This window comes from Pseudolysinimonas sp., from assembly GCF_039912695.1.
Classification (GTDB): domain Bacteria; phylum Actinomycetota; class Actinomycetes; order Actinomycetales; family Microbacteriaceae; genus Pseudolysinimonas_A.
Genome location: NZ_JBDSPJ010000013.1, coordinates 1 through 55,019 on the forward strand (window position 1 = coordinate 1; position 55,019 = coordinate 55,019).

Below are 55,019 nucleotides of genomic sequence, written 5' to 3' on the forward strand. Positions count from 1 at the left end.
TACTAAAAGAGGTTTACAACCCGAAGGCCTTCGTCCCTCACGCGGCGTTGCTGCATCAGGCTTTCGCCCATTGTGCAATATTCCCCACTGCTGCCTCCCGTAGGAGTCTGGGCCGTGTCTCAGTCCCAGTGTGGCCGGTCACCCTCTCAGGCCGGCTACCCGTCGTAGGCTTGGTGGGCCATTACCTCACCAACTACCTGATAGGCCGCGAGTCCATCCCAGACCGAAGTTCTTTCCAGCTCCTAGCCATGCGGCTGAAGCTCGTATCCGGTATTAGACGTCGTTTCCAACGCTTATCCCAGAGTCTGGGGCAGGTTACTCACGTGTTACTCACCCGTTCGCCACTGATCCAGAGGAGCAAGCTCCTCCTTCACCGTTCGACTTGCATGTGTTAAGCACGCCGCCAGCGTTCATCCTGAGCCAGGATCAAACTCTCCGTAAGGTTTGGTAGCACGAGACCCGAAGGCCTCGGCAAACCGGTGCGCACTCTCGCCGGAATAGGTGAGAGATGCGCGAGTTGATCTGACTAAAGGATTGTCTACTGACAATCCGTCAATCCAAAGGAATCTCGTGACTGTCTCGATCAGATCGAGTCAGCCACAGAGGTATTTGGCATTTGACATAGTGCACGCTGTTGAGTTCTCAAGGATCGGGCGCGCCAGAAGCCAACATTTTCAGGTTGGGATTCAGGGCAACTGCTCTAACCTACCAGCGCGAGCAGACGTGTCAAGCGACACGCTGAACCGATGAAGATTCGGGCCGGCTGGACTCCCCACTCTAGCTCTCCGCGCCGCACCTGTCAGCTAGAATATCTAGCCCAGCACGAATCGTGGAGATCCTTCGAGGGGAGGTGTCCCCGCTTGAGGTCTGGCTGCTCTGCTGCGTGGCTCACACGATGTGTGGCTCGCTGCGGCTTCCAGCACCTTTGGGGTGACGAGGGTCAAACATACGTTGGCATCTCGTGAACGCCAAATCCGGCCCCGATCCCGGGCGTGTCGCGCCCCAGCGGCGCTCGGCACCGCCCGCGAATGGGGTCAGGGTGTAACGCAGTAGTCCTGGTACCAGGCAGGGATCCCGGTCGCAGAGACCGCTGATCTGATGACGGCCTGGTTGCCGGCAATGTCGATCGTGCGAGCCGTTGTCACCGAGTCGATGATCTGCTGACCCTTGCTTGCGACCAGGGTGAGGTCGTCGGCGAGCGCCGGGGGCGACGTGCTGGCCAGGGCCGTCCACCGCGTCGTCCAGGTCGTCATGTCATCCAGTGATTGCTGGATGGTCTTGCCCGGCGACGGCCAGCCCAGGAGCGGCTCCTGCACCATCGAGGGGTCGGCCACAGCGGCTGCGCAGAAATCTGCGCTCGCAGCGCTGAGCCGTGCGTGTTCGAGTGCGGCAGCCTGGAGGTTCCACACCACGTATCCCAGAACCCCGACGACGAGTGTCGAGATCACCCCGAGAACGAGCGACGCACGAACGAGGCCGATCACCCAGCCGCGGCGGCGCGCACTTTTGACAGCCGAAACGATCGCGACGATGAGGCCGATCGGCCCGGTCAGGATCGCGACAGCCACCCCGACCTTCTCAATCGTGGTGGACTGACCCAGGTCTTCCGGGGTCTCGATGGCGGCTGACGAACTCGGAAGTAGCGGCCCGGCCAGAGGCTGGTAGACCGCTGGTGTTGGGGGAATTTCGGCCCGCACCGGCTCTGCCCCGGACGACGACGACGTGGAGGCCGGCGGTTCGTACCCCTGCGCCGCGGGCACCGAGTAGGACCTCGCGTCGAACGCGGGTGCGTCGACAGCGGGCGCGGCATAGCTGGGGGCGTCGAAGGTCGGCGCGTTGAGGGGTGGCGGCTGGTACGCGGGCGGATCGAACGACGGCGGTGGATAGGACGACGTTGGATAAGACGACGTTGGATAAGACGACGTTGGATAGGACGGAGCCGACGCAGCGGGCGGATACTCCGACTGCGCCGGACTCGGCGCGTCGTAGGAAGACACCGGGGGTGCGGTGAATGGCGGCGCCGTGAGCGGCGGTTCCGTGAGCGGCGGTTCGGTGAGCGGCGGCGCTGTGAACTGGGGCGCCGTGAACTGCGGAGTAGCCGCGGGGGCTAGAGACGGCGCCGCGAACTGTGAATATGGGGGATCTGCTGGCGGTGGCGTGTACGCGGTCGTTGGATCGAGACCCGGATACCGCGGCGGCTGATACGCGGGCGGTTCGGCCGCGGGGCTCTCCGTGGGGTACTGCGCAGTGGGCGGGTAGCCCACGGGCTGAGGGGTCGCGTTCGGGTTCGGGTTCGGGTACTGCACGGGATCGAACGTCGGCGGCGTGTAGGGGGGCAGCGCGGTCGGCTGCGGCGCGACCGGCGGTTGGGACGCTTGCTGACCGAAGGTGGGGGCCGGGACGCCGTAACCGCCTCCCGCGGGCGCGCCCGGCGCAAACGGTGGCGGCGTCACCTGCGCAGCGGGCGCAAGTCCCGGGTAGGAGGGTTGCGCTCCCGGCGTCGCGACGGGTTGCGCTCCCGGCGGCGCGACGGGTTGCGCGGCTGGCGGCGCGACGGGTTCGCTCGCTGGGGGCACGTCAGCATCCGGCCTTGGCGCCCTCTGCGGGGTGACTCCCCCGAACAGTGCTGCCAGGCCGTCGTCGCCATCATCGTTACTCGAACTCACATCGCCCTCCTCCGCGAGCCTAGGCGAGAGTCGCATCGCTCGTGTTACGCGAGCCGGGGCAAATCCCGAGAATCCGTTGCCTAGCCGGCGATGATTCCGGCGAGAGTCTTCTTGCCTCGTCGCAACACGGCCATTCCGCCCGTGAGATACGTGCCGTCGAGGGTCGCCGCGGCATCCTCGACTCGGGTGTTGTTCAGGTAGACCCCGCCCTGCTCGATCGCCCGCCGTGACTCGCTCAGGCTCGTGGTGAGGCCAGCATCCACGAGCAGCTGCGCGACCGTCGCCCCGGATGCGGCGGTTGCCTGGGGAAGCTCGGCGATCGCGGAACGCAGGGTCGCCTCATCGAGTCCGGCCAGATTGCCATTGCCGAACAGTGCTTCGGCGGCCGCGAAAGCAGCGTCCGTGGCCTCGACGCCGTGCACGAGAGCAGTGACGTCGTGGGCGAGCATCCGCTGCGCTTCGCGTTTGAACGGCTCGGTCGCGACGGCCTGCTCGAGGCGTTCGATCTCGGCTCGCGGGAGAAAGGTGAACACCTTGAGCCGCGCGATGACGTCGGCATCGTCGGTGTTGAGCCAGAACTGGCTAAACGCGTAGGGGCTGGTGAGGTCGGCATCCAGCCACACCGCGTTCCCTTCGCTCTTGCCGAACTTGCGACCGTCGGAGTTGGCAATCAGCGGGGTTCCGATCGCCCCGACGCTCGCGCCGTCGGCCTTGTGCACGAGGTCGACGCCGCTGGTGATGTTGCCCCACTGATCGCTGCCGCCGGTCTGCAGGACGCACCCGTATTCACGGTGCAGGTGCAGGTAGTCCATGCCCTGCAGGATCTGGTAGCTGAACTCGGTGTAGGAGATTCCCTCGTCGGAGTTGAGGCGGGAGGCGACGATCTCTTTCTTGATCATCGTGCCGACCCGGAAGTACTTGCCGATATCGCGCAGGAAGTCGATCGTCGACATCGGGGCGGTCCAGTCGAGGTTGTTGACCATTCGGGCGGCGTTCACGCCGTCGAAGGAGAGGAAGCGCTCAACTTGGGCGCGGAGCATCGCGACCCATGCAGCGACCTGCTCTTTGGTGTTGAGGGTGCGCTCGGTGGTCGACTTGGGGTCGCCGATGAGACCGGTCGAACCACCGACCAGTCCGAGCGGACGGTGGCCGGCGAGCTGGATGCGGCGCATCGTGAGCAGTTGCACCAGATTTCCGAGGTGCAGACTTGCGGCCGTCGGATCGAAGCCGCAGTAGTAGACGATGGGCGGACCACCGAGGATTTTCTTCAGCTCCCCCTCGTCGGTCGACACCTGCACGAGCCCGCGCCACACCAGTTCGTCCCACACGTCGGCGAATGTCGGATCGTTACTCTGGGCGGCGAGACCGCTCTCGACGGAATTGGCGGGTTGCGGCACCGGGCAAGATTACCGCCCCACGTCGCGCAGCCTTGTTTCTCTACAATCAAGTTCTTATCCTTGATCTGGTCGAGTCAAGGTTATACCCTTGATATATGTTCGTCATCACCTCCGACCAAGTCGATAGCCAGCACCACTCCGACCGCGTCGACAACGCCATCCGTCAGATTGAGGATGGATTCGGGCCCGCACTCGTCGGTCGACCTGAGCGCACCGCTGGCGACGAGTTTCAGGTCGCAACCCGCGCGGGTGACGCCGCACTCGAAATCGCGTTGCTTCTGGTGCGTGCCGGTGACTGGAGCGTCGGCATGGGCATCGGTGGGGTGCGGCATCCGCTCGGCGCGAGCGTGCGGGCGATGACCGGAACCGCGTTCGTGAACGCTCGGGATGCCGTGACGGCAGCAAAGAAGCGTCCGGCACGGTTTGCCCTCGTTGCCGATCGCGGGCTTCACGCGGCGCAGGCGCTCGACCCGCTCATCCGGCTCCTTCTCGCCGTGCGCGATCGTCGCACCGCGGAAGGCTGGGAATTGTTCGATCTCACCGAAGCCGAACAGGGACTCACCCAGTCCCAGATCGCGAAACGGCTCGGGATCAGCCCGCAGGCGGCGAGTCAGCGCGCGCTCATCGCGGGGGTCAAACTCGATCGCGAGGCGCGCGAGGCTCTCTCTGACGCCCTCCGTACCGAGGGTGAGAGGATCGAGGCATGATCCAGTTCTTCGGCAGCTTCGCCTGGACCATCGCTCTCGTCGTCGTGCTCGGAGCGGTGGCGTTGACGATCCTCTCCATCCGACTCAAGCAGCCGCTTCTCGCGCTCGTTGGCCTCCTTCCGGTCGTGCTCGGAATCGTCGCGGTCGCCGTCGGTATCCGTCCCGCCGAGCCGCCTGTCATGCCTGCACTCGTCGCTCTCTCGTTCGCGGCGCTCGCGATCATCGGCGGCAATCCGATCACCGTGTGGGTACTGAGCCTGGCCACCACGTCGAATTCACTCGGGGCCGATCACGGCGGCATCCTGGTGCCCGACACCACGTCGGTCGGCGCCAAGAGCACCACTAAGACCAAAGAGGTGCTGCGCGGCGGCACCTGGATCGGCTACCTCGAACGTCTCGCCGTCGTCGGAGCGATCGCTGTCGGGCACTTCGAGATCATCGCCGCAGTCATCGCGATCAAGGGACTCGGCCGCTTCTCAGAACTCGATACCCCTGAAACCCGCGAGCGGTTCATCATCGGCACCCTCACCAGCATGATCTGGGCTGGGTTGTGCGGTGCGCTGATCCTCTTCTAGGAGATTCGCTTCTTCGGAACGCTCTTCTTATACGGCGACACCGTCGGGTCGCCGGGGATCCAGAACCGCCACGGGAATGCATCCGATCCCCCGTCGCCTGAAACGCCGGTCCGCGGGCCGGTGTCGAAAACTGCAGCGGGATGCTGGGGCAGGTCAAGTCGGAACTCCCCGCCGAGCGCCACGCCATCATCCCCGAGGGTGATCCCGAGTGCGACGCAGAGGCGGGCCGGACCGCGGGCAAGGTCGGCATCCATTTTCGAGGTCACGCGACGCGACCGGGCGACGTCAAGTCCGGTGACCACCTCGCCAGCGCGCACCAGCACAGCCGTCGCCTCACCTGTTGCACCGCAGACGATATTGGCGCATACGTGCATCCCGTAGGTGAAGTACACGTAGAGGTGCCCGGCGGGTCCGTACATCACGGCCGTGCGCTTCGTCGGGCCTCGGAACGCGTGCGAACCGGGGTCGAGTTCACCGAGGTACGCCTCGACCTCGGTGAGACGCACGGAGACTCCGCGACCGTGCAGCACGGCGCCCAGGAGGAGCGGCGCGACCTCGGTCGAGGGCCGCGTCAGGATGTTAAGAAGAGCCTGATGCTCTCGAGAGTTCAGCGACCCGACCCGTAGCCGAAGACGACCACCGCGATGACGACGGCCGCCACGATCACGACGGCGATGCCGATGATGAGCGGCAACTGCCACGGACGCTTGCCCTCCGACCACGTCTGCCGTTCCTGACGGGCTTCGCGGGCGACCGTACGGCGGTCCTGGAAGTTGCTCTTGCCGGAGAGGCTCATGACATTCCTTAGGGTTTCGGGGTCAGGCTACGGACCGCCGCGGTGAGGGCGGCGAGTTGTTCGGCGACGCGGGCCGGCGCCGTACCGCCAACGCCGGAGCGCGAGGCGATGGATCCGGTCACGGTGAGTACAGACCGCACGTCGGGCGTCAGCCGTGCGTCGATCGCGGCGTAGTCGGCATCCGACGGCTGGTCGAGATCGAGATCCCGTTCTTCGCAGAACCGGACTAGCGCACCGGCGATCTCGTGCGCTTCGCGAAACGGCACCCCCTGGCGTACCAGGTGATCGGCGACGTCGGTCGCGAGCGAGAAGCCCTGCGGCGCGAGCTCCGCCATCCGGTCGGTGTCGAAGGTGAGGGTCTCGACCATGCCGGCAAAGGCCGGCAGCACGAGTTCGAGGGTCGCGACGGAGTCGAAGGCGGGTTCCTTGTCTTCCTGCAGATCTCGGTTATACGCGAGCGGCAGGCCCTTCAGGGTTGTCAGCAGACCGGTGAGGTTGCCGACCAACCGACCGGCCTTGCCGCGCGCCAGTTCGGCGATGTCGGGGTTCTTCTTCTGCGGCATGATGCTCGAACCCGTCGAGTACGCGTCGTCGAGGCGAGCGAACCCGAACTCGCGGGTCGTCCAGAGGATGACATCCTCGGCGAAGCGCGACAGGTCGATGCCGATCTGGGCGGCGATGTACGCGAACTCGGCCACGACATCCCGAGCACTCGTCGCATCGATCGAGTTGAGCAGCGGATCACCGAGGCCCAATTCGCGAGCGACGATCTCGGGATGAAGCCCGAGTGAGCCTCCCGCGAGAGCGCCAGCCCCGTAGGGCGACGGCAAGGCCCGAACCCGCCAATCGCGGAGCCGCTCGAGGTCGCGCACGAGCGGCCAGGCGTGGGCGAGGAGGTGGTGGGCGAGAAGGATCGGCTGAGCGTGCTGAAGATGAGTGCGGCCCGGCATGACGGCATCAGGATGCGCCGACGCTTGACCGGCGATCGCGTCGATGAGCCTCACGATATGACGGTGGATGGCGCTCGCGTGATCCAACAGATACATCCGGATGAGCGTGGCGATTTGGTCGTTGCGGCTTCGGCCAGCGCGCAGCTTGCCTCCGAGCTCGGGGCCGGTGATCTCGACGAGTGCGGCCTCCAGTGCGCCGTGAACGTCTTCATCATCGGGGCCCGCAACCAGCTCACCGCTCGACACCCGCCGCGCGAGCTCGGTGAGCGCGACGAGCATCGCCTCCTGTTCGTCGGCCGTGAGATGTCCCGCCGCGCCGAGCGCGATCGCGTGGGCCTGCGAGCCGCGGATGTCATAGGGCGCGAGCACCCAGTCGAAATGCGTCGATCTGCTCAGGGCGGCGAGTTCGGGGGCGGGTCCGCCCTCGAATCGCGCACCCCAGAGCTTGGCCATCAGTTCTGCAGGTCCCGCCGCGCGGAAATCTTCGACGGCAGGGACCAGATCTCGATGAACCCCTTCGCCAGGGACTGGTCGAAGGTGTCGCCGGTGTCGTAGGTCGCGAGCGAGAAGTCGTAGAGCGACTCGTCGCTGCGGCGACCGGTCGCCACCGCGCGGCCGCCCTGCAGTGACATCCGGATCTCGCCCGAAACGTGCTTCTGGGTGTCGTCGATGAAGGTGTCGAGGTTGCGCTTCAGCCCCGAGAACCAGAGGCCGTCGTAGACCAGTTCTGCCCAGTCGACCTCGACCTTGCGCTTGTAGCGCCCGACCGCGCGTTCGAGGGTGAGATTTTCGAGCTCTTCGTGGGCGGCGATGAGGGCGACGGCGCCGGGCGCCTCGTACACCTCGCGACTCTTGATGCCGATCAAACGGTCTTCGACCATGTCGATTCGGCCGATGCCGTGCTGGCCCGCGATCCGGTTCATCTGCTCGACGGCCTGCAGCGGGGTAACCGCGACTCCGTCGATCGCTGTCGGGATGCCGTGCGTGAACGTGATGGTCACCTCGTCGGCCGGGCCATCGGTCGCGGGGTCCTGGGTGTACTCGTACAGGTCCTCGATCGGTGCGTTCCACGGGTCCTCGAGGAAGCCGGTCTCGACCGCGCGTCCCCAGACGTTCTTGTCGATCGAGTAAGGATTCTTCTTAGACTGCAGAATCGGCAGGTTGTGCTCTTCGGCATACGCGATCGCCTTGTCGCGAGTCAGCGCGAGGTCCCGGATAGGGGCAATGCTCGTCAGTTCGGGGGCGAGAGCCGCGACGGCGGCTTCGAACCGCACCTGGTCGTTGCCCTTGCCCGTGCAGCCGTGCGCGACCGAGTCGGCACCGAGCTCCTTCGCGACCCGCGCGAGGTGTTTGGCGATGACCGGGCGACTGAGGGCCGAGACCAGTGGGTAACGCTTCTGGTACATCGCGTTCGCCTTGAGCGCGGGCATCAGGAAGTCGTTCGCGAACTCATCCTTCGCGTCGACGACAATCGCTTCAACAGCTCCGCAGTCGAGCGCACGTTGACGGATGTCATCCATGTTCTCGCCGCCCTGGCCGACGTCGACGGCGAGAGCCACGACCTCCTTGCCGGTCGCATCCTGAAGCCAGCCGATGCCGACCGAAGTGTCGAGGCCGCCTGAGTAGGCGAGGACGACGCGTTGTGCCATGGGGATATCTCTCCTGTTGGTTCCGTTGTTTAGCTTAGGGATGGGTAGGGTGAGTGCATGTCCGAGCCGACCTCAACACCCGACCCGACCCCGGCGGTTCCGCCCGCCCCGTCCTTCACCTATGGCACCCCGGAACCTGCGGCTCCGGTAGCGCCACCACTTCCGACCTACGGCGAACAGGTGCCCGGATACGCGGCTGCCGGTGTCGCGCCGGTGTACGGCGCGATGCCCGTCGTTAAGACGCGTCGCACCTGGGACCTCGTCCTGACGATCATCCTTCTCGTTGTCGGCCTCTTCGGAATGCTGCTGGGCGTCTTCTACGGGTGGATCTTCCTCCACCCGGACTTGCTGGTGCAGACCCTGCAGCGGCAGGGCTACAACATCGGCAGCGCCGACACGAGCAGCGCCGGCGTGGCGCTGATTCTGTCGCACGTCGTGTTGTACCTGATCGCGGCGGGCGTGGGAATCTTCCTGATCATTCGTAAGACGCTCGCGTTCTGGGTGCCCCTGGCAATCGGCGTGATCGCGGCGATCGTGTTCTGGGGAATTGTCCTCACGACGATCGTCAACCTGCCTGGCTTCAGCACGATCGGCCGCTAAAGGGCTCGCGCTCGCCCGTGGCGTCATCCGACGCTCCGGGCGAGCAGCCAGGTTAACAGCGCCTTTTGGGCATGCAGACGGTTCTCGGCCTCATCCCAGATCACGCTCTGCGGTCCGTCGATGACGTCGGCCGCAACCTCGTAGCCGCGGTCTGCAGGCAGGCAGTGCAAGAAGATCGCATCGGGCTTCGCGAGCGCCATGAGCTCCGTGGTGACCTGGTAGGCGCCGAAGGTGGCGACGCGATGCGCCTTCTCGTCTTCCTTGCCCATCGACACCCAGGTGTCGGTAACCACGACATCCGCTCCCGCGACAGCCTCGTTCGGGTCGGTGAAGATCGTGACCGAACCGCCGGTCTGGGCGGCGATCCGATCGGCGTCGGCCACCACAGCATCCACGGGTGAGAACTCCGCCGGCGCAGCGACGCGCACGTGGATGCCGGCGGTCGCGCAGGCCAGCAGGTAGCTGTGCGACATGTTGCTGGCACCATCGCCGAGGAACGTCAGCGTGAGACCCGCAAGCGCGCCCTTGTGCTCCCGGATGGTGAGTAGGTCGGCGAGCAACTGGCAGGGGTGGAAGTCGTCGGAGAGGGCGTTCACGACCGGCACTGTCGTTCCGGCAGCCATTTGCTCGAGTCCCGACTGGGCGTAGGTGCGCCAGACGATCGCCGCGACCTGACGCTCCAGCACCCGCGCCGTGTCTTCGGGGCTCTCTTTGCCCCCGAGTTGGCTGTTCGCCGTCGAAATGATGAGCGGGCTGCCGCCGAGGTCGGCGATCCCGACCGCGAACGACACCCGCGTGCGGGTCGACGACTTGTCGAAGATCACCGCAACGGTCTGCGGCCCAGCGAGCGGCGTGCGAGCCCAGCGGTCGGCCTTGATCTCTTCGGCCAGGTCGAGCACCTCGGCCTGTTCGGCTGGGCTCAGGTCGTCGTCGCGGAGGAAGTGCCGGGTCATCTGGTGGGTCCTTCGGTTGCGGCTGGAACCGTTGCGGTCAGGGCTTGGGAAAAGAGACTGAGGAAACGGTCGACGTGCGCCGTGTCGATCGTGAGCGGAGGGGCGAGACGGATGCGGTCCTCCGCGGCGGCGTTGATGATGAGTCCCAGCTCGAGGGCACGGGTCGCTACGGCGCCGGCCCAGGGACCGGCGAGGCCGATTCCGACGAGGAGTCCGCGGCCGGAGACATCCGTGACGGCGGGGTTCGCAAGGGCGAGGACGCCGCCGCGGATGAGCTCGCCCATCGCTCGCGCGTTTCCAACGAGTCCGGTGCGCTCGATCTCGCCGAGCACCGCGTTGGAAGTCGCCGTCGCGAGCGGATTGCCGCCGAACGTCGTGCCGTGGTCACCCGGTTTCAGGAGGTCACCCGCAGCACCGAACGCGACGAGGGCGCCGATCGGGAACCCTCCGCCGATTCCCTTCGCGAGAGCAACCAGATCCGGAACGATCCCGTCATGCTGGAACGCGAACCAGTCGCCCGTGCGCCCCGCACCGGTCTGGATCTCGTCGAGAATCAGCAGTGCACCGTGCCGGGTCGTCAGTTCGCGGGCCGCGCGTAGGTAGCCGTCGGGGAGGTCGAGCACGCCCGCCTCGCCCTTGATGGGCTCGAGCACGAGCGCTGCCACGTCGTCGTCCATCGCGGCCTCGAGAGCCTCGACGGTGGTCGGCAGAAACTCCGGCCCCGGCAGCAGCGGCTCGAAGGGTTCGCGGTAGGCGGCTTTGCCCGTGATCGCCAGTGCACCGGTGCTCCGCCCGTGGAAGGACTTCTCGAGAGCGAGGATGCGCGGCCGACCGGTGCGTCTTGCGACCTTAATCGCGGCCTCGATCGCCTCGGTTCCCGAATTGCAGAAGAAGACCCTGTCGCCGCCGGTCAGCCGCTTCAGTCGTTCGGCGAGTTCGAGCTGCGGCTGCGACGCGAAGTAGTTCGACACGTGGGCGATCGTCGACGCCTGCCGGGTGACGGCCTCAACGAAGACCGGATGCGCATGGCCGAGAGAGTTGACCGCGATGCCGGCCAGGAAGTCGAGGTACTCGACACCGTCGGCATCCCACACCCGTGCGCCCTCGCCGCGCACCAGCACCTTCAACGGCGTCGGCGCATACGAGAACATCGCGTCCCGGAACCGTGCCGTGTCCTCGATCGACGTCATGCGACGACCTCCGTTCCGATACCGGCATCCGTAAAGATCTCGAGCAGGATCGAGTGCGGGCGGCGCCCGTCGATGATCGCGGCCTTGGGGACTCCCCCGGCGACGGCGTCGAGGCACGCGGTCATCTTCGGGATCATCCCGCTCTCCAGCTTCGGCAGCAGGGCAGTCAGCTCAGGGACCGAGATGTTCGACACGAGCGATTCGCGATCGGGCCAGTCGGAATAGAGTCCAGCGACGTCGGTGAGGATGACCAACTTCTCCGCGCCGAGCGCGACAGCGAGTGCAGCGGCAGCAGCGTCGGCGTTCACGTTCAGCGATTGGCCCGGCACGTCGAGGTCAGGAGCGATCGACGAGACGACCGGGATGCGACCCGCGTCGAGCGCAGCCAGAACGACCGCGGGATCGACCTCCACGACGTCGCCGACCAGACCGATATCGATCGCTTCGCCGTCGACCACGACCCCGCGCTTGCGCCCGCCGAACAGGCCGGCATCTTCACCTGAGATCGCCGTCCCGAGCGGACCGTGCTCGTTGATCATCGCGACGAGATCCCGACTCACCTGACCGGTCAGCACCGTCCGCACGACCTCCATCGTCTGCGCGGTCGTGACCCGGTAGCCGCCGCGAAACTCGCTCGGAATGCCGAGTCTCTCGAGTTCCGCAGTGATCTGCGGACCCCCACCGTGCACGACAACCGGACGAATGCCGACGTACCGCAGGTAGACCATGTCGGCCGCGAACGCGCGCTGCAGCTCGGGGCTGACCATCGCGTTGCCCCCGAACTTGACGACGATCGTCTTGCCCGAGAAGCGCTTCAGCCAACCGAGCGATTCGATCAGGGTTGCGGCTTTAACCGCCGCCCCGGTGGCCCGTTCATCGGCATCCAAGCTCTGTTCATTGACGCTCTGTTCATTGACGCTCTGGTCATCGGCGGAGGCGGTCATGAGGCGTACGCCGAGTTCTCGTGCACGTAGTCGTGGGTGAGGTCGTTGGTGCGGATCGTCGCCGACGCTTGACCGTTCTTCAGGTCGATCACCAGAGACATCGCTCGAGGGCTGAGGTCAACGTCGTCGCGCGGCCGGTCGGGAGCGCCGTTCGAGCAGACCCGCACGCCGTTCATCGTCACATCGACCAGATACGGGTCGAAGTCAGCAGCCGTCGTTCCGATTGCCGCGAGCACCCGGCCCCAGTTGGGATCGTTGCCGAAGACCGCAGCTTTGAACAGGTTGTTGCGCGCAACCGAACGGCCGACCTCGACCGCGTCGTCTTCGGTTGCAGCGTTGATCACGTCGATCGTGATGTCGTGGCTGGCGCCCTCGGCATCCTGCTGCAAAAGCGTCGCGAGGTCGCTGCAGAGGTCGGTGAGCGCCTGCTGGAAAGCGGCATGATCGGGAACGACGCCGGATGCCCCGCTCGCCATCAGTGTCACCTGGTCGTTGGTCGACATGCAGCCGTCACTGTCGAGCCTGTCGAAACTGACGCGCGTGGCAACCCGCAGCGTCCGGTCGAGATCTGCGGACTCGAGCACGGCATCGGTGGTCAGCACGACGAGCATCGTCGCGAGACCCGGCGCGAGCATCCCGGCGCCCTTCGCCATGCCGCCGATGCTCCAGCCGTCGCCGACCCGGGTGGCGGTCTTCGCGTGAGTGTCGGTGGTAATGATCGCGTTCGCGGCATCCATCCCGCCGTCGGCGCTGAGTGCCGCCACCGCAGCCGTCACCCCGGCAGCCAGTTTCGCGCGGTCGAGTTGTTCGCCGATCAGCCCGGTCGAGCAGACCAGCACGTCGCCAGCGCTCACGGCCAGGGCGGTTGCCACGGCTTCGGCGGTGAGGTGCGTGGTTTGGAAGCCTTCCGCCCCGGTGAAGCAGTTCGCTCCCCCGGAGTTCAGCACAATCGCCGAGACGGTGCCGTCGAGGATGACCTGCTTCGACCAGATGATCGGATTCGCCTGCGCCCGGTTGCTCGTGAACACGACGGCGGCGTTCTGCAGCGGTCCACGGTTGACCACGAGGGCGAGGTCGGGGTTTCCCGAAGTCTTCAGCCCGGCCCGCACTCCAGCGGCCTCGAAGCCGGCGGCATGAGTGATGCCTGTGCCAACCGAAGTGCTCATGGCGCGACTCCATTCAGGGGCAGACCGAGCGTTTCGGGCAGGCCGAGCGCGAGGTTGGCGGATTGGATCGCGGCGCCCGCGGTGCCCTTCACCAGATTGTCGATCGCGCTCACCACGACGACGCGACCCGCCCGCTCGTCGACCGCGAGGCCGATCAACGCGGTGTTGGCGCCCGTCGTGTCGCCGGAACGCGGGAAGGTGCCCGACGGCAGCAGGCGTACGAAAGGCTCGTCGGCGTAGGCGGTCTGCCAGGCCGCGCGCACGTCCGCAGGGCTGCCGATCAGTTTCGCCGTCGACGTGGCCAGGATGCCGCGAGACATGGGGACCAACACCGGCGTGAACGACAGGGTCACCCCTTCGCCTCCCGCGGCTGCCAGGTTCTGCACGATCTCGGGGTTGTGTCGATGAACGCCGCCCACCTGGTACGCGTTTGCCGAACCCATGATCGAACTCGCCAGCAGGTCGGGGCGCAGGCTCTTACCCGCGCCGCTGGTGCCCACTGCCAGGACGGCCACGAGATCATCGGGTGCGATGACACCGGCGGCGATTCCCGGCGCGAGAGCAAGAGTGATCGCGGTCACGTTGCAGCCGGGTACCGCGATGCGGGTCGCACCGACGAGGTTGTCGCGCTGCCGCCCGCCGCCCGCGAGCAACAACTCGGGAAGACCGTAGGTCCACGCACCGTGGTAGTCGCCGCCGTAGAACGCCGCCCAGTCCGCCGGGTCGGTGAGGCGGTGATCGGCGCCGCAGTCGATGACGAGCACGTCATCCGGCAGCTCTGCGGTAATCGCGCCGGACGCTCCGTGCGGGAGTGCCAGGAAGACGATGTCGGCACCCGACAGCACCGACGCGGTGGTCTCTTGCAGCACGAGGTGATGAAGCGACGCGAGATGCGGGTGCACGGCGGCGAGCGGTTGACCGGCGTTGGAGTTCGCGGTGACGGTCGTGATTTCGAATTCGGGGTGCTGGCTGAGCAGCCTCAGCAGCTCGCCCCCCGCATAGCCGCTCGCGCCAGCAACGGCGACGGATAGGGACATGGATGCGCTCTCAAGTGTTCGACGGGACGTGGGGTCTATCACGGCGACGTCGCGCGAACGGAGGGCTCAGCGGTGCGACGTCGCCTAGAGTCGGCGCGCGCGGCGGAGCGAACGGAGCACGAGGCCCCGGAAGTCGTTCCGCATCAGATCCACGCTCAGACCCTACTCCCCTGTGATCCGGGAGGGCGAATCTGGCATCCCGCAGGACTAATCTGGAACCCTGAATGCGGGCTCGTGACGGGCCCCGAAGAGAAGAAGGAAACCATGGCTGATCTCAGCTCACTGCTCGACCAGATCCCGATCGACGACATCGCGAAGCAGCTCAACATCGACCCAGGCGTTGCCGAAGCCGCCGTTCAGCAAATCGTCCCCGGTCTCGTGGCCGGCCTCCACGCCAACGCCATGGACCCCAAGGGCGCCGCGTCGCTGACCAAGGCCGTTTCGCACGACCGCGGCCCGGTGCTGAAAGCCGTCAAGGACATTGACACCGCAGAGGGCGCCAAGATCGTCAAGAACGTCTACGGCGACAAGTCCGACCAGGTCGCGACCAAGCTCGCTGCCAGCGCCACGAAGGCGTCCAGCGCGGGCGATGTCACCGGCGACATCATCAAGAAGATCCTGCCGATCGTCGCACCGATCGTGCTCGCCTGGCTCGCGAGCCAGTTCCTCGGCAAGAAGGACACCGGCTCGTCCTCCGCGAAGGACACCTCCTCGTCGGCGGGTGGCATTGGCGACCTGCTCGGAAGTCTCCTCGGCGGATCGTCAGGCGGCTCGTCGTCGTCGGGCGGCGGCACCGGCGACCTGATCGGCAGCATCCTCGGCGGTCTGCTCGGCGGCGGTAAGAAGTAACGCACCCATCTCAACGACGAAGCGCCCCGGATCAGTCCGGGGCGCTTCGTCGTTCATGGGACGACTTTTATTCGCGCAGGGTCGCGCCGAACCGGAATGCTGCAACGGCGACTCCGGCAAGTTTCGCCTCGGTCGCCTCGGCAGCGGTGAGCGTGCGGTCGAGGGCGCGAAAGCGCAACGCGAACGTCAGCGACTTTGACCCCTCGGCGATTCCGGTTCCCCGGTAGTCGTCGACGAGCCGAGCGTTTTCGAGCAGGTCTCCTGCCCCCTCGACGATCGCGGCGTGCAGGTCAGCAACCGCAACGTCGGCCGGGACGACGAGTGAAACATCCTGCGTCGCGGCGGGCAACGTGCCGATCGGACGCGCGGCGATCTCGGTTGCCCCCAGCGCGAGCAGGGCGTCGAGGTCGAGTTCGGCGACGGTGACGACGGCGGGCAGGTCGAGGTCGCGCGCGACCGAGGGCAGCAGCTCGCCGGCGACGCCGACGACGATGTCGCCAACCCGAAGTTGCGCCGTGCGACCCGGATGCAGCGCCGGGTGCGATCCGGTCGTCGGCCGAATATCGGCGGCCAGGGAAAGCCCGATCAGCCCGACGGCGTCGAGGGCGTCCGCGAGTCCCGACGCAACGGCGGCAGAACCGGGCTGCTTGAGCACGACATCGCCCAGCAGCAGCACCGCAACGCGCGAAGGCTGCGGCGGCAAGGTGTCTGTGAGCGGCGCGAGCTGGTCGGGCGCGAGTGTCACTCCCCCCGGCGGAAGGTCGGACGTGCCGTAGGCGACACCGGAATCCGGACGAAACACGGTTCCGAGTTCGAAGATGCTGAGGTCGGTGAGACCACGCGACAGGTTGCGACGCGCTGTGTCGAGCAACCCGGGGATGAGCGAGCGTCGCAGCAGGGGGGCTTGCGGATCGAGGGCGTTGGCCAGTTCGATCGCGGCGGCGCCGGGTTCGAAACGCTCGACTGTTGCCGCACTCTGGAAGGGGTAGGCAAGTACCTCAGTGAAACCACCGGCGGCGAGGGCGTTCGACAGCCGGCGACGGGCGACCTGCTCCCGTGTCCAGCCGCGGCCGGGTGGTGCGGTTGGAAGCAGGGCCGGGATGCGGTCATACCCGGTGATGCGGGCGACTTCCTCAACCAGGCTCGGCGCGTCGATCAGGTCGGGACGCCAGGCGGGTGGGGTCACCATCCAGGCGTCGGCACCCGTCGACACCGTGCAGCCGACCAGTTCGAGCGAGGAACGAACCTCGTCGTCGGTGTACTCCACGCCGATGATCGACGCGGCGGCAGACGGAGTGAAGGCGATGGATGCTGGCGCGCCGTCATACGGCAACACGACCCCGAGCGGGTCGATCGTGCCGCCGGCGAGTTCGACCAGCAGGTCGGCGACCCGCTGTGCCGCGATCGGGCCGAGCGTCGGGTCGACCCCCCGCTCGAACCGCTTGGATGCCTCGCTCCACAGTCTGTGCCGACGAGCGGTGCGAGCGACGGTCACGGGGTCGAAGTGCGCCGCCTCGATCAGGATGTCGGTGGTCGCATCCGTCACCTCGGTGGCGAGCCCGCCCATCACCGCCGCGAGCCCTACGGGTCCGGAGTCATCGGTGATCAGCAGGTCTTCGGGGTCGAGTGTGCGGGTTTGACCGTCGAGGGTCTCGATGGTCTCCCCAGCTTTCGCCCGGCGCACCAGGATGCCGCCCGACAGTGTGCCGAGGTCGTACGTGTGGGTGGGTTGCCCGAGTTCGAGCATCACGTAGTTGCTGATGTCGACCGGCAGGGAAATCGAGCGGATGCCGGCCAGCTTGAGCCGAGCGACCATTCGCGACGGGGTGGGTCGAGTCGAATCGACCCCGCGCACCACTCGGGCCGCGAAGGCGTCGCAGCCGACTCTGCCGCGAATCGGTGCGCCGTCGTGCACCTTGACCGAGTACCCCGACGCGTCGCCAACCGTGACGCCGAGGGCCGGGTCGCGGAAGGTCGCACCCGTTGAGTGCGAGTACTCCCGCGCGACACCGCGGATCGAGAGGGCGTAGCCGCGGTCGGGCGTGACGTTGATTTCGACGGCGGCGTCATCCAGACCGAGCAGCGCGATCGCATCCGTGCCGACCTGCGGGTCGAGCCCGAGGCTGGCCAGGCGGAGAATTCCGTCGTGCTCGTCGCCCAGGCCGAGTTCGCGCACCGAGGCGATCATCCCGTCCGAAACGTGTCCATAGGTCGTGCGCGCCGCAATCGGGAACGGACCGGGCAATACGGCACCGGGCAACGAGACGACGACCTTGTCGCCGACAGAGAAGTTGTGGGCGCCGCAGACGATTCCGCGCGGCTCGGGCTCACCAACATCCACCTGGCACCAGTTGATGGTCTTGCCGTTGCTCTGTGGCTCGGGGGTGAACTCGAGAATTTGGCCGACGACGACGGGACCGGTCACACCGAAGCCGTGGGTGTCTTCCTCTTCGAAGCCAACCTTCACCAGGGCGGCGTGGAGGTGCTCGAGACTTACGCTGTCAGGCAGATCGACCCACTCGCCCAACCATGAAATCGGAACGCGCACGGCTAGACCACCATCCCGAACTGCTGGGAGAAGCGCACGTCACCCTCGACCATGTCGCGCATGTCGTTCATGTCGTTGCGGAACTGCAGGGTGCGCTCGATCCCCATCCCGAACGCGAAGCCCTGATACACCTCGGGGTCGACTCCCGCGCTACGCAACACGTTCGGGTTGACCATTCCGCAGCCGCCCCACTCAACCCACCGCGCGCCGCCCTTGGCGTTGGGCTGCCAGACATCCATCTCGGCGCTCGGCTCGGTGAACGGAAAGTAATTCGGGCGTAGGCGGATCTGCGCACCCTCACCGAACATCGCGCGCGCGAGGTGCTCGAGGGTGCCGCGAAGGTGCGCCATCGTCAGACCCTTGTCGATCGCGATGCCCTCGATCTGGTGGAAGACCGGCGTGTGCGTGGCATCCAGTTCGTCTTTGCGAAACACCTTGCCGGGCGCGACGACGTAGAGCGGCAGCGGCCGTTCAAGCAGCGAGCGAATCTGCACGTTCGAGGTTTGGCTGCGCAACACGAGATACCTGTCGGCCGGTTCGACGTAGAAGGTGTCTTGTTCGCCGCGCGCCGGGTGGTCGGGATCGATGTTGAGAGCGTCGAAGTTGAACCAGGCGTGCTCGAGTTCGGGCCCTTCCGCGACCTCCCAGCCCATCCCGACGAAGACGTCGCCCATCTGCTCCATCAACAGCGAGAGTGGATGGCGGGCACCCCGTCGCCGGCGCGAGGGCACGGCGGTCACGTCAATGGCCTCGGCCGCGAGCTTCGCGTGCTCCTCCGCGGCCAGGATGCTCTCTTCGGCGGTAGCAAGAGCCGCAGTGACCGCGGCACGGGCTTCGCCGACCAATTTTCCGGCCGCAGCCTTCTGGTCGGCGGGCACCTCACGCATCGACGCGCTGAACTGCGAGAGCGGGCTCCCGTCAGCGGTGTGAGCCGAGCGGGCCGCCTTGAGCGAGATCGAATCCTGGGCCTGCGAGATCGCACTCAGGGCAGCGGCGACGGCCTCAGCGACAGCCTTCGGAGTGATCTCGGACACGAGTATCGAGCCTACTGTTCTGCGGGTTGGGGGCTGCGCGTTCAGCTGCGCTGCGCAAACGCGCTCTCGTAGAGACACACGGATGCCGCCGTCGCCAGATTCATCGACTCGGCATGGCCGTAGATGGGCACCCGCACCACCCGATCGGCAAGTCGCAGTTGCTCATCCGGCAGTCCATGCGCCTCGTTGCCGAACACCCAGGCCGTGGGCGCCGCCAGGATGTCGCGGACCTTCGGCAGATCCGCACCCTTCACGTCGGCCGCAAGCACCTGCATCCCGATCCCCCGCACTGCCGCGAGCGCGTCGTCGAGGGTCACGTTCTGCGCGACCGGCAGATGGAAGATCGAACCCGTCGTCGAGCGCACGACCTTGGGGTTGTAGGCATCCACACTGTTGCCGGTGAAGATCACCGCGTCGGCGCCCGCAGAATCGGCCGCGCGGATGATGGTGCCGGCGTTGCCGGGATCCCGCACCTCTTCGAGAATCGCCACCAACTTCGGGGATCCGGCCATCAACTCGGCCAGAGACGACGGGAAGCGACGGCAGGTCGCGAGTACCCCCTGCGGGGTCACGGTGTCGGCCATCGTCTCGAGCACAGAGTCAGAGACTCGCTCAACGTCGATCCCGGCTTCGGTCGCGGCCTGCACCAATGCCGTATGGCGGTCAGCGGCCTGCCGAGTCATAAAGAGGTCGACCAGCAATTCGCGATGGAAAGTGAGGGCTTCCTCGACGGCCTGAGGTCCCTCAACCAGGAAGAGCCCAGTCTCGTCGCGCGCCTGCCGTTTGGCGAGCTTCGCAACAGCGCGAACCCGCGGCGAGCGCGGATTGTCGATCATGTCATGAGGGTATCGAGGCGGGATGAACGGAGCATGAATGCCCCGCCGTCGCCCCCTCGTATCTCAGGGCTATTTGCCCGAAATGGGGCCGTCCCGTTGCCGGGAGGCCCCATTTTTGGGCAAATAGCCGAAGGACTACGCGGCGGGCTGAGCCTTGGCGTTAACGTCTTCGGGAAGCGCCGCCTTGGCGACGGCGACGAGACCCGCGAATGCGGTGGGCTCGTTGACGGCCAGCTCGGCGAGGATGCGACGGTCGACCTCGACACCAGCAAGGCCGAGGCCCTGGATGAGGCGGTTGTAGGTCAGACCGTTCGCGCGGGCAGCCGCGTTGATGCGCTGAATCCAGAGGCGACGGAACTCGCCCTTCTTCGCGCGACGGTCACGATAGGCGTAGACGAGGGAGTGGGTGACCTGCTCCTTCGCCTTGCGGTACAACCGCGAGCGCTGGCCGCGGTAGCCCTCGGCGCGCTCGAGGATAGTGCGGCGCTTCTTGGCGGCGTTAACCGCTCTCTTGACACGTGCCATTTTTCTAAATCCTTCTCAAGGCTCTGTGGTCTAAGACTTTGTGGTCTGAACTCGGGCTTACTTGCCGCTCTTGCCGAGCAGACGCTTGATGATCTTCGCCTGCGTGTTCGGGAGTTCGACATCGCCGTTCAGGCGACGCGTTACGCGCGAAGGCTTCACCTCGAGGTGGTGGCGCATGCCCGCACCCTGCTTCAAGACCTTGCCGGTACCGGTGACCTTGAAGCGCTTCTTCGCACCGGAGTGCGACTTCATCTTGGGCATTACTGCTCCTCTTTCTGAGTGACTTCTTTCGGGGCGGCTGCCTTCGGGGCGGCGGCCTTCGGGGCGGTCGTGCTCGGTTCGGCGCTGGTCCGAACTCTGCTTTCCGCCTTCTTGGCTTGTGCTTCGGCCTTCGCATCGACCTTGCTCTTCAGCGGGCCGATCACCATGACCATGTTGCGACCGTCGATTGTCGGGGTGGACTCGACGGCGCCAAATTCTGCGACATCCTCTGCGAAACGCTGCAGGAGGCGAACCCCCTGCTCCGGGCGGGACTGCTCACGCCCGCGGAACAGGATCATCGCTTTGACCTTGTCTCCGGACTGGAGGAATCCCTCGGCGCGCTTGCGCTTGGTTTCGTAGTCGTGTTTGTCGATCTTGAGGCGGAATCGAACCTCCTTGAGGATCGTGTTCGCCTGGTTGCGCCGAGCTTCCTTGAGTTTCTGGGCCTGCTCGTACTTGAACTTGCCGTAGTCCATGATTTTCACCACGGGTGGTGTCGCCTCAGGTGCAACCTCGACCAGATCTAGGTCGGCTTCCTGCGCAAGACGCAGAGCGTCTTCGATGCGCACGACACCGACCTGTTCTCCTGCTGGCCCGACCAGGCGGACCTGGGGGACGCGGATCCGGTCGTTCGTTCTGGGATCGCTGATGTGTGGGTTCCTTCCGGTTGCGAAACGCACGAAGGAAAGCATCCACGCAAGACCAAAAAGTCTCACCTTCACCCTGACTACCGTGCCCCGCTCGTGAGAGCAGCGTCCGGCGGAGTGAAAACTGACCCGATAATCTTGAGGACTACCGGGTGGGAGGATTCTCCACTTCGTTTCCGAGGAGATGGCCTCGGAGCCCGGATGAGCATAGCAGAGGACTTTGAGATGACACAGGGCGCATTCGGGCAGCATTTGGATGAGGTCGAGCCCGAGGTTCGCGACATCTCCGAAGTTCCCGCGGTTGAGGTCATCAACACCGTCGCGGTTCACCTGCTGTCAGCGGCCGCCGTTCAGTGTGGCCTCGCCGACGGACCTGACGCCAAGCCCGACCTCGACGAGGCGCGCAAGCTCATCGATGCCCTCGCCGGCCTCGTCATCGCCGCCGCTCCGCACCTGGGGGATCACCACGCCCGTGCTCTGCGCGACGGCCTGCGATCAGTGCAACTCGCGTTCCGTGAAGCCTCCCCCGTTCCCGACGCGATCGGCGCCGGTCCGGGCGAGAAGTGGACCGGCCCGGTCACCTGATCGGTTCTCGTCGGGTCTTAGAGACTCTCCAGACGCACGGCGATCGAGTCGACGCGATCGGCGATCATCTCCGATGCCGCCCAAGCGTTGCCGAGACGGGTGAGGAGAGCATCCAACTGTTCGCTGTCGAGCCCCGCGTCGAGCGTGAGGTGCACGAGGAGTTCGGGACCGGCGAGGCGCGCATCAGGGTCGCCGGGCGCGAGTTGGACGGCGCGCACGGCGGGTTCCGATTCTGAGGCGACCAAGAATGCCGCGAGCACTCCCTCATCGAGGAAGCAGGGAGTGAAGCGCGTTGCCGCGGCGAGCTGCTGAAATGCGGTGCGACGGATCGCGACCTCGGTCGGCGAGCCGGGGTCGAGAACGATGGCGCCGACGTCATCCGCCGCCGCCGAGAGAGCAGCACGGGTTGCGGCGACCGGAATCGGGCGGGCGACCGGGTTCCACGCGCGCATCGTGTCGACCGACGAGAAGACCGGAAGCACCGACCGACCGTCTGGGCCCTCGACGGTGACCAGCGAGAGTTCCTGGGTCTTGTCGACGAGCTGTCCGTGCGCGCCGACGCCCTCGTCACCGCGTTCGGCCAGCAGCGGCACCAACACACGGGCGGAAGCCAGGGCCGCGACGACCTCGGTCATCCCGAGGTCGTGCGCGCGAAAACGGCGCACGGTCTCGATCAGGAGCGCGTCGGCCGAGCCGTCATCCGCCGCGTTGTCGTTCGTCTGGAACGAACGCCCGTCGAACGGGATGCCGGCTGAGTCGGCGTGGCTCACGGGCGGGACTCAGTCGCCCGCGACGTCGAGCGCTTCGGTGAGCGTGAACGCACCCGCGTAGAGCGCTTTGCCGACGATCGCACCCTCGAGGCCCTGTGGCACGAGTCGGCGAAGGTCCGAGATGTCGTCGAGGGTCGCAATACCGCCCGAGGCAATGACCGGTCTGTCGGTGCGCGCACACACCTGCGCGAGCAAGTCGAGGTTCGGTCCTTTGAGGGTGCCGTCCTTCGTGACGTCGGTCACGACGTAGCGTGAACAGCCGGCGGCCTCGAGGCGATCGAACACCTGCCAGAGATCGCCGCCCTCCTCCGTCCAGCCGCGGGCGGCGAGAGTCGTGCCCCGCACGTCGAGGCCGACCGCTACGGCATCCCCAAACTCGGCGATGACGTGGGCTGCCCACTCCGGGTTCTCCAGGGCGGCGGTGCCGAGGTTGATGCGCTTGGCCCCGGTAGCCAGCGCGGCTTCGAGCGACGCGTCGTCGCGGATGCCGCCTGACAGCTCGATATTGACGCGCCCCGGCGTGTTTTTGATGACCTTGCGGATGGCTGCGTGGTTGTTGCCGCGACCGAAGGCGGCATCCAGATCGACGAGGTGGATCCATTCAGCGCCCTGGCTGACCCAGTTGTCGGCTGCCTCGACCGGATCGCCGTAGGACGTCTCGCTGCCCGCCTCGCCCTGCGTGAGCCTCACGGCTTTGCCGTCGGCGACGTCCACTGCCGGAAGCAGAATGAGTTGGGGCGCGGTGTTGAACTCGGTCACGAGACAGTGAGCGTACTAGAGCGCGAACGTATCGCGCGGTGGAGTGTTGAGCTAAGGCGCTTTCGCGCCTTAGCTGCGACCCCAGCGCCGATGGTCGTCCGACCGTCGGTTCTCACAGCGTGCCCAGCCAGTTGGCCAGCAGGCGAAGACCGGCATCCCCCGACTTCTCGGGGTGGAACTGGGTCGCCGACAGCGGGCCGTTCTCGGCCGCGGCGACAAAACGCCCGCCGTGATCGGCCCAGGTGACCTTCGGAGGTGCGAAAGCTCCATACGGGTCGAGGCTCCAGTTGCGAGCCGCGTTCGAGTGCACAAAGTAGAAACGTTCATCGCGGATGCCGTCAAACAGCGCCGAATCCTCCGGAGCTTCGACGGTGTTCCACCCCATGTGCGGCAGCACCGGGGCGTGAAGTTCGTCGACGACGCCCGGCCAGTTGCCGAGGCCCTCTGTGTCGGTGCCGCGCTCGATGCCGCGGTCAAACAGCACCTGCATGCCCACGCAGATTCCGAGCACGGGACGCCCACCGGCCAGTCGGCGTTCGATCAGCTCGCCACCCCGCACGTCGTTCAGTGCCCCCATGACAGCCGCGAAGGCGCCCACCCCGGGAACCACGAGGCCGTCGGCCTCGGCCACCCGGGTGCGGTCGGCGGTCAGCTCGACGCGGGCACCGGCCGCCTCAAGCGCCTTGGCGGCCGAATGCACGTTTCCGGAGCCGTAGTCGAGGACGACAACGGCAGGTCGTTTCAACGTCACAGTTGGGCAGCCACGGCTACAGGGCGCCCTTGGTTGACGGGATCCCGGTCACCCGTGCGTCGTGCTGCACCGCTTGGCGAAGCGCGCGTGCAAAGGCCTTAAATTCTGCTTCGGCGATGTGGTGCGGGTCACGACCGCCGAGCACGGTGATGTGGATCGTCAGGCCAGCGTTGAACGCGATCGCCTCAAACACGTGCCGCACCATCGACCCGGTGAAATGCCCACCGATCAGGTGGTGCGCGAACCCGTCGGGTTCCCCGGTGTGAACGAGATACGGACGCCCGGAGACATCCACGACCGCCTGAACAATCGCCTCGTCGAGCGGGACGAGCGCGTCACCGTACCGGCCGATTCCCACCTTGTCGCCGAGCGCCTGCTTGATCGCCTGGCCGAGCACGATTCCGGTGTCTTCGACCGTGTGGTGCACGTCGATGTCGGTGTCGCCTGTCGCTTTCACGGTCAGGTCGATGAGGGAATGCTTGCTGAAAGCCGTCAACAGGTGGTCGAAGAAGGGCACCGTGGTGTCAATCGACGAGGTGCCGGTGCCGTCGAGGTCGAGGCTGAGCTCGATCGTCGACTCGCTGGTCTTTCGCGAGACTTTCGCAGTGCGGGAGGCCATAGCTGGAGCTTAGGCGGCGCCACCCGGTCCGAGGTCGGCCAACGCGCTGAGGAAATAGGTCGTCTCCTCTTCGGTACCGGCCGTGACGCGCAACGCGCCCGGCAGGCCGACATCCCGAATCAGGATGTCGCGGGCGAACAGCGCCTCGAAGGTCGCCTTCGGGTTGGTCAAGCCGTCGAACAGCACGAAGTTGGCCCAACTCTCGTGAGCCCGGTAGCCGAGCACCGGGAGTTCGGCCAGCATCCGGTCGCGCTGTTCACGGATCTCGTCAACCATCGCCAGCATCTCCGGTGCGTGACGCAGGGCGGCAAGAGCAGCCGCCTGCGTGAGCGCTGACAGGTGGTAGGGCAACCTCACCAGTCGCAGCGCATCGGTGACGGCAGCGTCGGCGGCGAGGTAGCCGACCCGAACGCCCGCGAACGCGAAGGCCTTGCTCATCGTGCGCGACACAATCAGCCGTTCACGACCGGGCAGCAGTGTTAAGGCGCTCGGGATGTCGTCGGGCACGAATTCCGCATACGCCTCATCGACGAACACCATCCCGCGGCTCGCTTCATAGGCAGCCGCGATCGTGTCGAGGTGCAGAGGCGTGCCGGTCGGGTTGTTCGGGGCGCACAGGAACACGAGATCGGGATCGGTGCGTTCGATCGCCGCGACGACGGTCTCGGGCGAGATCGCGTAGCCGGCATCGCGTTGCGCCGTGACCCAGGTCGTCCCGGTCCCCGAGGCGATGATCGGATGCATCGAATAGGTGGGCGGGAAGCCGAGAGCGCTGCGACCCGGACCGCCGAACGCTTGCAGCACGTGCTGGATGATTTCGTTCGACCCGTTCGCCGCCCAGATTTGGTCGGCGCCCAACCGCTGTTCGGCATCCAGTCCGGTGTTGAGGTATCCGGCCAAGGCCTCGCGAAGCTCGGTGAACTCGCGGTCGGGGTAACGGTTCGCTCCCAGAACTGCGTGGGCGAGCGACTCGACGATGTCTCGAGCGACAGCCTCAGGGATCGGGTGCGTGTTCTCGTTGACGTTCAATGCGTAACGCACCGGCTCCTGAGGAGCACCGTACGGGGAGAGGCCCCGAAGGTCATCGCGCAGCGGGAGATCGGAGAGTGACGCCACCGCGCGAGTCTACTGAGCAGCCGCGCGACCCGAGCCGCGGGGGCTCGGCGAGCGACTCTGCGGAACGCTAGTGCGCGTACTCTGCCGGGATCGCGAGACGCTGGCCCGGGTGAATCTCGGATGTCGTGAGCTGGTTGAGCGCGACGATCTGAGCCGCGAACTCGCGGGGGTCGGCGTTCGGCGCGACTTCGGCGGCGAGATCCCAGAGGGACTGCCCGCCGTCGACCGTCAGGTAGGTGAGGTACTGGGCCGGGGAGTCGTGCGTTGAGGAGTCTTGCGTCGCGGCCGCTCCCCCGGCATTCAGGCCGAAGAACAGGGCGAGCACCACCAACGGCGCAGCCGCGATCGTCGTGAAGACGACGCGGCCGCGCCGGGTGAGGCGGAGCCGGGACGCCGCGGGCCGGGGGGTGGCCGTGCGCGTCGAGAAACCCAGCACGCCCGTGTTGCTCGAAAGCGTCACCGTGGTCATCTCTGCTCCTGCCTATTTCTTGGGGAAACTGCTGGTTGTGGTCTCGCTTCCCGAACCCCAGGCGGCCGGGCCGGAGGTCCGGGAAGCGAATCTGTGTTCCGAACATACATTCGATCGAACATATGTTCAACCCCTCCACAACGTTTCGGTTGCAAATCGGACGACACACTCGAACAAATGTTTGTCGGAACGGCTCGAAACGGATACAGTTTCGATCGCGGGATGATTTGATCACCCGCCACCGACATCCCGCCAAGGAGGCACTATGGACGACACGATCCGCGACAGCGAGGAACGTCCCAGCACGCGCCGACGTACGTCACTCAGCGAGAAGCAGATGGCGATTCTCGAGATGATCCAACGCTCCGTGGCGAGCCGGGGCTACCCGCCGAGCATGCGCGAGATCGGCGATGCTGTGGGTCTCGCCTCGCTGTCGAGTGTGACCCATCAACTCAATCAACTCGAGCTCTCGGGCTATCTCCGTCGCGACCCCAACCGGCCGCGTGCCCTCGAGGTGCTCATTGAACTTCCGGGGCTCGACACCACGGACACGGGCATCGCCGTCGGCGACGCTGCCATGGTGCCGCTCGTCGGCCGCATCGCGGCGGGCATCCCGATCACCGCCGACCAGCAGATCGACGAAGTGTTCCCGCTCCCCCGTCAGCTCGTCGGCAAGGGCGACCTGTTCATGCTCAAAGTCGTGGGCGAGTCGATGATCGACGCGGCAATCTGCGACGGCGACTGGGTCGTCATTCGGCAGCAGAAGTCTGCCGAGAACGGTGAAATCGTCGCGGCGATGCTCGATGGCGAGGCGACCGTCAAGGTCTTCCGTCAGCGTGACGGCCACACCTGGCTGCTGCCGCGTAACTCTGCGTTCGAGCCGATCCTCGGTGACGATGCCGAAATCCTCGGCAAACTCGTCGCCGTGCTGCGCTCGGTCTGAGCCCTCGCCGGCCTACGGTCGGTCCGAGCCGTCGTCGGCGCGGGCTCCCCGTGGCGCGTGTCGAGCCACCCAGTCCCGCAGCAACATCATGAACGCGGCGTGGTCGTCGCGGAAGACGGTATGGCCCGCCACGGGCACCCGTTCCACCGTCATTCCGAGCTCGCGCAGCGCGGCCTCGTCGCGGACGCCGATCAGCATGCTGCGCTCGGCGAGCACAACGAGCGACGGCGCCACGAGGGAGTCGGGCGGCCTCAGCGCACTCGTACGTGTGAAGCCGAACAGCGTGCGCCGGTCCCAGAGGGCGAGGGTCGCTAGTTCCAGGTCGACATCGTCATCGCCCCAGCGCGGGTTGAGGCGCCGGAGGGTCCACCCGTTCGGCCGCGGTGAGAGCGCAAACACCGCTTTGAGCGCGATCCCATGCAACCCGCGCGGGAAGCCGAACGCCGGGTCGATGTACACAGCGGCGCGGGGGCGGATGCGATCCCCGACCCTGGAGGCGACGAGAGCGCCGAGCGAGTGGCCGACCAGCAGGTCGATGCCGTCGCCGACGACCGGCTCGAGCGACTCGACCACGTCATCCGCCCACGCCGCCGGGGAGTACCGCCGTGATCGCGGGCTGACGCCGTGCCCGGCGAGGTCGACGGTCACAACGCGGAACCCGTCCTCGTGGAGCGCGGCCGCGACCCGGTGCCAGGCGCGGTGATCGGACTGGATGCCGTGCACGAGCACAGCCACGCGATCCCCGGTTATGGAGTCGTGCACCGCTAGCCGCATCCCGCGAGATTACCTGCGGATACAGAGAAGACCCGCGATCGACGTCGGTCAGCCGAGCAGCGCGACGCCAAACTCCGCCACGACGGTCCGCACTTCAGCGAGATAGCGCTGCGCCTGCTCGGTGAGCGGAATCGCGGAGTGGCCGATCCAGCCGATCTCGATGCGTTCGTCGACGTCGAGCGGGATAGCGGCGATCTCCGGGTCGAGGTCGTCGCTGATGATGCCCGTCGAGATCGTGTAGCCGTCGAGTCCGATCATGAGGCTGAAGATGGTTGCGCGGTCAGAGACGCGGATCTCCCGAGTGCTGGACAGGGTGGAGAGGATCTCCTCGGCAAAGTAGAACGAGTTGTTCGCCCCCTGGTCGAAGGTGAGTCGTGGCAGCTCGGCGAGATCGGCGAGGGTGACGCGTTCCCGTGAGGCGAGCGGATTCGTGCGGGAGATGAAGATGTGCGGCGAGGCCACGAAGAGCGGGTGGAATGAGAGCCCGGAGTCGCGCAGCAGTTTGTCGATGACCTTCTGGTTGAAGTCGTTGCGGTAGAGGATGCCGAGTTCGCTCCGGAGCGTTCGGACATCCTCGATGATGTCCCAGGTGCGGGTTTCCCGCAGAGAGAACTCGTACTCGGCCACATCGCTCGCCTTCACCATGCGCACGAACGCGTCGACCGCGAACGAGTAGTGCTGCGTTGACACCCCGAGCAGCCGTCGTGACGGCCGACCGAGGTAGCGGTGCTCGAGGAGCGCGACCTGTTCGATGACCTGCCGGGCGTAGCCGAGGAACTCGGCCCCGTCAGCGGTGAGCGTGACCCCTCGGGCCGAGCGAACGAGGAGGGCGCGGCCCACCCGTGTCTCGAGATCCTTCATCGCTGCTGACATCGTCGGCTGGGCGACATAGAGCAGATCGGCGGCGGCGCTGATCGACCCCTCCGCTGCGACCTCGACGAAGTAGTGCAGCTGCTGGAGCGTGATGGCGCTCGAGACCCGAGACATAGTTCCAGGCTATAGCAACGCATAGCCCTAGCGAGTTACCCGATAGCCGCGATCCACCCGCACGATGAGTTGACCGTCTTCCGCACGGCTCCTCGGCCCACCACGACCGGAAGTGCACGCATGACGAACCCCTTCACGTTCACCATCACCACGACACGTTTCGACGAAGACTACGAACCGTCGGGCGGCACTCGCGCCACCACGAACTTCGCCAATCTCGCCCGCGGCGAGCACCGTCAGCAGAACCTCCGCAATGCGCTGACGATGATGACCCGCCGATTCAACGAGCTCGCACACTGGGACAACCCGACGGGGCTCCGTTACGACGTCGAGCTCGACATCATCTCGGTCGAGGTGCGGTTCACCGCGGACGGCACCGACCAGGCGTTCCCGGTGATCGAGATGCTCGAGATCCAGATCGTCGATCTGTTGACCGGAGTGCGCCGTCGGGGGATCGTCGGCAACAATTTCTCGTCGTACGTGCGCGACTACGACTTCAGCGTCGTTCTGCCTGCCGCGAAGGCCGCGGGATCCGGCATCCCGGCGGACTTCGGCGATCTGCACGGCAAACTGTTCCAGCACTTCGTCGACTCGGAGGCCTACCGGGAGCGTTTCCCACAGTCACCGGTGATTTGCATCAGCGTCTCGACGAGCCGGACGTACCAGCGAACCGGGAACCACCATCCGGTCCTCGGCGTCGAATACGAGCAGGACGAGTTGTCGATGACGGACGAGTACTTCGGCAAGATGGGCCTTACGGTGCGCTTCTTCATGCCCCCCGGCAGCGTGGCGCCGCTCGCGTTCTACTTCCGCGGCGACCTCGTGAACGACTACACCGATCTGCAGCTCGTCGGCACGATCAGCACGATGGAGACGTTCCAGAGGATCTACCGACCGGAGCTCTACAACGCGAACTCGGCGGCCCCCAGGATCTACCGGCCGAGCCTCGAGCAGCAGGACTACTCCCGGACGCACATTGAGTACGACCGCATCGAGCGCAGCCAGCTCGCGGCCACGCAGGGCGCGTATACCGAGGAGCATTTCATCACGCCCCATCGGGACGTGCTCGAGCGGTGGGCGGCGGACTACGCGGTGCCCGTCGCATGAGCACCCTCCTTCCCACCTCGATCGTCGGCAGCCTGCCGAAGCCGTCGTGGCTCGCGACGCCGGAGACCCTGTGGTCGCCGTGGACGTTGGAGGGCGACGCCCTGGCCGAGGGCAAGCAGGATGCCCTGCGGATCGCCGTCCAGGAGCAGCGACGGGGTGGCATCGACATCATCAGCGACGGGGAGCAGACCCGCCAGCACTTCGTCACGACGTTCATCGAGCATCTCAGCGGTGTCGATTTTGAGCAGCGCGAGACGGTTCGCATCCGCGACCGTTACGACGCGAGCGTGCCGACCGTCGTCGGTGCCGTCAGCCGCGAAAGGCCGGTGTTCGTCGAGGACGCGAAGTTCCTGCGCCAGCAGACCGACCAGCCCATCAAGTGGGCACTCCCGGGCCCGATGACGATGATCGACACGCTTTACGACCGCCACTACAAGAGCCGCGAGAACCTGGCGTGGGAGTTCGCGACGATTCTCAATCAGGAGGCGCGAGAACTCGAGGCCGCAGGGGTCGACATCATTCAGTTCGATGAGCCCTCGTTCAACGTCTTCTTCGATGAGATGAAGGACTGGGGAGTCGCAGCCCTGGAGCGCGCGGCAGAAGGGCTGCGCGCAGAAACCGCTGTGCACATTTGCTACGGCTACGGGATCAAGGCGAACACCGACTGGAAGGCGACCCTGGGGTCGGAGTGGCGGCAATACGAGGAATCCTTCCCTCTCCTGCAGCAGTCCGCGATCGACATCGTCTCGCTGGAATGCCAGCACTCCCATGTGCCGATGGAACTCATCGAACTGATCCGGGGCAAGAAGGTCATGCTCGGTGCCATCGACGTGGCAAGCGAGACGATCGAGTCGCCCGAAGAGGTCGCCGATACCCTCAGGAAGGCACTGCAGTTCGTCGACGCGGACAAACTCATCCCGAGCACGAACTGCGGCATGGCTCCGCTGCCCCGGCACGTCGCGCGCGGGAAGCTCGGCGCGCTCAGCGCCGGTGCAGACATCGTTCGCCAGGAGCTCGCGGGGCAGGCCCGGTGAGCGTGCACTGGCACCGGCTCGAGGATGTCACCTCGGTTTCTCCGAGCGCCCCGGTTTCTCCGAACGCCTCGGTTGCTCCGAACGGGGGCCGCGTCGACATGCTCGACTCCGGTCTCAGCCCGGAGGACTTCAAACTCGCGTTCCGGCATCACGCGGCGGGAGTTGCCGTCATCACCGCCGATGCGGGTGACGGACCGGTCGGCATCACCGTGTCATCCGTCTTCTCGGTCAGCGCCGAGCCGCCGTTGATGGTGTTCTCGATTTCGGGCCGCTCCTTCAGCGCTCCCACGATTCGTCGCGCCGAGACCCTCGTCATCCACCTCCTGAGCGCTCAGCAGCTGAACATCGCACGGCTGTGCTCAACCAGCGGAATCGACAGGTTCGCGGACACGTCGATCTGGAGCCGACTCCCCACCGGAGAGCCGCACTTCCCTGGTGTTCCGGTCTGGATTCGGGGCCGAGTGATCAATCGCATGGAGGCCGGCGACTCCACGGTCATCGCCGTTCATGCGCTCGAGTCCGTACACGCCGACATCCAGACGGAGACTCCGCTGGTTTACCACAATCGGAGCTGGCACGCGCTCGGTGACGCATCCCAGCTCGACGGCTGACGGCAATACCGGCCCGCGAACATCCCCTACGGACAGTCAGCCCCTCAGCGCCGCCGTAATCTTCTTGGCAATACGGTCGGTCGCCAAGAGCCGGAGGCGCGTGCCGTCTTCCTCGTACTCGGTCTCGATTACTCGGGCAATCTGATACGCGAGCGAGATGATTTCACCGCGGTCGTACGGCACGAGAAGATCGAGTTCGACATCCGGCTGCGGCAAACGGTCCGCGATCCGTGCTCGCAATTCGTCGATGCCTTCACCGCTGCGCGCACTCACGAAGACGGCCGTCGGCTCAAGGCCACGCAGCACCATCCGCCGGTCGTCGTCGAGAAGATCGGCCTTGTTGAACGCCACGATCTCGGGGAGATCGCGGGCGCCGACGTCTCCGATGACGTCCCGAACCGTCGCCAGCTGTGCGGCAGGGTCGGGATGCGCGCCGTCGACAACGTGCACGATGACGTCGGAATTTCCGACTTCCTCAAGCGTCGAGCGGAAGGCTTCGACGAGCTGAGTCGGCAGGCTCCGCACGAACCCGACGGTGTCGGCGAGGGTAAACTCGCGGCCATCGGGCGTCGTGCTGCGGCGGACGGTCGGGTCAAGGGTCGCGAACAACTGGTTCTGCACGAGAACACCCGCCTGGGTCAGCCGATTGAGCAGACTCGACTTGCCCGCGTTCGTGTAGCCGGCGATGGCGACACTCGGGACCTCGAAGCGATCCCGGTTGGCGCGCTTGGCTTCGCGAGCTGGGGCGAACCCCTTGATCTGCTTGCGCAACCGCGACATCCGGTCGTGGATGCGGCGCCGGTCGAGTTCGATCTTGGTTTCACCCGGACCACGGCTTCCCATTCCGTTGCCGGCGCCGACCTGACCACCGGCCTGACGGGACATCGACTCACCCCAGCCGCGGAGGCGAGGAAGCAAGTACTCCAGTTGGGCGAGCTCAACTTGAGCCCTGCCTTCGCGACTTTTGGCGTGCTGACTGAAGATGTCGAGAATGACGGCCGTGCGGTCGATCACCTTCACCTTCACGCGGTCTTCGAGTGCACGCCGCTGGCTGGGGGCGAGTTCGGTGTCAGCGATCACAGTGTCGGCGCCGAGTTCGGTGACGATCGCTGCGAGTTCGGCGACCTTGCCCTTTCCGAAGTAGGTCGACGCGTCGGGGCGCCGACGGCGCTGCAACACCCCGTCGAGTACGACGGCACCCGCTGTTTCGGCAAGGGCGGCGAGTTCACGCATCGAGTTCTCGGCGTCCTCGGTGTCGCGCTCGTAGACGCCGATCAACACGACGTTCTCGATGCGCAGCTGCCGGTATTCGACCTCGGTGACATCCTGAAGTTCAGTGCTCAGCCCGGGGACTCGACGCAGCGCCGAACGGTCGTCACGATCGAGTTGATCACCGTCGGCATCGATGTAGCCGTCGGGTTCCTCCTGGAGTGCCTCTGCTCTTCGGGAACCGAATCTGCTCACCGCGGCTCCCCGCGATTCGTCGGTCGCGAGCACCCGGTCGATAATGCGGTCTGGGTCGGTCATGGTCGTCTCACCCTAGTTCTTGGTTTGATGGGGTCTTGGGGGATTGTGGTTCTGGAGGCCGAGGGTTTTCGGTAGGTTCTGTGCATGGCTGCTCCCGAGCACTACTTCTCGGCGAACCCGGGAGGGGAGCTGGTCCCCCGCACGATCTCGGCGCGGTTGGCGGGCCGAGACCTGGAGCTGACGACCGCAAACGGCGTCTTCAGCCCCGACCGAGTCGATGTCGGAACAGCGGTTCTTTTGGCAAACGTTCCGGCGCCGGCACCGGGCGGCAATCTGCTCGACCTCGGCTGCGGTTGGGGTCCGGTGGCACTCTCGCTCGCGCTCGAGTCCCCCCGTGCGACAGTCTGGGCGGTCGATGTCAACGAACGTTCCCTCGATCTCGTACGCATGAATTCTTCGAAGCTCGGGATCACCAACATCACGGCGTGCCTTCCGAGCGAAGTTCCTGTTGACACCATGTTCACCACGATCTGGTCGAATCCGCCGATCCGAGTCGGCAAGAACGAATTGCACGGGATGCTGCTGCATTGGCTGCCGCGACTCGAACCGGGATCGGATGCCTGGCTTGTCGTGCAACGCAATCTCGGATCCGATTCGCTGCAGCGTTGGCTCCATGCCGAACTACCGAAGGACTTCGCGATCTTGCGTGCGGCCACCAACAAGGGCTACCGCGTGCTGCGCTGCCGGCGTCGTTCCGGGGGAACATCCCCCATCGACATCATCCAGCCTTCGGCCTGATCCGGCGCTGAACTCATCGGGACAGCACGCTGATCTGGGCCGGACTACCTCAAACGAGCTTCACAGTTCCCGAGAATACCAGCTCGGCGGGACCACTCAACAGCACGTGATCACCATCGGGGTGAGTGACGACGCGCACCCGAACGGTGCCGCCCGGTACATCGACAATCCAGGCCGCCGGAGCGCCCTCGCCCGCCCAATGCCGAGTGGCAAGCGCAGCGGCCGCCGCGCCGGTTCCGCAGGACAGCGTCTCTGCGGACCCGCGCTCGTGCACGCGCATGGTGATGCGACCACTGCCGTTCTCGACGAGCGGATCCGCGGGCACGACGAACTCCACGTTGACGCCGTCCGGCGGCGGCGGAGTAACGACGGGAGCCGTGCCGAGCTCCAGCCCGTCGAGTTCGGCACGATCGGCGAGGGCGACCACGATATGAGGATTGCCGACACCGACAGCGAGCCCCGGGCGATCGACGTGAAGCCCGTTGGCTGCGACCATCGCTTCGCCCGCAATCACGAACGGCCCCAGGTCGACTTCGTACCCATCCGCCCGGCGCGACAGGTGCCGAACTCCCCCGCGCGTGCCGATCGCGACGGTGCTGCCGACCTTGAGGTCGAGCAGACCTTGGGCGACCAGATACGCACCGAACACGCGGATGCCGTTTCCACACATCTCGGCCGTGCTGCCGTCGGCATTGTGATAATCCATGAACCATTCGGCGGCCGGATCTTCGGCGAGAGCAGCCGCACCCTCCGGGAGCCGCGTCGAGCGCACCGCACGCAGAATGCCATCCCCACCGATCCCAAAATGACGGTCGGCAAGGCCCGCCAGGTCGTCGGGGGAAAGGGTGATCGCGCCCTCGGGGTCGGCGAACAGCACGAAGTCGTTGCCGGTGCCGTGCCCCTTGGTAAAGGCGATCTCGGTGGTCACGTACGAAAGGCTAGTCCGCAGGTCTAGCGACCGCCGCCAGGGCGGCATCCACTCGATCGGGAGCGTCTGCTTCGAGCCAACGAGTCTGGCGGTACCTGCCGAACCAGCCAACCTGACGACGCGCGTATCGACGGGTGAGCGCTGCCGCTTGCTCGATCGCCTGCTGTTCCGTCAGCTCGCCTCGCAGCTGCGCGGTCGCCTGCGCGTAGCCGATCGCGCGGCTCGCTGTCACTCCGAACCCGGCAGGAAGCAGCCGCTCGACCTCGGCGACCAGCCCGTCGCGCCACATCGCGAGCACGCGCGCGTCGAGGCGTTGCACCAAGCGTTCGCGTTCGACCCGAAAGCCGATCGTCACACTGGGCCGCCACAACCGGGTCTCCTCCGGGAGGCCTGCGCCAAACGGCGCGCCGGTGAGTTCGATGACCTCGAGGGCGCGCACCAGCCGTCGCCCGTTCGCCGGGCCGATGGCTTCGGCGGCAGCCGGATCGACCTCGCGAAGTCGACGGTGCAAAATGCCGGGTCCCGCCGACTCGAGCTCGGCTTCGAGCCGGGCACGAATCTGCGGATCGGTTCCCGGGAACTGGAAGTCGTAGAGCACGCTTGAGACGTAGAGCCCGCTGCCGCCGACCAGGATCGCGACGCCTTCTCGTTCGACAATCTCGTCGATCACGGCTCGCGCAACCGTCTGGTAGCGCGCGACGCTCGCCTCGTCGCGCGGCTCCAGAACGTCGAGGAGGTGGTGCGGGATGCCGCGGCGCTCGGCGGGCAGAACTTTCGCTGTGCCGATATCCATGCCGCGGTAGAGCTGCATCGCGTCGGCGTTGATGATCTCGGCATCCCGACCGGTCGCGCGCAGCCGTTCGGCGAGGTCGAGGGCGAGCGCCGACTTGCCGGTTCCGGTGGGACCGACGATCGCGACGAGGCGGGCGGCGGCGTCAGTGACCAGCGGGACGCGTTCCGAGCAGCGGTGCGCCGAATGACGGCAGACCGAGGTTGATGGCTCCGCCGGAGGACGGGGTCGCAGGAACCGCACACGACGCCGCTTCAGCGCGGTCCCAGGCATCGCCGCCGCGCGTGCGACGGACGGCGAGCACGCCGTCGGCGGGTGCCGCGATGAGGAAGTGCGGTTTCGCCTGCGTCACGACGACGCTCACGACATCGCCCGGACGCGGGGCGAGGCCGTCCGCGGGGACATCGAAGTGCACCAAGCGGTTGTCTTCGGATCGGCCCGACATTCGGGTGGTCGCCTCGGTGCCGCGCACGGCATCCCGACGCCCTTCTCCGGCCACGAGAACTTCGACGCTGGTGCCGATGACCTTCGCGTTCTCCTCGCCCGAGATGCGCTCCTGAAGCTCGGCGAGACGCTCGTAGCGTTCCTGAATGACTGCCTTGGGGATCTGATCGGGGAGGGTGGCCGCCGGCGTTCCTGGGCGAACCGAATATTGGAAGGTGTACGCGGAGACGAAGCGGGCTTGCTCGACGACCCGAAGGGTTTCGGCGAAGTCCTCCTCGGTCTCGCCCGGGAAGCCCACGATGATGTCGGTCGAGATGGCGGCATGGGGCATCCGGTCGCGAACCCGGTCGAGGATGCCCAGAAACTTCTGAGCCCGATAGGACCGACGCATGGCCTTCAGCACCCGATCAGAGCCTGACTGCAGGGGCATGTGCAACTGAGGCATCACGTTCGGGGTCTCGGCCATCGCATCGATGACGTCGTCGGTGAAGGAAGCCGGATGCGGGCTGGTGAACCGCACTCGCTCAAGGCCCTCGATCTCGCCGACCGTGCGCAGCAGTTTGCCGAACGCCAAGCGATCGCCGAATTCGACCCCGTAAGAGTTGACGTTCTGGCCGAGCAACGTGATCTCGATGACCCCGTCGGCGACGAGCATTTCGATCTCCGACAGGATGTCGCCGGGCCGCCGGTCTTTCTCTTTACCGCGCAGGGACGGGACGATGCAGAACGTGCAGGTGTTGTTGCAGCCGACCGAGATCGACACCCAACCACTGTGTGCGGCATCCCGACGTGCGGGAAGAGTCGACGGAAAGACATCGAGCGACTCGAGAATTTCGATCTGCGCTTCGTCGTTGTGCCGAGCCCGCTCAAGCAGCGTGGGAAGTGAACCCATGTTGTGAGTGCCGAACACGACGTCGACCCAGGGAGCCTTGTCGAGGATGACCGACTTGTCCTTCTGGGCAAGGCAGCCCCCGACGGCGATCTGCATCCCCTCGTGTTCCCGCTTGATGCTCGCGAGGTGGCCCAGGGTGCCGTACAGCTTGTTGTCCGCGTTTTCCCGCACCGCGCAGGTGTTGATCACGACAACATCCGCGACTCCCCCGTCGGCGCGCACGTAGCCCGCCGCCTCGAGGGAACCCGACAGGCGCTCGGAGTCGTGCGCGTTCATCTGGCAGCCGAAGGTGCGCACCTCATAGGTGCGGCCGATCGCCCGTGGATCCGGGGATGACGGCGCATCCGAGGATGACGGCGCGAGCAAGGTCATGCTCGAAATTCTAGGCGTCAGGAATGGCGGAAGGGGCCGGCCATGCGGCCGACCCCTTCCTGGGTGCTGTGATCTTGGGTCAGCTCTTGACGAGCGGGAGGGTGAAGGAACCGCCGGTGAAGCTACCGCTCATCGTCATCGCGCTGCTGCCGTCGTAAACGCCAGTCATGTCGATGTTGCCGTCGGTGAACTCAACGTGGACGGTGACTCCCGTGCCACTTTGAGCCCAGACGTCGGTGGTGTCGTCAAACTTTGCGCCGGCGTCGTACTGCAGCCCAATGGTGTGGTCGGGCTGGAATTCGAGGCTCCAGGTGTCGCCGTCGGAATCTGTTCCCGTCCAGGTGGTGCCGCTGATGCTGGTGGTGGTGGTGGTCGTGCCTCCGCCAGTGCCTCCACCCGTACCTCCGCCGGTACCGGGAGTCGGGATGCCGAAGCAGGCCGTGAGTGAGGCGAGGAGCAGGAGGGCTGCGGATGCGGTTGCGAGAGTGCGTCGTGCGTTCATGGAACTCACTTTATCGGGGGACCACTGTCAACCAAAAGTTACGCTGCGGCGGTTCGAGCGAGGAATCGCCTGTTCCACGGCGGCCCGGATCGTGCTTCCGCCGTAGCCTCGCCGCGCGAGGTACGCGCTCAGCCGTCGAACTGCCGTCTCCCGGTCAAGATCTCGAAGCTGGCCGGCACGTTTGATCGCGATCTCACGTGCGCGGGAGAGTTCGTCGCCGGAGTCGATCAGCTCGAGCCCGTATTCGATCGCCGCGGGCGCCAGCAGGCGCCGGGTGAGTTCCGCGGCGATCGCGGAGCGCCCGAGTCCTTTGCGTTCCTGGAGGGTTCCGACCAGGTTCTGGGCGAGCGCGACATCGTCGAGATAGCCGTCTTGTTCAAGTCGGGCAAGCTCGTCGGAAATCTCGGATTCTTCGAATTCGCGATCACGGAGATGACGTTCCATCTCACGTCGGGACATGCCGCGTCGCGCGAGCGCGCTGATCCCCACGTGATGGGCAGCACTCAGCGGAGCGCGGTCGTCGGGTGGGACAGCTGTCGCGCGAACAGCCGACCGGCGCGACGACACCGTGTCGAGAGCGTCTGCCTCCAGAGTGGCAGCCCCCAGAGTGACTGCCTCCAGAGTGACTGCCTCGCTCGTGCTTGCGTCAACCGCACTCGCCTCGACGGGCTGAAAACCCGGAAGGTACGAGACGCGTGCAAGTCTTTCGCCACGGGTGTCATCGAGCCGGTCCATGTCGGCTACTCCCCTGCTGCTTTGAGCACGGGGAACTCGTCAGCCGAATCGGCGGCTACGTCGGCCGGTGCGCTGGCTGCGAGGTTCGCGGCGGCGGCCTTGGCGCCCGCTGCCGACCCGGCAGCGATGGCCGCCACGTTGGAGGCTGCTTCGGCCTTCGCCGCGGCACCGACACCCAGCTTGGTGAGGATCTTCTTCTCGATCTCGTCGGCCATCGCCGGGTTCTCGAGCAGGTAGCTGCGGGCGTTCTCTTTGCCCTGACCGAGCTGGTCTCCGTCGTAGGTGTACCAAGCGCCCGACTTGCGCACGATCTCCTGATCGACCCCGTAGTCGATCAGGCTGCCTTCCCGCGAGATGCCGGTGCCGTACAGAATGTCGAACTCGGCCTGCTTGAAGGGCGGGGCCATCTTGTTCTTGACGACCTTCACGCGGGTGCGGTTGCCGACGGCATCCTGCCCGTCTTTGAGCGTCTCAATGCGACGAATGTCGAGTCGTACCGAGGCGTAGAACTTGAGCGCCTTGCCGCCTGAGGTGGTCTCGGGGCTGCCGAAGAACACGCCGATCTTCTCGCGGAGCTGGTTGATGAAGATCATCGTGGTCTGCGTTTGGTTGAGCGCACCCGCGAGCTTGCGCAGCGCTTGCGACATGAGTCGGGCCTGGAGGCCGACGTGTGCGTCGCCCATCTCACCCTCGATCTCGGCCTTGGGCACGAGCGCCGCGACCGAGTCGATGACGATGAGGTCGATCGAGCCGGACCGCACGAGCATGTCGGCGATCTCGAGAGCCTGCTCACCCGTGTCAGGCTGCGACACCAGGAGGGAGTCGATGTCGACTCCGAGCTTCTTCGCGTACTCGGGGTCGAGCGCGTGCTCGGCATCGATGAACGCCGCGATGCCGCCCGCCTTCTGCGCGTTCGCGATCGCGTGCAGCGTCAGGGTCGTCTTACCCGAGGATTCCGGACCGTAGATCTCGACGATGCGGCCGCGCGGGAGGCCGCCGATGCCGAGGGCAACGTCGAGGGCGATCGATCCGGTCGGGATGACCGCAACGGGGGCTCGGTCGTCGCTGCCCAGGCGCATGATGCTGCCTTTGCCGAACTGACGGTCGATCTGGGCGAGGGCGGTTTCAAGGGCCTTCTCGCGGTCTGCAGGTGTAGGCATTGCGGTCTCCTTCTTAGTTCGGCGGGATCTGTCAGCAAACTGAGTGTCCCGATGATGGTGCGCCCATCGGCTGCCGTTCCTTCGCGAGCCGGTGATGCAAGGCTCGCGATATCGCGACAGGGCTAGTCGTTGTTCCGACGAGTGCGACGCTATGCCTCGGTACCGACATCAACCGGGACCGACGGGCCCAAACGTGCACAACTCGTCTTCGAACGACGTTGAGAAGGAGACTACGCCGAACCGAACACATGTTCGATACATCCGAGACGGCGTGTCGAATGCCGCCGCCGCTGTGCGGTCAGCCGCGCGTCGGCTTCGGCCGACCGGCGCCGTGCCAGCGATCCGGCGGCACGTCTTGAACGCGACACAGAGCGATCCACACTCCGCGGGCAGGCATGCCGGCGGCGAGAGCCTGCTCGGCCGTGCGATTGCCCAGCTCGACGATCACGGTGTCGCGAAGCAGAACGGCACCGAAGGCGCCGAACTCGTCATGAACGGCTCGGGTGAACTCGCTGAGTTTCAGGGGCTGAGTCTCAGAGTCTGAGCTGCGGAGGCTTGAGTTTCGCGGCCAGCGTTAGCGAACGGCGAGGTCGGCGTCGAATTCCGCGATCAGATCGTCGGGCAGAGTGTCCGGAACCGTGACACGCGGGTCGAAGGTCACACCTTCGACAACGGCGAGGCGGTCGCCCACCTCGCGCATGATGACCGAGATCGGGGTGTCGAGGGCATCGGCAACCGACGCGAGAATCTCGCTCGAAGCCTCTTTCTGCCCGCGCTCTACTTCACTCAAGTAGCCGAGCGCGACGGAGGCGCGCGACGCGACCTGGCGAAGGGTCATCGCCTTCTGGAGGCGAAAATCACGAAGGACGTCACCGATTTCTTGACGGACCAGGATCATGGTGTTCCTCCTTCACAGTGTCTTCGGAGCCCTCACGGGTTCCGGGTCGGAGTGGTAACGCTACCCGACCGATTGGGCCAACTCTAATTGCCCTCCCATTGGTGAACGCTGGGACGACACGATCTGTAACAGGATCGAAACGCCGACTATTCCGCGAGTTCCTCGAGCAACAGTCGCACCACAGCATCCACCGTTTGTTGCCTGATGCTTGCACGGTCCCCCGACAGCCGGAGTCCTTGCGAACGGGTGCCCGCGATTGTCGAAATCCCGAGCCAGACCTCTCCCGGTTGATGGCCATCCTGCGCGTCTGGGCCGGCCGCGCCGGTCGTGGCGAGGCCGATATCAGCTCCCAGCCGCGCGCGCACTCCCGACGCCATCTGCTCCGCGACCAGGGGGTGGATGGCGCCCTCCCGTTCCAAGAGGGAGGCATCAACTCCCAGCAGCTGGGCTTTCAGGTCGGTCGCATACGCCACGATCCCGCCCCGGACGACCGCGGAGGCACCCGGAACCGACACGAGCTCGGCGACGACCAGGCCGCCGGTGAGCGACTCGGCGACTGCGACAGTCAGCCCACGCTCGACGAGTGCGGCCACCACCGCCGCGGCGGTCACGGAGCGGTACGGGCGGCGGGGCGACCCTTCCAGGCCGACCAGAGGTATTCGGCGCCGCTCACCAGGGTGACGATCACCGCGAGAGTCATCAGCACGATGTCGACAACGTTGAAGGCGGGGTGGGTGCTCTCGCCGAAGAAGGTCCAGAGCGGGATGATCGCAAACGAGATCGCGACGATCTGAACCCAGGTCTTGATCTTGCCCAGAATCGACGCGGCGATGACGTGATCCTTGAGGGCAACCAGTCGCAGCACGGTGATGCCCACCTCGCGCACCATGATGACGATCGTCACCCACCACGGCAGTTCGCCGAGGATCGACATCCCGATCAGCGCTGCGCCGATGAGGACCTTGTCGGCGATCGGGTCGAGCAACTTTCCGGCGTCGGTGACAAGGTGAAGGCGGCGAGCGAGGAAGCCGTCGACGCCGTCGGTCGCGGAAGCGAGGATGAACAGCCCGCCGGCGACAAACCGCAGAAAGCCGAGTTCGCCGTCGTCAACAAGGAGCAGAATCAGGAAGACCGGGGCCAGCAGCATCCGGGCGATCGTGATGAGGTTGGCGATGTTTCCTGCGCTGGCGACAGTGTCGCCGTCGCGCACGACCCGGCCCCGCATCGGGTTGACCCTGGGGGGGCGAGTACCGCTGGCTGGCGTGCCGTCGAGTGTCACAGTCACTCCCGCCCGGTCAGCCCCCACGCGTCCTCGTCCGAGTCGCCTTGCACTTCAGGGTAGTTGGTATCGGAACCCATGGATGCGGCCGACGACCCGGCCGATCCGGGAGCCGGCCCGCCGCGGAGCATTGCGAGCACCTCCGGGAGTTGCTCGACAGTGACCAAAACGTCGCGTGCCTTGGATCCCTCTGACGGTCCAACGATCTGACGCGACTCGAGGAGGTCCATCAGGCGGCCGGCCTTGGCGAACCCGACGCGCAGCTTTCGCTGCAACATCGAGGTCGACCCAAACTGCGTCGTAATGACGAGTTCTGTGGCTTGCAACAGCACATCGAGGTCGTCGCCGATGTCGCCGTCGACCTCGCGCTGCTGAACGACGGCTTCGACATCCTGTCGGTATTCGGGCCGAGCCTGCGCTGTCACGTGTTGCACGACAGCGTGGATCTCGTCTTCAGTGACCCAGGCGCCCTGCACACGAATCGCCTTCGAGGCGCCCATCGGGAGGAAGAGCCCATCGCCCTGGCCGATCAACTTCTCAGCGCCGGGCTGATCGAGGATGACACGGCTGTCGGTCATCGACGACACCGCAAAAGCGAGGCGGGATGGCACGTTCGCCTTGATCAGACCCGTCACGACGTCGACCGAGGGACGCTGCGTCGCCAGGACGAGATGGATGCCGGATGCCCGCGCAAGCTGCGTGATACGCACGATCGATTCTTCGACATCCCGAGGGGCAACCATCATCAGGTCGGCGAGCTCGTCGACCACGACCAGAAGGTCCGGATAGGGCTGCAACTGTCGCTGGGATCCGACCGGCAGCTGCACCTCGTTCGCGAGTACGGCACGGTTGAAGTCGTCGATGTGGCGAAAGCCGAACGACGCGAGGTCGTCGTAGCGCAGATCCATCTCTTTCACGACCCAGGCGAGCGCTTCGGCAGCCTTCTTGGGGTTCGTGATGATCGGGGTAATCAGGTGGGGCACGCCCTGGTAGGCGGCGAGTTCGACGCGCTTCGGGTCGATGAGCACCATCCGTACTTCGGCGGGCTTGGCGCGCATCAGCACGCTCGTGATCATCGAGTTGATGAACGACGACTTGCCGGATCCGGTCGCGCCCGCGACGAGGAGGTGCGGCATTTTCGCGAGGTTGGCGACGACGAAGCCACCCTCGACGTCTTTGCCGAGTCCGATCGTCATCGGGTGCAGCGACCGGGCCGCCGCGCTCGAGCGCAGCACGTCTCCGAGGCTCACGGTCTCGCGGTCCTTGTTGGGAATCTCGATGCCGATCGCACTCTTGCCGGGGATCGGCGAGAGGATCTGCACCTCGTTCGACGCGACCGCGTACGAGAGGTTCTTGGCGAGTGCTGTGACGCGCTCGACTTTGACACCGTGTCCGAGCTCGATCTCGTACCTCGTGACGCTCGGGCCGCGGCTGAATCCGGTGACTTTTGCGTCGACCTGGAACTGCCCGAGCACCCCGGTGATCGCTGCGATCGCCTCATCGTTCACCGCGGTGCGACTCTTGGGCGGCGTGCCCGGAACCAGCAGGGATGCCGCCGGCAACCGATACGGCCGACGAGACGCGGGCGAGTGCCGACCGACGACCACGGCTTCGGGATCGGGGAGTTCCTGAGGTGTTGACGCGAAATCGTCCGACCGCAGCCCGCGCGCGCCGGGGGTGACGTCTCCGGTGAACCGGCGCACGGCATCCTCTGCCTTGTGAAGTTCGGCTTCGAGATCGAGCGACCCAGGACTGTGCGCGATGACGTCGGTGAGCTGATCCAACGCAACAACGGGGGTCTCGAAGGCGACGTTGTCTTTCTTCGCCTTGCGCCACCAGGGCATGGACGCCGGATCTGTCGGCTCGAAACCCAGGTCAGACATCGTGCCGAGATCGGGTTCTTCGGTGGCAGGCTTCGCGGCGCGCTGCGGCAACTCGGCACCGAACAGGTAGGAGTACGCCTCACCGAGACGTGCGCCGATCCGGCTCGGCGGGGTCTTCGTGAGGATGAACAGCGACAGCAGCATGAGACCGGCGGCCAGGGGAACCGCGAGCCACCCGGCACCGATGGTGACGAACGGTTGGGCGACAACCCACCCCAGGATGCCGCCACCGTGAGCCATCGCGACGGCGCCCGCCGAGGGCTGCGGCTGCCCACCGAAGAGGTGGCAGAGCCCGCTGACGCTGGTCAGCAGTAGCACCAGGCCGATGCCGAGACGGCCGTTGTCGTGAACACTCGACGGATGCCGAAACAGCCAGACGGCGAACACCAGCATGATCACCGGGAGGGCGAAGGCGACTCTGCCAAAGAGCCCCCCAAAGGTATAGGCGTCGAGCGCGACAGCGACCTCTTGGGTCGGGGTGAACCACTCCACAATCGCGCCACCAATGGCGAGCACGATCAGCAGAAAGGGCACCCCGTCGCGACGTTCGTCCTTGGCCAGAGTTTCCTTGCCGAACAACCGCGCCGCGCCGCCGACAGCATGCGCGAGACCCAGCCAGATCGAACTCAGCAGTCCCGATTCTTCGGAGCGAGCCGGGGTGGGCGTGCGACCCCGGGGGTAGCGCTTGGTGGCCGAAGCGCTCGACGATCTCGCGCTGCTGCCGCTTCGGGCGCGCGCACTCGTCGACCGGGTGCTGGTGGCCATTCCGTCACGGTACCTGCGCACTCCCCCGCCTCCGGGGAGCGACACCCGGCCGCTAATACCGGATCGCGTCGATCACCTTCACGCGCAGGGCCACCAGTGCGGGAATCAGCCCGGCGAGTGCGCCGACCAATGTCGCCGCCCCGATTCCGATCAGGGCGGCTTCGACCGGGAAGCCCGGGACGTCTTGAACGCCTTGCGCGATGATGCCGTCGGCAATCGGATTCTTGATCAGCAGGATCGCCAGGATCACACCGACCACGCCGGCGACGAAGGTCGCAGCGACACTCTCCATTAGGACCGAGAAGAACACCCGGCCTGCCGTCGCCCCAAACGCCCGCCGAATGCCGATCTCGCGGACGCGGTGCTTCACCGAGACGAGGGCGATGTTGAGGAGGCCAAGAGCGCCGAGCACCATCACGACAACTGCGATTCCGATCAGGATGACCTTCAGTAGAAACAGCGGGTCTTCGGTTTGGTAGGCCAGATAGTCCTGCCGGGAGACGTTGACCTCCCAACTCTGACCGAGCTGCGCGGCGATGTCGCGCTGGACGAGTGGGATGAGGGCATCCGAAGCAGCCGGCGGCACCCACGCTTCGTAGTTGGGCGGCGACGCAAAGTTCGGGTCCTGCGTCACGAAACTGTCGTAGTCGTCGTTGAGCAAATAGGCCAACAGGTAGCTGCCGTCGGGCGACTGGGCGGGCGTGATGCCGATGATGACGGCGGTCACGTTGCCGGTCGGCAACACGATGGGGATGGTGGGATGCGACGAGAGCGCGGGCGAACCGAGCCGAGTCCAGATTTCCTCGCTGACCACAATCGCGGGGGCGAGCCGCTGGGTGTCGCTCGCGCTGAACCAGGAGCCCTGCGCCATCCCGACGCGATGCATCGCGGCGTACGGTTGATCGATGCCCATCACCTGCGCGCCGACCACGCCATCAGGAAATTGGAACGACAGGCCGCCGAAGTTGGTCCGCGACGTGTACGTGATGCCGTAGCGCTTCACGACCTCGGCAAAGGCGACATCCATCGCAGCCCGGGTCGGACTGGCGCCGGTCATCGAGTTGTAGGCGCTGACGTACAGGGTGGCCGGTCGGCCACCCTGGCGCTCGAGGCTCTCGGTCGACGACTGAGTGGCGATCGCTCCGGCAGCGACGACTCCGGTCAGCGTGGTCACGGCCACCACGACGCCGATCAGGCTGAGCAGCACTTGGGTGCGGTGCACGCGCACCTCGGCCCAGGCCTCGACGAGACCCCCGACAAACCCCGTCCAGAGTCGAGTGCCGCGACCGTCTGTTCCGGGGGCACGCTGCTTCTTCGAAGGCTTCTTGGCTGGTTTCTTGGGCGGCCTTTTCGCTGGCTTCTCCGCGGCGGCGATCTCACTCACAGGGTCGCTCCGCTCGCAGCAAGACCGTGAACCTGGGCAGCAGCTACCTGGTGCAACACTCCCCCGTCGAGGCGGTAGTGGCGACGTGCAACGGCCGCAACGTTCGGGTCGTGGGTAATCGTGATCAGCGCAGCACCGGATGCCTCGGCCGCTGAGTCAAGCAGCCGCATGACGCTTTCCCCGGTCTCAACATCCAGGGCGCCGGTCGGCTCGTCGGCGAGGATCAGCCGCGGCCCGCGCACCAGCGCCCGCGCGATCGCGACGCGCTGCTGCTCACCACCCGAGAGTTGGTCGGGCGTCGACTTCAGGCGCGCACCCAGACCCACCCGATCGAGCATTTCGCTCGCGCGAGTCTGCCGCTTCCAAAATTGTTCGCCGGGTGCGTAGAGCAAGGGGGTCATGACATTCTCGAGCGCGGTCCGCCCCGGCAACAGGTTGAACTGCTGAAAGATGAACCCAACATCCCGCCCGCGCGTTCGATCTCGTTCGCCGGAGCTCAGCTTGTCGAGCGGTGTGCCATCGAATTCAAGCCGACCGCTGGTTGGGGTGTCGATGAGGCCGAGCAGGTTCAGCAGCGTCGACTTGCCACTTCCCGAGCGACCCACGATGCTCACGTGGTCACCGATCTCGACCTTCAGATCGATGCCCTTGAGGATGTCGAGGCGACCACCGTCGGGAAGATCAACAGACCGGGTGACGCCTTCGAGTTCGACGAAGGCCATCTACTTGGTCCCGGAGCCGTCGTCAGTTCCCGAGCCGTTGACGGGGCCAAGGTTGATGATGACCGGACCGCCGCCGCCCGGCTGACTCGGGTCACTGGCTGGGGCTCCAGGGACGAACTGCAACACGACCTCACCCTCGGTGAGCCCGCTGGTCACCTCGACGTTGAAGCCATCAGAGAGGCCGAGGGTGACCGGACGTTCCTCGATGGTGCCGTCAGGCTTCACGACGTAGACGACTCCGGATTCTGCGGCGCCGAGCACCGATGTCACCGGAACGACGAGCACGTTTTCCGAGATTCCGGCGGAGATCGTGATCTGCGCCACGAGGTCGGGGAACACGGTCACATCCGCCGGGACGACGCAGCGCGCCGTGGTGCCGGGGGCGGCGGCACCGTTGGGATCGCCCGAAGGATCGCCTGATCCTGAACCGGACCCGGCAAGCGGGGTCGTCACGGTCAGGTTGGTGCAGGTGAAGGGAGCCGGCCCGCCCGAAACAGTGACCTGCGCCTCGGTCGGCGCCGTGATCAGCCGGTAGCGGTCAACCGGCTGTACCGAAGCCGTGACGTAAAACCCCGGGGGCGCAATGTTGGCCCAGGCAGCGCCCGCGGTGACGTTTTGGTTGGTCACGACGGAGAGCGCCGAGATCGTGCCCGCAACGGGGGCATCCACCGCGACGCTGATGGGTCGCCCGCTCGAGTTGGTGCCCTTGATGCTGCCAATCTGCTGGCCGGCCTCGACGACGTCACCGACCCCGACATCCACTGTCGCAACCCCGTCGAGGGGCGCCTTGACCGGCACCGCGTCGTCAGCGCTGACGGTTCCGCTCAACACGACGTCGTTGCTGACGGTGCCGAGCATCACGGTGACCTGCGGGTCGACGACCTCGCCGGTCGGCACATCGCCGCCAGCCGCGACTGTCGAGGCGCCGAAGAAGGCGAGCTTGATCAAGGCGACGGCGATCGCTGCTGCGACCACGAGTCCGAGGATCGAGAAGATCCGCTTACGGATGACGGACATACGGGTCTCCTTGCGAGGTGGGTGCCGGCCGGCGAAACACGGTCATCTCATCGAATCAGTTTGACGACCGAATCGCATCCCAACTATTCGAGACCCACGGACGTCAGCGCAGGTTGACTCTAGGAGCGCGCCCCGCCGACCAGCGTCAGCCGCGAGGATGACTCGCGGTGAACTCGATAGTTCGAAAGGCCGACCTAGCGAGCCTTGAGCGCCGCGTCGACCTCAGGGTCGCCGAGCGCTCCCAGCCAATCGAGGAGACCCTGATACGTCGACGGGTTCGCCGCGATGTTCCTGCGGAGTTCCGGCTGGGCTTGCGCGATCTGAAAAAGAACGGACGCAGACGTCGCCGGGTCGCTCGCCTGCGCCGCCGTGTACACGGTGGGAGGCGCTGCCGTGTCGGCGTGAATCGGCGCGACCGTCTCGGTCGCGGCGACCTGGTCGATCAGGTCGGAGTAGGAGCGCGGAGCGCCCATCGCGCCGAACAGCGATCCGTAGTGTGCGCGAACCGAAGCCGGAATCGTGAGGAAGGAGGCGATGGCGATCGGGAGGCCGAACGCGAGCACCAGGTCAGGGATGCCGATCCTGGCACCGACCGAACCCAGCGACTGGCCCGCGTTCGTCGCGATCACCACGAAGACGATTCCGAGCACGAGCAGCAGCCCCGAGATGCCGAGAACCAGAACTCGGGCCGACGGCTGGTTGCCTGCCAGCAGGGAGCGCCCCACGATCGCGGCCAGCGCCATCAGCACCGTCACGACGATGATGCCGATTCCGAAGCCGGTGAAGCCGAAGTCCCGCCCCGTCGAGGCCAGCACGATGAGCGTGAGGATGGTGATGAGCGTCGTGTACAGCGCAAGCACGGCAGTCGCGATCAGAAGGTTCGATGCGGCCCGAACCCAGGCAGTGAGCGGGTCGACCGGCCGCATCGCCAGCTTCACCGGCGGTGCGGATGCGAGCGCGGCCAGCGATCCGAAGATCAGCACGCCGAAGACAGGCGTCGTGAGCGACTCCAGGCCACCGCTCGAGAGCACCCGCTGGCTGAAGACGTCGATCAAAACGGCGCCGAGTGCCGAGACGCCGATGGCGAGGGCCGTCAGCCGTCCCGCTTCGCTGCGTAGCAGCATCCCGGCAAACAGCGCCCCGAGAGCACCCAGGTAGAAGAACGAACCGATGAGGACGATGACGACGTAGAGCGGCGATCCGAAGTACGACAGCTGGGGCAGGATGCTGACCAGAATGAGCACCAGGTTGACGACGACGAGGAGGAGCCCCACAATTCCGAACCCGACGACGATGCGGTACCAGGTCTCGCCGATGGCAGAGCCGTGCTGGAGAGCTTTGACTTCTGCCTGACGAGGCTGGGCGGCGATGATCGCGCCGGCCAGCCCGAAGGTCATCGCGAAGCCGATTCCGCCGGGCACCGAGCCCGACGCGGAGATCGCGTCGATGATCACGTAGACCACAACCAGAACCAGGTACGGCAGGTTGGCGAGGACCCTGATCAGCCACACCGTGCGCACCGTTGCGGTCGGCGGCAAGACGCCGGCGCGGGCGAGGTAGGTGATCGAGAGCGAGAACACGCTCAGCAACGTGATCAGGATGACCTCGATGTGCGCGGTCGCATCTCCCGTGCTGTTCCAGGCCATCGCGAACGAGACCAGCAGCAGCGTCGCGGCAAACGCGTCACGCAGGAAGTCGGAGATGGGGATGCCCGCAAACGGGCTGGTCCGCGACATCGTAAGAGGGGTAGTCATCATTGGCTCCTTACTTAAGTGATCGCGGCTACGCCTCGATCACGACCGGGATGATCATGGGACGACGACGGTGCTGCGTGTTGACCCACCGACCGACAGTGCGACGCACGACCTGTTGGAAGCCGTGCTGATCGTGAGTACCGCTGCGTGCCGCTTCGGTCAGCGCAGCCAGGATCTGTGGCTTCACCGAATCAAACACCGACTCGTCTTCAGCAAACCCTCGGGCTTGAATCTCGGGCCCGACGATCACCCGGCCGGTTTGGGAATCGATCGCGACAAAGATCGAGATGAACCCCTCTTCAGCGAGAATTCGACGGTCTTTCAGGTCAGCATCAGTGATCTCACCGACGGTCGAGCCGTCGACGTAGACGAAGCCGATGTCGAGCTGCCCAACGACGGACGCGACGCCATCTTTCAAATCGACCACGATGCCGTTGTCGCCCACGAAAACGTGCGCAGCGGGAACACCCGTTTCGATCGCGAGATCGGCGGCGGCGCGCAGATGGCGTGCCTCGCCGTGCACCGGCAGCACGTTCTTCGGACGAATGATGTTGAAGCAGTAGAGCAGCTCCCCCGCGGCGGCATGGCCCGAGGTGTGCACCTTCGCGTTGCCCTTGTGGACGACAGTCGCGCCGAGTTTGGTGAGGCCGTTGATCACGCGGTAGACGGCGTTCTCGTTGCCGGGGATGAGGCTCGAGGCAAGGATGACGGTGTCGCCCTCCCCCACCTCAATCTGGTGATCTTGGTTCGACATGCGCGCGAGCACAGCCATCGGCTCGCCCTGCGAACCGGTGCTCATGAATACGACACGGTCGTCGGGCAGATCGATCGCCGTCTTGAGGTCGACGAGCACTCCCGCGGGCACGTGGAGGTACCCGAGGTCTGCGGCGATGCCCATGTTGCGCACCATCGAACGACCGACGAACGCGACGTGCCGTTGGTTGGCGACCGCGGCATCCAGAACCTGCTGGACACGGTGGACGTGACTCGAGAACGACGCGACAATCACGCGCTTGCGGGCACGGGCGATCACGTTCGCGAGAACCGGGCCGATGTCGCGCTCGAGCGGGGTGAAACCGGGGACATCGGCATTGGTGGAGTCGGGAAGGAAGAGGTCGACACCCCGCTCACCCAGGCGCGCAAAGGCACGCAGATCGGTGATGCGGCCATCGAGCGGCAACTGGTCCATCTTGAAGTCACCGGTATGCAAGACGACACCGGCGGGGGTCGTGATGGCGACGGCGAGCGCATCTGGGATGGAGTGGTTCACCGCGACGAACTCGAGTTCGAACGGGCCGAGTTTGTCGGTCTGACCCTCCTTAACGACGCGGGTCACCGGAGCGATCTTGTGCTCTTTGAGTTTCGCCTCAACGAGAGCGAGCGTCAGGCGCGACCCCATTAGGGGCAAGTCTTTGCGCAGCCGCAGCAAGTAGGGAACTGCCCCGATGTGATCCTCGTGACCGTGCGTGAGCACCACGCCAACGATGTCGTCGAGGCGGGACTGGATCGGCGTGAAGTCGGGCAGGATCAGGTCGACGCCGGGCTGGTGCTCCTCCGGGAACAGCACCCCGCAATCGACGATGAGGATCTTGCCGTCGTATTCGTAGGCCGTCATGTTGCGGCCGATCTCGCCCAGCCCGCCGAGCGGGATGACGCGAAGGGTCCCCGCGGCGAGCGCGGGCGGGTCGAAGAGCTCGGTCGCCATTACCGGGTCGTCCCAGCGACCTTGGGCAGTGCGCCACCCGCCGCCGCGTTGGCGTCGGGACGGAACTGCTTCGGGTCAATACCGGGGATGTCGTGCACTAGAGCGATCTCGTCTTCGATCAGGGCGGCCTCGTGTTCTTCGGGGCCGACAAGCGGGAGCCGCACGCGCGGACTCGTGATACGGCCAAAGCCGTGGAGGATGTACTTCGCCGCGACGGTACCCGGAACGTGGGTCATCGTCGCGCGGACCAGGGGTTCGAGTGCCTTGTGCGCCGCCTGAGCGGCCTGCAGATCGTTGGCGTTCACGGCATCCACCATCGCACGGTAGGTGGCCGGGGCGATGTTCGCGGTGACACCGATGAGTCCGGTGCCGCCGATTGCGAGGGTCGGCAACGCGTTGCCGTCGTCGCCCGCGAAGTAGAGGAGGTCGGTCTGGTTGAGCACGCGACTGACCTCGCTGAGGTCGCCCTTGGCGTCTTTGACAGCCAGGATGTTGGGGTGCTTCGAGGCGCGCAGAATCGTTTCGTATTTGATCTCCACCCCCGTACGCCCGGGGATGTCGTAGAGAATCACCGGCAAATCGGTGGCGTCGGCGACCATACGGAAATGCGTGAGGATGCCTGCCTGCGTTGGCTTGTTGTAGTACGGCGTGACGATCATGACCCCGTCAGCGCCGGCCTTCTCGCTCTTTTTGTAGAGCTCGATCGCGTGGGCCGTCTCGTTAGAGCCACCGCCGGTGATGACGGTCGCCCGCCCATTCGACACGCTCTTGGCGACCTCGACGAGTTTGACCTTCTCGGGGTCCGTCAGGGTGCTGGTCTCCCCCGTCGTGCCGGTGACAACGATGCCGTCCGCACCGTGTGAGATGAGGTCGTCGATGTGCTTCTCGACGTCGGCCCAGTGCACCTCTCCGTCGGCCGTGAACGGGGTCACGAGCGCGACGAGCACCTGTCCGAACGGATTCTCTTGAGTCACGACTTCAGGCTACCGGTCTGTCTATCTCCCCGAACCCGTCTGCCTTTCTCGCACAACTCACCGGGGATGCGCAGCCGCGAATAGCTGACGCGCACGCAGCACCTGCACCGTGATGCCGAGACACGCCGCCCAGACGACGAACAGCAACAACTGGATCTGCACGAAACCGGCAGCGCTCGCGACGCCGTGCCAGGGGTGGGCGAAGACGAAGAGCGCGATCTGCCCGGCCAGCGCGAGGATTCCGAAAGTGACGAACTGCCACAACTTCACGTCGTGACGGTTGATGAAGTCCGCCCGGCGCTGCTCGGGCGTCGTGCGAGCGTGGTACTCGTTCCAGGCCCGCATCCCGAGGAATCCACGCACGAAAACGAAACCTCCCCACAGCGCGAACGTCAGCGGAGACAGAACGACGAATCCGTAGGCCCGCCCCGATATGTCACCCGTCAGCACGTCGTCCCACCGCAGGATCAAGACCACGACGCCCAGCACGCTCGAGATGAGCAGCAGGATGCCGAACCCCAGCCCAATCCATGGGTTGCGGGGCACGATGTGTTCGACCTCCAACGGCGCAGCCGTTGGGTCAGGGGGCGACACGGCCACCCGACTCAAACGCCGCATGAGTAAGCGGCATCAGCGGCGCCCACAGCGCCTCCATCGATTCGGCCACCATCTCGATCTCGCGCTGGGGGAACGACGGGAAGTGCGAGTCGGGACGCTTGGTGCGCAGCGACAGGAAGTTCATCAGCGCCCGGGCGTTCATCGTCACGTACATCGACGAGTACAGCGACAGCGGCAGAACTGTGCGGGCCACCTCGCGGGCGACGCCGGCGTCCAATTGCTTCTGGTATTCGGCGTAGGCGAAGGTCGCGACAGCCTTGCCGGACTCCACGGCAAGGGAGGTCTGCTCGGGGGTTCCGGGGATGAAGTCGTAGGCGCCGGCCTTGCCGATCTGCACGAGGTTGCGCTCGGGGCCGGGCACGTAGAAGACCGGACGCATCTCGCGGTAGCGACCCGACTCTTCGTTGTACGAGGCAATGCGGTGGCGCATGAACTCCCGGAACACGAACAGCGGCGCCTGCACATAGAAGGTCATCGAGTTGTGTTCGAACGGCGAGCCGTGGCGGTCGCGCATCAGGAAGTTGATGAGGCCCTTGTCTTTGGATCCAGCCTCGACGCCAGAGACGGCTTCCTCGAGGGTCTGCTCCCCCATCGTCGACACTCGCGCAGCGAACACGACGTCAGAGTCATGGGCGCTGGAGCGCACCAACTCGACTGTCATGTCGGAACGGAACTGGATTTCGTACTTTGACGGCACAGCGTTTGACGGCACAGCGTTTGACGACACAGCGTCGGGGTTCGGCTCAGACACGGCCCTCACGATATCCGTCCTCGGACCGGCGATGCCGCAGACACGACACGTACGGCAGACACGCCACGTAGTCTCGACTCATGGCACTCACTTCTGAAGCGACGACCCTCTGGTTTGGCGATCTGATGAGCGGCTCGGGCACGACGAGTCTCGATTCCTCGGATGCCGGCGAGTTTCCGGTTACCTGGCAGGCCCGTTCCGAGGGCGCCCCTGGCCGCACCAACCCCGAAGAGCTGCTCGGCGCAGCACACTCGGCCTGCTATTCGATGGCGTTCTCGAACGCTCTCGGTAATGCCGGCCATGCGCCCGAGAGCCTGCAGGTCACTGCCGCGGTGACGTTCCAGCCCGGCGAGGGGATCACCGGCATCCACCTTCTGGTCAGCGCGAAGGTTGCGGGCATCACGCCGGATGAATTCCACGCGCTCGCCGAGGACGCTAAGCAGAACTGCCCCGTGTCGAAGGCGCTCTCCGGCGTTCCGATCACCCTTGAGGCGGGCCTGGCCTAATGTCTTCGGTCGCCCGGCGCATTGTCGTCTCGGGTGCATCCGGGATGATCGGCAGCCCGCTGGTTGCCGCGCTGCGGGCGGCCGGCGACGACGTGCGGACCCTCGTCCGCGCCAAACCCCGGACGGCCGACGAACTCGAGTGGGATCCCGCCGCGGGGCGCCTCGACCCTGCCGTCCTCGACGGGGTCGACGCTGTCATCAACCTCTCCGGCGCGTCGATCGCCCGCATCCCCTGGACTCCCCGGTACCGCCGCGAACTGCTGACCTCCCGCATCTCGACCACTCAACTTCTCGCCGAGACGATGGCCGGGATGTCGTCCCCGCCGCCCGTCTTTCTGAGCGGCTCGGCGATCGGCATCTATGGCGACCGCCCGCGGGAGCGCCTCGACGACGACTCCCCGCGCGGTGAAGGGTTCATCCCCGAGCTCGTGCTCGCCTGGGAGCAGGCTTCGCGGCTCGCGCCGTCGGCCACTCGGGTGGTGAACCTTCGCAGCAGCGTCGTCGTCGCGCGCGAGGGCGGGATGGCACCGGTGCGGCTGCTCACCGCGTTCGGCCTCGGCGCAAACTTTGGATCGGGCCGGCAGTACTGGCCGTGGATCTCACTCGAGGATGAGGTTCGCGCGATCGTGCATCTGCTCGACTCGTCGCTCGACGGTCCCGTGGTGCTGGCCGGCCCGGTTCCCGCGACCGCTGACGAGGTCACCCGGGCGTTCGCGAAACTCATGAAGCGCTGGCGCATCGTGCCAGCGCCCGCATGGGCGATCCGCCTCGGGATGGGCGAAGCAGGTCAGCATCTTCTGCTCAACGACGTGCGCGTCAT

General features: G+C 65.9%; 57 protein-coding genes and 1 rRNA gene (1 of these 58 running past the window's edge). 12 read left to right on the forward strand and 46 right to left on the reverse strand.

Annotation, left to right across the window (positions count from 1 at the left end; all coding sequences use genetic code 11):
- The 3 genes from ABIR17_RS03885 to tyrS all read right to left on the reverse strand — a co-directional run.
- Window positions 1-442 (reverse strand): 16S ribosomal RNA (locus ABIR17_RS03885); the annotation flags it as partial.
- Window positions 443-1,034: 592 nt separating this feature from the next.
- A complete protein-coding gene (locus tag ABIR17_RS03890) occupies window positions 1,035-2,666 on the reverse strand; it encodes a hypothetical protein (RefSeq protein ID WP_348003049.1) in 1,632 nt (543 codons plus the stop codon).
- Window positions 2,667-2,746: 80 nt separating this feature from the next.
- The gene (tyrS, locus tag ABIR17_RS03895) at window positions 2,747-4,063 is read right to left on the reverse strand and encodes a tyrosine--tRNA ligase (RefSeq protein WP_348003050.1); all 1,317 of its coding nucleotides are present in this window, start codon (window positions 4,061-4,063) and stop codon (window positions 2,747-2,749) included.
- Window positions 4,064-4,158: 95 nt separating this feature from the next.
- Here tyrS and ABIR17_RS03900 point away from each other — a divergent pair, with 95 nt between their 5' ends.
- Entirely contained in the window at window positions 4,159-4,770 is a 612-nt protein-coding gene (locus tag ABIR17_RS03900) for a DNA-binding protein (protein ID WP_348003051.1), read from the forward strand.
- The gene (locus tag ABIR17_RS03905; RefSeq protein ID WP_348003052.1) at window positions 4,767-5,345 is read left to right on the forward strand and encodes a hypothetical protein; all 579 of its coding nucleotides are present in this window, start codon (window positions 4,767-4,769) and stop codon (window positions 5,343-5,345) included. Before ABIR17_RS03900 ends, ABIR17_RS03905 begins: the two co-directional genes overlap by 4 nt.
- Here ABIR17_RS03905 and ABIR17_RS03910 read toward each other — a convergent pair.
- The 4 genes from ABIR17_RS03910 to ABIR17_RS03925 are packed head-to-tail and all read right to left on the reverse strand — an operon-like array spanning window position 5,342 to window position 8,740.
- Complete coding sequence (locus tag ABIR17_RS03910; protein WP_348003267.1) at window positions 5,342-5,956, reverse strand: DNA-3-methyladenine glycosylase; 615 nt, start codon at window positions 5,954-5,956, stop codon at window positions 5,342-5,344. The genes ABIR17_RS03905 and ABIR17_RS03910 overlap by 4 nt on opposite strands.
- Window positions 5,953-6,141, reverse strand: a complete 189-nt coding sequence (locus ABIR17_RS03915) for a hypothetical protein (RefSeq protein ID WP_348003053.1) — start codon at window positions 6,139-6,141, stop codon at window positions 5,953-5,955. The genes ABIR17_RS03910 and ABIR17_RS03915 overlap by 4 nt, the downstream gene beginning before the upstream one ends.
- An 8-nt stretch (window positions 6,142-6,149) precedes the next feature.
- Window positions 6,150-7,544: an argininosuccinate lyase gene (argH, locus tag ABIR17_RS03920; protein ID WP_348003054.1), complete on the reverse strand. Its 1,395-nt coding sequence runs from the start codon at window positions 7,542-7,544 to the stop codon at window positions 6,150-6,152.
- A complete protein-coding gene (locus ABIR17_RS03925) occupies window positions 7,544-8,740 on the reverse strand; it encodes an argininosuccinate synthase (RefSeq protein WP_348003055.1) in 1,197 nt (398 codons plus the stop codon). The genes argH and ABIR17_RS03925 overlap by 1 nt, the downstream gene beginning before the upstream one ends.
- A 57-nt stretch (window positions 8,741-8,797) precedes the next feature.
- Here ABIR17_RS03925 and ABIR17_RS03930 point away from each other — a divergent pair, with 57 nt between their 5' ends.
- Window positions 8,798-9,340, forward strand: a complete 543-nt coding sequence (locus tag ABIR17_RS03930) for a DUF6264 family protein (protein WP_348003056.1) — start codon at window positions 8,798-8,800, stop codon at window positions 9,338-9,340.
- A gap of 23 nt (window positions 9,341-9,363) precedes the next feature.
- Here ABIR17_RS03930 and argF read toward each other — a convergent pair whose 3' ends face one another.
- From argF to argC, 5 genes are read right to left on the reverse strand one after another with little or no spacing between them, the layout of a single operon-like run.
- Window positions 9,364-10,293 (reverse strand): ornithine carbamoyltransferase, encoded by a 930-nt coding sequence (gene argF / locus ABIR17_RS03935; protein ID WP_348003057.1) that lies wholly within the window; start codon window positions 10,291-10,293, stop codon window positions 9,364-9,366.
- Window positions 10,290-11,483 (reverse strand): acetylornithine transaminase, encoded by a 1,194-nt coding sequence (locus tag ABIR17_RS03940; RefSeq protein ID WP_348003058.1) that lies wholly within the window; start codon window positions 11,481-11,483, stop codon window positions 10,290-10,292. Before ABIR17_RS03940 ends, argF begins: the two co-directional genes overlap by 4 nt.
- Window positions 11,480-12,427 carry an acetylglutamate kinase gene (gene argB, locus ABIR17_RS03945; protein WP_348003059.1) on the reverse strand — a complete coding sequence of 316 codons (948 nt, stop codon included), beginning with the start codon at window positions 12,425-12,427 and terminating at the stop codon, window positions 11,480-11,482. Before argB ends, ABIR17_RS03940 begins: the two co-directional genes overlap by 4 nt.
- Window positions 12,424-13,593: a bifunctional glutamate N-acetyltransferase/amino-acid acetyltransferase ArgJ gene (argJ, locus tag ABIR17_RS03950; RefSeq protein ID WP_348003060.1), complete on the reverse strand. Its 1,170-nt coding sequence runs from the start codon at window positions 13,591-13,593 to the stop codon at window positions 12,424-12,426. The genes argB and argJ overlap by 4 nt, the downstream gene beginning before the upstream one ends.
- Window positions 13,590-14,630: an N-acetyl-gamma-glutamyl-phosphate reductase gene (argC, locus tag ABIR17_RS03955; protein ID WP_348003061.1), complete on the reverse strand. Its 1,041-nt coding sequence runs from the start codon at window positions 14,628-14,630 to the stop codon at window positions 13,590-13,592. Before argC ends, argJ begins: the two co-directional genes overlap by 4 nt.
- 264 nt (window positions 14,631-14,894) lie before the next feature.
- On the opposite strand from argC, the gene ABIR17_RS03960 reads away from it, so the two are divergent.
- Entirely contained in the window at window positions 14,895-15,479 is a 585-nt protein-coding gene (locus tag ABIR17_RS03960) for a DUF937 domain-containing protein (protein ID WP_348003062.1), read from the forward strand.
- 67 nt (window positions 15,480-15,546) lie between these two features.
- On the opposite strand, the gene pheT is transcribed toward ABIR17_RS03960, so the two are convergent.
- From pheT to infC, 6 genes are all read right to left on the reverse strand, one after another.
- The gene (gene pheT, locus ABIR17_RS03965) at window positions 15,547-18,027 is read right to left on the reverse strand and encodes a phenylalanine--tRNA ligase subunit beta (protein WP_348003063.1); all 2,481 of its coding nucleotides are present in this window, start codon (window positions 18,025-18,027) and stop codon (window positions 15,547-15,549) included.
- A gap of 2 nt (window positions 18,028-18,029) precedes the next feature.
- Complete coding sequence (gene pheS / locus ABIR17_RS03970) at window positions 18,030-19,061, reverse strand: phenylalanine--tRNA ligase subunit alpha (RefSeq protein WP_348003064.1); 1,032 nt, start codon at window positions 19,059-19,061, stop codon at window positions 18,030-18,032.
- Between the two features lie 41 nt (window positions 19,062-19,102).
- On the reverse strand, window positions 19,103-19,897 hold the full coding sequence (locus ABIR17_RS03975; protein ID WP_348003065.1) for an RNA methyltransferase: 795 nt from the start codon (window positions 19,895-19,897) through the stop codon (window positions 19,103-19,105).
- A 135-nt stretch (window positions 19,898-20,032) separates the two neighbouring features.
- Entirely contained in the window at window positions 20,033-20,422 is a 390-nt protein-coding gene (gene rplT, locus ABIR17_RS03980; RefSeq protein WP_348003066.1) for a 50S ribosomal protein L20, read from the reverse strand.
- A 57-nt stretch (window positions 20,423-20,479) separates the two neighbouring features.
- Window positions 20,480-20,683: a 50S ribosomal protein L35 gene (rpmI, locus tag ABIR17_RS03985; RefSeq protein WP_348003067.1), complete on the reverse strand. Its 204-nt coding sequence runs from the start codon at window positions 20,681-20,683 to the stop codon at window positions 20,480-20,482.
- Window positions 20,683-21,375 (reverse strand): translation initiation factor IF-3, encoded by a 693-nt coding sequence (infC, locus tag ABIR17_RS03990; RefSeq protein ID WP_348003068.1) that lies wholly within the window; start codon window positions 21,373-21,375, stop codon window positions 20,683-20,685. The genes rpmI and infC overlap by 1 nt, the downstream gene beginning before the upstream one ends.
- A gap of 180 nt (window positions 21,376-21,555) precedes the next feature.
- Between infC and ABIR17_RS03995 the strand changes: the two genes are divergently transcribed.
- The gene (locus ABIR17_RS03995) at window positions 21,556-21,915 is read left to right on the forward strand and encodes a DUF1844 domain-containing protein (RefSeq protein ID WP_348003268.1); all 360 of its coding nucleotides are present in this window, start codon (window positions 21,556-21,558) and stop codon (window positions 21,913-21,915) included.
- Between the two features lie 17 nt (window positions 21,916-21,932).
- Here ABIR17_RS03995 and ABIR17_RS04000 read toward each other — a convergent pair whose 3' ends face one another.
- The 6 genes from ABIR17_RS04000 to ABIR17_RS04025 form a co-directional block, all read right to left on the reverse strand.
- On the reverse strand, window positions 21,933-22,685 hold the full coding sequence (locus ABIR17_RS04000) for an SseB family protein (RefSeq protein WP_348003069.1): 753 nt from the start codon (window positions 22,683-22,685) through the stop codon (window positions 21,933-21,935).
- A 9-nt stretch (window positions 22,686-22,694) separates the two neighbouring features.
- Window positions 22,695-23,444, reverse strand: a complete 750-nt coding sequence (gene priA, locus ABIR17_RS04005; RefSeq protein ID WP_348003070.1) for a bifunctional 1-(5-phosphoribosyl)-5-((5-phosphoribosylamino)methylideneamino)imidazole-4-carboxamide isomerase/phosphoribosylanthranilate isomerase PriA — start codon at window positions 23,442-23,444, stop codon at window positions 22,695-22,697.
- 112 nt (window positions 23,445-23,556) lie between these two features.
- Window positions 23,557-24,189, reverse strand: coding sequence for an imidazole glycerol phosphate synthase subunit HisH (gene hisH / locus ABIR17_RS04010; RefSeq protein WP_348003071.1), 633 nt, complete (start codon window positions 24,187-24,189; stop codon window positions 23,557-23,559).
- Between the two features lie 22 nt (window positions 24,190-24,211).
- A complete protein-coding gene (gene hisB / locus ABIR17_RS04015; protein ID WP_348003072.1) occupies window positions 24,212-24,814 on the reverse strand; it encodes an imidazoleglycerol-phosphate dehydratase HisB in 603 nt (200 codons plus the stop codon).
- A gap of 9 nt (window positions 24,815-24,823) precedes the next feature.
- Window positions 24,824-25,930: a histidinol-phosphate transaminase gene (locus tag ABIR17_RS04020; RefSeq protein WP_348003073.1), complete on the reverse strand. Its 1,107-nt coding sequence runs from the start codon at window positions 25,928-25,930 to the stop codon at window positions 24,824-24,826.
- A 67-nt stretch (window positions 25,931-25,997) separates the two neighbouring features.
- On the reverse strand, window positions 25,998-26,399 hold the full coding sequence (locus ABIR17_RS04025) for a LysM peptidoglycan-binding domain-containing protein (RefSeq protein WP_348003074.1): 402 nt from the start codon (window positions 26,397-26,399) through the stop codon (window positions 25,998-26,000).
- 265 nt (window positions 26,400-26,664) lie between these two features.
- On the opposite strand from ABIR17_RS04025, the gene lexA reads away from it, so the two are divergent.
- Complete coding sequence (lexA, locus tag ABIR17_RS04030) at window positions 26,665-27,342, forward strand: transcriptional repressor LexA (RefSeq protein WP_348003075.1); 678 nt, start codon at window positions 26,665-26,667, stop codon at window positions 27,340-27,342.
- Between the two features lie 12 nt (window positions 27,343-27,354).
- Here lexA and ABIR17_RS04035 read toward each other — a convergent pair whose 3' ends face one another.
- Together ABIR17_RS04035 and ABIR17_RS04040 are read right to left on the reverse strand one after the other, a co-directional pair.
- Window positions 27,355-28,116 carry an alpha/beta fold hydrolase gene (locus ABIR17_RS04035; RefSeq protein WP_348003076.1) on the reverse strand — a complete coding sequence of 254 codons (762 nt, stop codon included), beginning with the start codon at window positions 28,114-28,116 and terminating at the stop codon, window positions 27,355-27,357.
- Between the two features lie 48 nt (window positions 28,117-28,164).
- On the reverse strand, window positions 28,165-29,103 hold the full coding sequence (locus tag ABIR17_RS04040) for a LysR family transcriptional regulator (RefSeq protein WP_348003077.1): 939 nt from the start codon (window positions 29,101-29,103) through the stop codon (window positions 28,165-28,167).
- Between the two features lie 120 nt (window positions 29,104-29,223).
- Here ABIR17_RS04040 and ABIR17_RS04045 point away from each other — a divergent pair, with 120 nt between their 5' ends.
- From ABIR17_RS04045 to ABIR17_RS04055, 3 genes are all read left to right on the forward strand, one after another.
- Window positions 29,224-30,210: a putative oxygenase MesX gene (locus tag ABIR17_RS04045; RefSeq protein WP_348003078.1), complete on the forward strand. Its 987-nt coding sequence runs from the start codon at window positions 29,224-29,226 to the stop codon at window positions 30,208-30,210.
- Window positions 30,207-31,244: a methionine synthase gene (locus ABIR17_RS04050; RefSeq protein WP_348003079.1), complete on the forward strand. Its 1,038-nt coding sequence runs from the start codon at window positions 30,207-30,209 to the stop codon at window positions 31,242-31,244. Before ABIR17_RS04045 ends, ABIR17_RS04050 begins: the two co-directional genes overlap by 4 nt.
- A gap of 98 nt (window positions 31,245-31,342) precedes the next feature.
- Window positions 31,343-31,855, forward strand: a complete 513-nt coding sequence (locus tag ABIR17_RS04055) for a flavin reductase family protein (protein ID WP_348003269.1) — start codon at window positions 31,343-31,345, stop codon at window positions 31,853-31,855.
- A gap of 36 nt (window positions 31,856-31,891) precedes the next feature.
- On the opposite strand, the gene hflX is transcribed toward ABIR17_RS04055, so the two are convergent.
- Window positions 31,892-33,382 carry a GTPase HflX gene (gene hflX / locus ABIR17_RS04060; protein ID WP_348003080.1) on the reverse strand — a complete coding sequence of 497 codons (1,491 nt, stop codon included), beginning with the start codon at window positions 33,380-33,382 and terminating at the stop codon, window positions 31,892-31,894.
- An 84-nt stretch (window positions 33,383-33,466) separates the two neighbouring features.
- On the opposite strand from hflX, the gene ABIR17_RS04065 reads away from it, so the two are divergent.
- Window positions 33,467-34,120, forward strand: a complete 654-nt coding sequence (locus tag ABIR17_RS04065) for a methyltransferase (RefSeq protein ID WP_348003081.1) — start codon at window positions 33,467-33,469, stop codon at window positions 34,118-34,120.
- 49 nt (window positions 34,121-34,169) lie between these two features.
- Here ABIR17_RS04065 and dapF read toward each other — a convergent pair whose 3' ends face one another.
- From dapF to thyX, 19 genes are all read right to left on the reverse strand, one after another.
- Window positions 34,170-35,096, reverse strand: coding sequence for a diaminopimelate epimerase (dapF, locus tag ABIR17_RS04070; protein ID WP_348003082.1), 927 nt, complete (start codon window positions 35,094-35,096; stop codon window positions 34,170-34,172).
- Window positions 35,059-35,994, reverse strand: a complete 936-nt coding sequence (gene miaA / locus ABIR17_RS04075; protein WP_348003270.1) for a tRNA (adenosine(37)-N6)-dimethylallyltransferase MiaA — start codon at window positions 35,992-35,994, stop codon at window positions 35,059-35,061. Before miaA ends, dapF begins: the two co-directional genes overlap by 38 nt.
- The gene (gene miaB, locus ABIR17_RS04080) at window positions 35,984-37,546 is read right to left on the reverse strand and encodes a tRNA (N6-isopentenyl adenosine(37)-C2)-methylthiotransferase MiaB (protein ID WP_348003083.1); all 1,563 of its coding nucleotides are present in this window, start codon (window positions 37,544-37,546) and stop codon (window positions 35,984-35,986) included. Before miaB ends, miaA begins: the two co-directional genes overlap by 11 nt.
- Window positions 37,547-37,625: 79 nt before the next feature.
- Complete coding sequence (locus ABIR17_RS04085; RefSeq protein WP_348003084.1) at window positions 37,626-38,048, reverse strand: hypothetical protein; 423 nt, start codon at window positions 38,046-38,048, stop codon at window positions 37,626-37,628.
- 27 nt (window positions 38,049-38,075) lie between these two features.
- Window positions 38,076-38,783 (reverse strand): regulatory protein RecX, encoded by a 708-nt coding sequence (locus ABIR17_RS04090; RefSeq protein WP_348003085.1) that lies wholly within the window; start codon window positions 38,781-38,783, stop codon window positions 38,076-38,078.
- A gap of 5 nt (window positions 38,784-38,788) precedes the next feature.
- Window positions 38,789-39,943 (reverse strand): recombinase RecA, encoded by a 1,155-nt coding sequence (recA, locus tag ABIR17_RS04095; protein WP_348003086.1) that lies wholly within the window; start codon window positions 39,941-39,943, stop codon window positions 38,789-38,791.
- Window positions 39,944-40,241: 298 nt separating this feature from the next.
- Complete coding sequence (locus tag ABIR17_RS04100; protein ID WP_348003271.1) at window positions 40,242-40,466, reverse strand: DUF3046 domain-containing protein; 225 nt, start codon at window positions 40,464-40,466, stop codon at window positions 40,242-40,244.
- Between the two features lie 51 nt (window positions 40,467-40,517).
- On the reverse strand, window positions 40,518-40,841 hold the full coding sequence (locus tag ABIR17_RS04105; RefSeq protein ID WP_348003087.1) for a helix-turn-helix transcriptional regulator: 324 nt from the start codon (window positions 40,839-40,841) through the stop codon (window positions 40,518-40,520).
- 146 nt (window positions 40,842-40,987) lie between these two features.
- Window positions 40,988-41,452 carry a CinA family protein gene (locus ABIR17_RS04110; protein WP_348003088.1) on the reverse strand — a complete coding sequence of 155 codons (465 nt, stop codon included), beginning with the start codon at window positions 41,450-41,452 and terminating at the stop codon, window positions 40,988-40,990.
- Window positions 41,449-42,066, reverse strand: coding sequence for a CDP-diacylglycerol--glycerol-3-phosphate 3-phosphatidyltransferase (pgsA, locus tag ABIR17_RS04115; RefSeq protein ID WP_348003089.1), 618 nt, complete (start codon window positions 42,064-42,066; stop codon window positions 41,449-41,451). The genes ABIR17_RS04110 and pgsA overlap by 4 nt, the downstream gene beginning before the upstream one ends.
- 56 nt (window positions 42,067-42,122) lie before the next feature.
- Window positions 42,123-44,768 (reverse strand): DNA translocase FtsK, encoded by a 2,646-nt coding sequence (locus tag ABIR17_RS04120; RefSeq protein WP_348003090.1) that lies wholly within the window; start codon window positions 44,766-44,768, stop codon window positions 42,123-42,125.
- A gap of 52 nt (window positions 44,769-44,820) precedes the next feature.
- Entirely contained in the window at window positions 44,821-46,152 is a 1,332-nt protein-coding gene (locus ABIR17_RS04125; RefSeq protein ID WP_348003091.1) for an ABC transporter permease, read from the reverse strand.
- Window positions 46,149-46,874 carry an ABC transporter ATP-binding protein gene (locus ABIR17_RS04130; protein ID WP_348003092.1) on the reverse strand — a complete coding sequence of 242 codons (726 nt, stop codon included), beginning with the start codon at window positions 46,872-46,874 and terminating at the stop codon, window positions 46,149-46,151. The genes ABIR17_RS04125 and ABIR17_RS04130 overlap by 4 nt, the downstream gene beginning before the upstream one ends.
- Window positions 46,875-47,891 carry a hypothetical protein gene (locus ABIR17_RS04135; RefSeq protein WP_348003093.1) on the reverse strand — a complete coding sequence of 339 codons (1,017 nt, stop codon included), beginning with the start codon at window positions 47,889-47,891 and terminating at the stop codon, window positions 46,875-46,877.
- A gap of 194 nt (window positions 47,892-48,085) precedes the next feature.
- Window positions 48,086-49,645 carry a hypothetical protein gene (locus ABIR17_RS04140; protein ID WP_348003094.1) on the reverse strand — a complete coding sequence of 520 codons (1,560 nt, stop codon included), beginning with the start codon at window positions 49,643-49,645 and terminating at the stop codon, window positions 48,086-48,088.
- A gap of 28 nt (window positions 49,646-49,673) precedes the next feature.
- A complete protein-coding gene (locus ABIR17_RS04145; RefSeq protein ID WP_348003095.1) occupies window positions 49,674-51,350 on the reverse strand; it encodes a ribonuclease J in 1,677 nt (558 codons plus the stop codon).
- The gene (gene dapA / locus ABIR17_RS04150; protein ID WP_348003096.1) at window positions 51,350-52,324 is read right to left on the reverse strand and encodes a 4-hydroxy-tetrahydrodipicolinate synthase; all 975 of its coding nucleotides are present in this window, start codon (window positions 52,322-52,324) and stop codon (window positions 51,350-51,352) included. Before dapA ends, ABIR17_RS04145 begins: the two co-directional genes overlap by 1 nt.
- 57 nt (window positions 52,325-52,381) lie before the next feature.
- Window positions 52,382-52,918 carry a hypothetical protein gene (locus tag ABIR17_RS04155; RefSeq protein WP_348003097.1) on the reverse strand — a complete coding sequence of 179 codons (537 nt, stop codon included), beginning with the start codon at window positions 52,916-52,918 and terminating at the stop codon, window positions 52,382-52,384.
- The gene (gene thyX, locus ABIR17_RS04160) at window positions 52,905-53,603 is read right to left on the reverse strand and encodes an FAD-dependent thymidylate synthase (RefSeq protein ID WP_348003272.1); all 699 of its coding nucleotides are present in this window, start codon (window positions 53,601-53,603) and stop codon (window positions 52,905-52,907) included. Before thyX ends, ABIR17_RS04155 begins: the two co-directional genes overlap by 14 nt.
- Window positions 53,604-53,773: 170 nt before the next feature.
- Here thyX and ABIR17_RS04165 point away from each other — a divergent pair, with 170 nt between their 5' ends.
- Both ABIR17_RS04165 and ABIR17_RS04170 read left to right on the forward strand, forming a co-directional pair.
- Complete coding sequence (locus tag ABIR17_RS04165; protein WP_348003098.1) at window positions 53,774-54,199, forward strand: OsmC family protein; 426 nt, start codon at window positions 53,774-53,776, stop codon at window positions 54,197-54,199.
- Window positions 54,199-55,019, forward strand: the 5' portion of a protein-coding gene (locus ABIR17_RS04170; RefSeq protein WP_348003099.1) for a TIGR01777 family oxidoreductase. 82 nt of this gene lie beyond the right edge of the window; only the first 821 of its 903 coding nucleotides appear in the window; it begins with the start codon at window positions 54,199-54,201; the stop codon falls past the right edge of the window. The genes ABIR17_RS04165 and ABIR17_RS04170 overlap by 1 nt, the downstream gene beginning before the upstream one ends.

What these genes read in the sequence shown, in the direction of transcription:
- miaB (WP_348003083.1), bottom strand. Translation starts at nt 37,546, where the DNA reads ATGACCTTGCTCGCGCCGTCATCCTCGGATGCGCCGTCATCCCCGGAT.
- ABIR17_RS04090 (WP_348003085.1), bottom strand. Translation starts at nt 38,783, where the DNA reads ATGGACCGGCTCGATGACACCCGTGGCGAAAGACTTGCACGCGTCTCG.
- ABIR17_RS04130 (WP_348003092.1), bottom strand. Translation starts at nt 46,874, where the DNA reads ATGGCCTTCGTCGAACTCGAAGGCGTCACCCGGTCTGTTGATCTTCCC.
- ABIR17_RS04135 (WP_348003093.1), bottom strand. Translation starts at nt 47,891, where the DNA reads ATGTCCGTCATCCGTAAGCGGATCTTCTCGATCCTCGGACTCGTGGTC.
- dapF (WP_348003082.1), bottom strand. Translation starts at nt 35,096, where the DNA reads ATGCCGCCCTGGCGGCGGTCGCTAGACCTGCGGACTAGCCTTTCGTAC.
- argB (WP_348003059.1), bottom strand. Translation starts at nt 12,427, where the DNA reads ATGACCGCCTCCGCCGATGACCAGAGCGTCAATGAACAGAGCGTCAAT.
- recA (WP_348003086.1), bottom strand. Translation starts at nt 39,943, where the DNA reads ATGCCTACACCTGCAGACCGCGAGAAGGCCCTTGAAACCGCCCTCGCC.
- ABIR17_RS04140 (WP_348003094.1), bottom strand. Translation starts at nt 49,645, where the DNA reads ATGACTACCCCTCTTACGATGTCGCGGACCAGCCCGTTTGCGGGCATC.
- ABIR17_RS03925 (WP_348003055.1), bottom strand. Translation starts at nt 8,740, where the DNA reads ATGGCACAACGCGTCGTCCTCGCCTACTCAGGCGGCCTCGACACTTCG.
- pgsA (WP_348003089.1), bottom strand. Translation starts at nt 42,066, where the DNA reads ATGCGGGGCCGGGTCGTGCGCGACGGCGACACTGTCGCCAGCGCAGGA.
- ABIR17_RS03900 (WP_348003051.1), top strand. Translation starts at nt 4,159, where the DNA reads ATGTTCGTCATCACCTCCGACCAAGTCGATAGCCAGCACCACTCCGAC.
- ABIR17_RS04035 (WP_348003076.1), bottom strand. Translation starts at nt 28,116, where the DNA reads ATGCGGCTAGCGGTGCACGACTCCATAACCGGGGATCGCGTGGCTGTG.
- ABIR17_RS04065 (WP_348003081.1), top strand. Translation starts at nt 33,467, where the DNA reads ATGGCTGCTCCCGAGCACTACTTCTCGGCGAACCCGGGAGGGGAGCTG.
- ABIR17_RS04040 (WP_348003077.1), bottom strand. Translation starts at nt 29,103, where the DNA reads ATGTCTCGGGTCTCGAGCGCCATCACGCTCCAGCAGCTGCACTACTTC.
- ABIR17_RS03930 (WP_348003056.1), top strand. Translation starts at nt 8,798, where the DNA reads ATGTCCGAGCCGACCTCAACACCCGACCCGACCCCGGCGGTTCCGCCC.
- ABIR17_RS03995 (WP_348003268.1), top strand. Translation starts at nt 21,556, where the DNA reads ATGACACAGGGCGCATTCGGGCAGCATTTGGATGAGGTCGAGCCCGAG.
- argF (WP_348003057.1), bottom strand. Translation starts at nt 10,293, where the DNA reads ATGACCCGGCACTTCCTCCGCGACGACGACCTGAGCCCAGCCGAACAG.
- ABIR17_RS04050 (WP_348003079.1), top strand. Translation starts at nt 30,207, where the DNA reads ATGAGCACCCTCCTTCCCACCTCGATCGTCGGCAGCCTGCCGAAGCCG.
- ABIR17_RS03940 (WP_348003058.1), bottom strand. Translation starts at nt 11,483, where the DNA reads ATGACGTCGATCGAGGACACGGCACGGTTCCGGGACGCGATGTTCTCG.
- ABIR17_RS04120 (WP_348003090.1), bottom strand. Translation starts at nt 44,768, where the DNA reads ATGGCCACCAGCACCCGGTCGACGAGTGCGCGCGCCCGAAGCGGCAGC.
- ABIR17_RS04055 (WP_348003269.1), top strand. Translation starts at nt 31,343, where the DNA reads ATGCTCGACTCCGGTCTCAGCCCGGAGGACTTCAAACTCGCGTTCCGG.
- rplT (WP_348003066.1), bottom strand. Translation starts at nt 20,422, where the DNA reads ATGGCACGTGTCAAGAGAGCGGTTAACGCCGCCAAGAAGCGCCGCACT.
- argJ (WP_348003060.1), bottom strand. Translation starts at nt 13,593, where the DNA reads ATGAGCACTTCGGTTGGCACAGGCATCACTCATGCCGCCGGCTTCGAG.
- argC (WP_348003061.1), bottom strand. Translation starts at nt 14,630, where the DNA reads ATGTCCCTATCCGTCGCCGTTGCTGGCGCGAGCGGCTATGCGGGGGGC.
- rpmI (WP_348003067.1), bottom strand. Translation starts at nt 20,683, where the DNA reads ATGCCCAAGATGAAGTCGCACTCCGGTGCGAAGAAGCGCTTCAAGGTC.
- argH (WP_348003054.1), bottom strand. Translation starts at nt 7,544, where the DNA reads ATGGCCAAGCTCTGGGGTGCGCGATTCGAGGGCGGACCCGCCCCCGAA.
- ABIR17_RS04105 (WP_348003087.1), bottom strand. Translation starts at nt 40,841, where the DNA reads ATGATCCTGGTCCGTCAAGAAATCGGTGACGTCCTTCGTGATTTTCGC.
- ABIR17_RS03975 (WP_348003065.1), bottom strand. Translation starts at nt 19,897, where the DNA reads ATGATCGACAATCCGCGCTCGCCGCGGGTTCGCGCTGTTGCGAAGCTC.
- hflX (WP_348003080.1), bottom strand. Translation starts at nt 33,382, where the DNA reads ATGACCGACCCAGACCGCATTATCGACCGGGTGCTCGCGACCGACGAA.
- ABIR17_RS03960 (WP_348003062.1), top strand. Translation starts at nt 14,895, where the DNA reads ATGGCTGATCTCAGCTCACTGCTCGACCAGATCCCGATCGACGACATC.
- ABIR17_RS04045 (WP_348003078.1), top strand. Translation starts at nt 29,224, where the DNA reads ATGACGAACCCCTTCACGTTCACCATCACCACGACACGTTTCGACGAA.
- ABIR17_RS04145 (WP_348003095.1), bottom strand. Translation starts at nt 51,350, where the DNA reads ATGGCGACCGAGCTCTTCGACCCGCCCGCGCTCGCCGCGGGGACCCTT.
- lexA (WP_348003075.1), top strand. Translation starts at nt 26,665, where the DNA reads ATGGACGACACGATCCGCGACAGCGAGGAACGTCCCAGCACGCGCCGA.
- ABIR17_RS03915 (WP_348003053.1), bottom strand. Translation starts at nt 6,141, where the DNA reads ATGAGCCTCTCCGGCAAGAGCAACTTCCAGGACCGCCGTACGGTCGCC.
- ABIR17_RS04085 (WP_348003084.1), bottom strand. Translation starts at nt 38,048, where the DNA reads ATGAACGCACGACGCACTCTCGCAACCGCATCCGCAGCCCTCCTGCTC.
- thyX (WP_348003272.1), bottom strand. Translation starts at nt 53,603, where the DNA reads ATGACAGTCGAGTTGGTGCGCTCCAGCGCCCATGACTCTGACGTCGTG.
- ABIR17_RS03905 (WP_348003052.1), top strand. Translation starts at nt 4,767, where the DNA reads ATGATCCAGTTCTTCGGCAGCTTCGCCTGGACCATCGCTCTCGTCGTC.
- ABIR17_RS04025 (WP_348003074.1), bottom strand. Translation starts at nt 26,399, where the DNA reads ATGACCACGGTGACGCTTTCGAGCAACACGGGCGTGCTGGGTTTCTCG.
- hisB (WP_348003072.1), bottom strand. Translation starts at nt 24,814, where the DNA reads ATGGCCTCCCGCACTGCGAAAGTCTCGCGAAAGACCAGCGAGTCGACG.
- infC (WP_348003068.1), bottom strand. Translation starts at nt 21,375, where the DNA reads ATGCTTTCCTTCGTGCGTTTCGCAACCGGAAGGAACCCACACATCAGC.
- ABIR17_RS04165 (WP_348003098.1), top strand. Translation starts at nt 53,774, where the DNA reads ATGGCACTCACTTCTGAAGCGACGACCCTCTGGTTTGGCGATCTGATG.